Annotated in this window: 52 protein-coding genes (1 of these 52 cut by a window edge); 32 read left to right on the plus strand and 20 right to left on the minus strand. The window is 72.5% G+C overall.

Annotation, left to right across the window (positions count from 1 at the left end; genetic code table 11):
- Positions 1-11: 11 nt before the first annotated feature.
- Entirely contained in the window at positions 12-605 is a 594-nt protein-coding gene (locus ABD352_RS52365; protein ID WP_344620169.1) for a hypothetical protein, read from the minus strand.
- 166 nt (positions 606-771) lie between these two features.
- Between ABD352_RS52365 and ABD352_RS52370 the strand changes: the two genes are divergently transcribed.
- Positions 772-975, plus strand: a complete 204-nt coding sequence (locus ABD352_RS52370) for a hypothetical protein (RefSeq protein WP_344620170.1) — start codon at positions 772-774, stop codon at positions 973-975.
- Positions 976-1,277: 302 nt separating this feature from the next.
- On the opposite strand, the gene msrA is transcribed toward ABD352_RS52370, so the two are convergent.
- Together msrA and ABD352_RS52380 are read right to left on the minus strand one after the other, a co-directional pair.
- The gene (gene msrA / locus ABD352_RS52375; protein ID WP_344620171.1) at positions 1,278-1,943 is read right to left on the minus strand and encodes a peptide-methionine (S)-S-oxide reductase MsrA; all 666 of its coding nucleotides are present in this window, start codon (positions 1,941-1,943) and stop codon (positions 1,278-1,280) included.
- A gap of 63 nt (positions 1,944-2,006) precedes the next feature.
- Positions 2,007-2,423 (minus strand): HIT family protein, encoded by a 417-nt coding sequence (locus tag ABD352_RS52380; protein ID WP_344620172.1) that lies wholly within the window; start codon positions 2,421-2,423, stop codon positions 2,007-2,009.
- 34 nt (positions 2,424-2,457) lie between these two features.
- On the opposite strand from ABD352_RS52380, the gene ABD352_RS52385 reads away from it, so the two are divergent.
- Genes ABD352_RS52385 through ABD352_RS52405 form a run of 5 tightly spaced genes read left to right on the plus strand, consistent with a single transcriptional unit; the run spans position 2,458 to position 7,309 of the window.
- A complete protein-coding gene (locus ABD352_RS52385; protein WP_344620173.1) occupies positions 2,458-3,597 on the plus strand; it encodes a cystathionine gamma-synthase in 1,140 nt (379 codons plus the stop codon).
- A 43-nt stretch (positions 3,598-3,640) separates the two neighbouring features.
- Positions 3,641-5,038, plus strand: a complete 1,398-nt coding sequence (locus tag ABD352_RS52390) for an amidase (RefSeq protein ID WP_344620174.1) — start codon at positions 3,641-3,643, stop codon at positions 5,036-5,038.
- A complete protein-coding gene (locus tag ABD352_RS52395) occupies positions 5,035-5,643 on the plus strand; it encodes a hypothetical protein (RefSeq protein WP_344620175.1) in 609 nt (202 codons plus the stop codon). The genes ABD352_RS52390 and ABD352_RS52395 overlap by 4 nt, the downstream gene beginning before the upstream one ends.
- On the plus strand, positions 5,640-6,863 hold the full coding sequence (gene ilvA, locus ABD352_RS52400; protein ID WP_344620176.1) for a threonine ammonia-lyase: 1,224 nt from the start codon (positions 5,640-5,642) through the stop codon (positions 6,861-6,863). Before ABD352_RS52395 ends, ilvA begins: the two co-directional genes overlap by 4 nt.
- Positions 6,864-6,877: 14 nt before the next feature.
- Positions 6,878-7,309 carry a hypothetical protein gene (locus ABD352_RS52405; RefSeq protein ID WP_344620177.1) on the plus strand — a complete coding sequence of 144 codons (432 nt, stop codon included), beginning with the start codon at positions 6,878-6,880 and terminating at the stop codon, positions 7,307-7,309.
- Positions 7,310-7,455: 146 nt separating this feature from the next.
- Here ABD352_RS52405 and greA read toward each other — a convergent pair whose 3' ends face one another.
- Together greA and ABD352_RS52415 are read right to left on the minus strand one after the other, a co-directional pair.
- Entirely contained in the window at positions 7,456-7,956 is a 501-nt protein-coding gene (gene greA, locus ABD352_RS52410; protein ID WP_344620178.1) for a transcription elongation factor GreA, read from the minus strand.
- Positions 7,957-8,092: 136 nt separating this feature from the next.
- Complete coding sequence (locus ABD352_RS52415) at positions 8,093-8,518, minus strand: DUF4307 domain-containing protein (RefSeq protein WP_344620179.1); 426 nt, start codon at positions 8,516-8,518, stop codon at positions 8,093-8,095.
- Positions 8,519-8,620: 102 nt separating this feature from the next.
- On the opposite strand from ABD352_RS52415, the gene mca reads away from it, so the two are divergent.
- The 5 genes from mca to ABD352_RS52440 all read left to right on the plus strand — a co-directional run bounded on the left by mca (position 8,621) and on the right by ABD352_RS52440 (position 14,062).
- Positions 8,621-9,496 (plus strand): mycothiol conjugate amidase Mca, encoded by an 876-nt coding sequence (gene mca / locus ABD352_RS52420; RefSeq protein ID WP_344620180.1) that lies wholly within the window; start codon positions 8,621-8,623, stop codon positions 9,494-9,496.
- A gap of 4 nt (positions 9,497-9,500) precedes the next feature.
- Entirely contained in the window at positions 9,501-9,779 is a 279-nt protein-coding gene (locus ABD352_RS52425) for a hypothetical protein (protein WP_344620181.1), read from the plus strand.
- A gap of 190 nt (positions 9,780-9,969) precedes the next feature.
- Entirely contained in the window at positions 9,970-12,453 is a 2,484-nt protein-coding gene (locus ABD352_RS52430) for a putative bifunctional diguanylate cyclase/phosphodiesterase (protein WP_344620182.1), read from the plus strand.
- 305 nt (positions 12,454-12,758) lie between these two features.
- The gene (locus ABD352_RS52435) at positions 12,759-13,358 is read left to right on the plus strand and encodes a TIGR03086 family metal-binding protein (protein ID WP_344620183.1); all 600 of its coding nucleotides are present in this window, start codon (positions 12,759-12,761) and stop codon (positions 13,356-13,358) included.
- A gap of 68 nt (positions 13,359-13,426) precedes the next feature.
- The gene (locus tag ABD352_RS52440) at positions 13,427-14,062 is read left to right on the plus strand and encodes a hypothetical protein (RefSeq protein WP_344620184.1); all 636 of its coding nucleotides are present in this window, start codon (positions 13,427-13,429) and stop codon (positions 14,060-14,062) included.
- A gap of 94 nt (positions 14,063-14,156) precedes the next feature.
- Here ABD352_RS52440 and ABD352_RS52445 read toward each other — a convergent pair whose 3' ends face one another.
- The 3 genes from ABD352_RS52445 to trpB are packed head-to-tail and all read right to left on the minus strand — an operon-like array spanning position 14,157 to position 16,747.
- Positions 14,157-14,885: a GntR family transcriptional regulator gene (locus tag ABD352_RS52445; RefSeq protein ID WP_344620185.1), complete on the minus strand. Its 729-nt coding sequence runs from the start codon at positions 14,883-14,885 to the stop codon at positions 14,157-14,159.
- Between the two features lie 3 nt (positions 14,886-14,888).
- A complete protein-coding gene (gene trpA, locus ABD352_RS52450) occupies positions 14,889-15,605 on the minus strand; it encodes a tryptophan synthase subunit alpha (RefSeq protein ID WP_344620186.1) in 717 nt (238 codons plus the stop codon).
- The gene (gene trpB / locus ABD352_RS52455) at positions 15,602-16,747 is read right to left on the minus strand and encodes a tryptophan synthase subunit beta (RefSeq protein WP_344620229.1); all 1,146 of its coding nucleotides are present in this window, start codon (positions 16,745-16,747) and stop codon (positions 15,602-15,604) included. The genes trpA and trpB overlap by 4 nt, the downstream gene beginning before the upstream one ends.
- A gap of 149 nt (positions 16,748-16,896) precedes the next feature.
- On the opposite strand from trpB, the gene ABD352_RS52460 reads away from it, so the two are divergent.
- The 6 genes from ABD352_RS52460 (at position 16,897) to ABD352_RS52485 (ending at position 23,437) form a co-directional block, all read left to right on the plus strand.
- Positions 16,897-17,640: a class I SAM-dependent methyltransferase gene (locus ABD352_RS52460; protein WP_344620187.1), complete on the plus strand. Its 744-nt coding sequence runs from the start codon at positions 16,897-16,899 to the stop codon at positions 17,638-17,640.
- A 12-nt stretch (positions 17,641-17,652) separates the two neighbouring features.
- Positions 17,653-19,623, plus strand: a complete 1,971-nt coding sequence (locus ABD352_RS52465; protein WP_344620188.1) for a thioredoxin domain-containing protein — start codon at positions 17,653-17,655, stop codon at positions 19,621-19,623.
- A gap of 92 nt (positions 19,624-19,715) precedes the next feature.
- A complete protein-coding gene (locus ABD352_RS52470) occupies positions 19,716-20,282 on the plus strand; it encodes a hypothetical protein (RefSeq protein WP_344620189.1) in 567 nt (188 codons plus the stop codon).
- Between the two features lie 255 nt (positions 20,283-20,537).
- Positions 20,538-21,668, plus strand: coding sequence for a 5-(carboxyamino)imidazole ribonucleotide synthase (locus ABD352_RS52475; protein ID WP_344620190.1), 1,131 nt, complete (start codon positions 20,538-20,540; stop codon positions 21,666-21,668).
- Between the two features lie 35 nt (positions 21,669-21,703).
- Positions 21,704-22,192, plus strand: coding sequence for a 5-(carboxyamino)imidazole ribonucleotide mutase (gene purE, locus ABD352_RS52480; RefSeq protein ID WP_344620230.1), 489 nt, complete (start codon positions 21,704-21,706; stop codon positions 22,190-22,192).
- A 39-nt stretch (positions 22,193-22,231) separates the two neighbouring features.
- Positions 22,232-23,437 carry an MFS transporter gene (locus tag ABD352_RS52485; RefSeq protein ID WP_344620191.1) on the plus strand — a complete coding sequence of 402 codons (1,206 nt, stop codon included), beginning with the start codon at positions 22,232-22,234 and terminating at the stop codon, positions 23,435-23,437.
- On the opposite strand, the gene ABD352_RS52490 is transcribed toward ABD352_RS52485, so the two are convergent.
- The 3 genes from ABD352_RS52490 to ABD352_RS52500 all read right to left on the minus strand — a co-directional run bounded on the left by ABD352_RS52490 (position 23,417) and on the right by ABD352_RS52500 (position 24,968).
- Complete coding sequence (locus ABD352_RS52490; protein WP_344620192.1) at positions 23,417-23,710, minus strand: hypothetical protein; 294 nt, start codon at positions 23,708-23,710, stop codon at positions 23,417-23,419. The genes ABD352_RS52485 and ABD352_RS52490 overlap by 21 nt on opposite strands.
- 87 nt (positions 23,711-23,797) lie before the next feature.
- On the minus strand, positions 23,798-24,595 hold the full coding sequence (locus ABD352_RS52495; protein ID WP_344620193.1) for an SAM-dependent methyltransferase: 798 nt from the start codon (positions 24,593-24,595) through the stop codon (positions 23,798-23,800).
- Positions 24,596-24,707: 112 nt separating this feature from the next.
- Positions 24,708-24,968: a hypothetical protein gene (locus ABD352_RS52500; protein ID WP_344620194.1), complete on the minus strand. Its 261-nt coding sequence runs from the start codon at positions 24,966-24,968 to the stop codon at positions 24,708-24,710.
- 155 nt (positions 24,969-25,123) lie between these two features.
- On the opposite strand from ABD352_RS52500, the gene ABD352_RS52505 reads away from it, so the two are divergent.
- A complete protein-coding gene (locus ABD352_RS52505; protein ID WP_344620195.1) occupies positions 25,124-25,282 on the plus strand; it encodes a hypothetical protein in 159 nt (52 codons plus the stop codon).
- Here ABD352_RS52505 and ABD352_RS52510 read toward each other — a convergent pair.
- Complete coding sequence (locus tag ABD352_RS52510; protein ID WP_344620196.1) at positions 25,270-25,833, minus strand: 3'-5' exonuclease; 564 nt, start codon at positions 25,831-25,833, stop codon at positions 25,270-25,272. The genes ABD352_RS52505 and ABD352_RS52510 overlap by 13 nt on opposite strands.
- A 55-nt stretch (positions 25,834-25,888) precedes the next feature.
- Positions 25,889-26,425: a hypothetical protein gene (locus tag ABD352_RS52515; protein WP_344620197.1), complete on the minus strand. Its 537-nt coding sequence runs from the start codon at positions 26,423-26,425 to the stop codon at positions 25,889-25,891.
- Positions 26,426-26,450: 25 nt separating this feature from the next.
- On the opposite strand from ABD352_RS52515, the gene ABD352_RS52520 reads away from it, so the two are divergent.
- The 4 genes from ABD352_RS52520 to ABD352_RS52535 all read left to right on the plus strand — a co-directional run bounded on the left by ABD352_RS52520 (position 26,451) and on the right by ABD352_RS52535 (position 32,987).
- Positions 26,451-26,753 (plus strand): TfoX/Sxy family protein, encoded by a 303-nt coding sequence (locus ABD352_RS52520; RefSeq protein ID WP_344620198.1) that lies wholly within the window; start codon positions 26,451-26,453, stop codon positions 26,751-26,753.
- Positions 26,754-26,830: 77 nt separating this feature from the next.
- A complete protein-coding gene (locus ABD352_RS52525) occupies positions 26,831-27,982 on the plus strand; it encodes a hypothetical protein (RefSeq protein WP_344620199.1) in 1,152 nt (383 codons plus the stop codon).
- Positions 27,979-29,217 carry an LCP family protein gene (locus ABD352_RS52530; protein WP_344620200.1) on the plus strand — a complete coding sequence of 413 codons (1,239 nt, stop codon included), beginning with the start codon at positions 27,979-27,981 and terminating at the stop codon, positions 29,215-29,217. The genes ABD352_RS52525 and ABD352_RS52530 overlap by 4 nt, the downstream gene beginning before the upstream one ends.
- A gap of 191 nt (positions 29,218-29,408) precedes the next feature.
- Positions 29,409-32,987: a LamG-like jellyroll fold domain-containing protein gene (locus tag ABD352_RS52535; protein WP_344620201.1), complete on the plus strand. Its 3,579-nt coding sequence runs from the start codon at positions 29,409-29,411 to the stop codon at positions 32,985-32,987.
- Between the two features lie 36 nt (positions 32,988-33,023).
- Here ABD352_RS52535 and ABD352_RS52540 read toward each other — a convergent pair whose 3' ends face one another.
- Positions 33,024-34,049, minus strand: coding sequence for a helix-turn-helix domain-containing protein (locus tag ABD352_RS52540; RefSeq protein WP_344620202.1), 1,026 nt, complete (start codon positions 34,047-34,049; stop codon positions 33,024-33,026).
- Positions 34,050-34,291: 242 nt separating this feature from the next.
- On the opposite strand from ABD352_RS52540, the gene ABD352_RS52545 reads away from it, so the two are divergent.
- The 3 genes from ABD352_RS52545 (at position 34,292) to ABD352_RS52555 (ending at position 41,500) form a co-directional block, all read left to right on the plus strand.
- Positions 34,292-34,549 (plus strand): hypothetical protein, encoded by a 258-nt coding sequence (locus ABD352_RS52545; RefSeq protein ID WP_344620203.1) that lies wholly within the window; start codon positions 34,292-34,294, stop codon positions 34,547-34,549.
- A 161-nt stretch (positions 34,550-34,710) separates the two neighbouring features.
- Entirely contained in the window at positions 34,711-41,004 is a 6,294-nt protein-coding gene (locus tag ABD352_RS52550; protein WP_344620204.1) for an RHS repeat domain-containing protein, read from the plus strand.
- A gap of 100 nt (positions 41,005-41,104) precedes the next feature.
- Complete coding sequence (locus ABD352_RS52555; protein WP_344620205.1) at positions 41,105-41,500, plus strand: hypothetical protein; 396 nt, start codon at positions 41,105-41,107, stop codon at positions 41,498-41,500.
- Here ABD352_RS52555 and ABD352_RS52560 read toward each other — a convergent pair.
- Positions 41,497-42,471, minus strand: coding sequence for a helix-turn-helix transcriptional regulator (locus ABD352_RS52560; protein WP_344620206.1), 975 nt, complete (start codon positions 42,469-42,471; stop codon positions 41,497-41,499). The genes ABD352_RS52555 and ABD352_RS52560 overlap by 4 nt on opposite strands.
- Before the next feature lie 261 nt (positions 42,472-42,732).
- Here ABD352_RS52560 and ABD352_RS52565 point away from each other — a divergent pair, with 261 nt between their 5' ends.
- Positions 42,733-42,981 carry a hypothetical protein gene (locus ABD352_RS52565; RefSeq protein WP_344620207.1) on the plus strand — a complete coding sequence of 83 codons (249 nt, stop codon included), beginning with the start codon at positions 42,733-42,735 and terminating at the stop codon, positions 42,979-42,981.
- 33 nt (positions 42,982-43,014) lie between these two features.
- A complete protein-coding gene (locus tag ABD352_RS52570; RefSeq protein WP_344620208.1) occupies positions 43,015-43,497 on the plus strand; it encodes a hypothetical protein in 483 nt (160 codons plus the stop codon).
- Here ABD352_RS52570 and ABD352_RS52575 read toward each other — a convergent pair.
- Together ABD352_RS52575 and ABD352_RS52580 are read right to left on the minus strand one after the other, a co-directional pair.
- A complete protein-coding gene (locus tag ABD352_RS52575) occupies positions 43,484-43,774 on the minus strand; it encodes a hypothetical protein (RefSeq protein WP_344620209.1) in 291 nt (96 codons plus the stop codon). The genes ABD352_RS52570 and ABD352_RS52575 overlap by 14 nt on opposite strands.
- A gap of 3 nt (positions 43,775-43,777) precedes the next feature.
- Positions 43,778-43,957, minus strand: coding sequence for a hypothetical protein (locus tag ABD352_RS52580; RefSeq protein ID WP_344620210.1), 180 nt, complete (start codon positions 43,955-43,957; stop codon positions 43,778-43,780).
- A 201-nt stretch (positions 43,958-44,158) separates the two neighbouring features.
- Here ABD352_RS52580 and ABD352_RS52585 point away from each other — a divergent pair, with 201 nt between their 5' ends.
- Positions 44,159-45,136 carry a LuxR C-terminal-related transcriptional regulator gene (locus ABD352_RS52585; RefSeq protein ID WP_344620211.1) on the plus strand — a complete coding sequence of 326 codons (978 nt, stop codon included), beginning with the start codon at positions 44,159-44,161 and terminating at the stop codon, positions 45,134-45,136.
- A gap of 58 nt (positions 45,137-45,194) precedes the next feature.
- Here the strand turns inward: ABD352_RS52585 and ABD352_RS52590 are convergent, their stop codons facing one another.
- On the minus strand, positions 45,195-46,343 hold the full coding sequence (locus tag ABD352_RS52590) for an acyl-CoA dehydrogenase family protein (protein ID WP_344620212.1): 1,149 nt from the start codon (positions 46,341-46,343) through the stop codon (positions 45,195-45,197).
- A 189-nt stretch (positions 46,344-46,532) separates the two neighbouring features.
- On the opposite strand from ABD352_RS52590, the gene ABD352_RS52595 reads away from it, so the two are divergent.
- Both ABD352_RS52595 and ABD352_RS52600 read left to right on the plus strand, forming a co-directional pair.
- A complete protein-coding gene (locus tag ABD352_RS52595; RefSeq protein ID WP_344620213.1) occupies positions 46,533-47,954 on the plus strand; it encodes a UDP-glucose dehydrogenase family protein in 1,422 nt (473 codons plus the stop codon).
- A 145-nt stretch (positions 47,955-48,099) separates the two neighbouring features.
- A complete protein-coding gene (locus ABD352_RS52600) occupies positions 48,100-53,148 on the plus strand; it encodes an SCO7613 C-terminal domain-containing membrane protein (protein WP_344620214.1) in 5,049 nt (1,682 codons plus the stop codon).
- A 92-nt stretch (positions 53,149-53,240) separates the two neighbouring features.
- On the opposite strand, the gene ABD352_RS52605 is transcribed toward ABD352_RS52600, so the two are convergent.
- A complete protein-coding gene (locus tag ABD352_RS52605; protein WP_344620215.1) occupies positions 53,241-53,726 on the minus strand; it encodes a carboxymuconolactone decarboxylase family protein in 486 nt (161 codons plus the stop codon).
- 165 nt (positions 53,727-53,891) lie between these two features.
- Between ABD352_RS52605 and ABD352_RS52610 the strand changes: the two genes are divergently transcribed.
- Positions 53,892-55,037, plus strand: coding sequence for an NAD(P)/FAD-dependent oxidoreductase (locus ABD352_RS52610; RefSeq protein WP_344620216.1), 1,146 nt, complete (start codon positions 53,892-53,894; stop codon positions 55,035-55,037).
- On the opposite strand, the gene ABD352_RS52615 is transcribed toward ABD352_RS52610, so the two are convergent.
- Entirely contained in the window at positions 54,974-55,561 is a 588-nt protein-coding gene (locus tag ABD352_RS52615; RefSeq protein ID WP_344620217.1) for a PadR family transcriptional regulator, read from the minus strand. The two genes, ABD352_RS52610 and ABD352_RS52615, sit on opposite strands and share 64 nt — an antisense overlap.
- 86 nt (positions 55,562-55,647) lie before the next feature.
- Between ABD352_RS52615 and ABD352_RS52620 the strand changes: the two genes are divergently transcribed.
- Positions 55,648-56,509: the 5' portion of a carotenoid oxygenase family protein gene (locus tag ABD352_RS52620; protein WP_344620218.1), read on the plus strand. The gene runs 401 nt beyond the window's last position; the window shows 862 of its 1,263 coding nt (coding positions 1-862); it begins with the start codon at positions 55,648-55,650; its stop codon lies beyond the right edge, outside the window.

Raw genomic sequence — 56,509 nt, forward strand, 5'->3', positions numbered from 1 at the left:
CCCTTGCGGCCCTACTCGGCAAACGTTGGGTCGACGTACCCCATCTGCCGCATCTTCGAGGCCGCGAAGACGACCACGATCTCATCGCCCGGGATGAACACGTCGTACGGCTCCTGGAACTGCGGCGTGCCGGCCACGAACCACACCGGTCCGCCGTCGAAGTCCAGCCGTAGGGCGGTGGGTACGTCCACGTCGTACGGCGGGCCGATCACCTGACCGTTCGACCGCATGGTGGGTCCGATCGTGAACCGGTCCCACGAGACCTTTGCGTCACGCACCGGCTGCCCCAGCAATGCCTTCCATCGCGAATCGGCCCCCGGCCCGACCCGCTGCGTTCCGTCCTCGTCGAGATAGCGGGCGATGGGCTCCAGGAACACTTCCACGCCGTACGGGTAGAAGGTCGCGGTCCAGGTCACAGTCACGGGACCCGCGTCAGTCATCAGCTGCGCGCCCATCACGGCGTGGTGACATTCGTCGAAGTCCCATTCGGGTTCCGGCCCAGCGCTGCAAAGGTCCCAGTAGTCGACGGCGAGCACTCGACGGCCCCGCAGCGAGTCGACCCGGCGGTCGAAGCCGGCGCGTACGTCGACGTCGTTGTTGGTCACGATCGCAGGATCTCCCGGCGGTGCCGGGCACGACAACGCCCAACCGGCGCGCATGCTGCGGCGCGGCACCGTCGAGATGGCGGTGGCCTGGGCCGCTTCGGCCTGGAGGCGGGCGTATCCTTAGGCGGTGTCCAGCCAGTGGTAGTGGGCGGGAGTGGAGGCGCGCGTGGCCAGCGAGGCGACCGAGATGATCACGATTCCCCGGGCCGAGTTCGACGCCATGCAAGCAGAGCTGAGGCGTCTGCGCCGAGAGGCCGCGCGTGAGGTTGCGTTGAGCCTCATGCAGGCAGACCGTGGTGCCGGACCCGCCGACGAGGCGCGGGTGTTCACGCGTGAGCAGCTCGCCGAGGCGTGGGGAATTCGTGCCTGACCGGCAGATTCGCTTTCCTGAGCAAGCGTGGCAACAGGTAGAGGCACTTCCCCAGCAACTGCGATGAACAGTCCAGCGTGCGATCTTCCACCTTCTGGATGAGCCGGTTCCGGCGCTCGCAGATCCGTTCCCGCAGGGCGATCCCTTGCCAGGTGCCTATGAACTTCATTTGCCCGCCGACGGCGTAACCATCTGGTACATGGTCACGCCGCACGACGGGAACGAGGTCATCAGCATTCAATACGTGCGGGCCGACACCTGATCTGGCGCCCGCGGTGGCTGCCAGTGTGCCGCCGAGGGGTTCAGGACGGCAGGGTGCCGACGCCGATGGGGCAGGTCATGCCGTTCGGGCCGTGGTTGCAGTACCCGCCGGGGTTCTTCGAGTCCGAGAGGTACTGCTGGTGGTAGTCCTCGGCGTAGTAGAACGCCCCCGCCGGGGCGATCTCGGTGGTGATCTCGCCGTGGCCGGCGGTCCGCACCACCGGGGCGAAGGCCTCGCGCGACCCCGCCGCCTCGGCGGCCTGGGCCGGGGTGGTGGTGTAGACGGCCGAGCGGTACTGGGTGCCGATGTCGTTGCCCTGGCGCATGCCCTGCGTCGGGTCGTGGTTCTCCCAGAACGCCTTCAGCAGCGTCTCGTACGACACCTTGGCCGGGTCGTAGACGACCTGGACGGCCTCGGTGTGACCGGTCCGGCCGGAGCAGGTCTCCTCGTACGTCGGGTTCCGGGTGAAGCCGCCCTGGTACCCGACGGCCGTCGAGTACACGCCCGGGATGCGCCAGAAGATGCGCTCCGCGCCCCAGAAGCAGCCCATCCCGAAGTAGGCCACCTCCAGCCCGGCCGGCCAGGGGCCGCGCAGCGGGGTGCCCAGGACGGTGTGCCGCGCGGCGACGGGCATCTCGGTGTCCCGCCCGGGGATGGCCGACTCGGCGGTCGGCAGGTCAAGCTGCTTGTTGATCCGCAGGAACACGATCCGCTCCTTAAAACTTGAGGTGCTTCGACTCAAGTTTGCCGCGAAACCCGTCGTGAGGCCTTATGAGCTCATTACGGCGGAGACCTTCTCCGCGTAAGAGAACGCCTCGGCATCCGACTCGTATTTCGTCCGCGGCCAGAAGAAGCCCTTGAGTCCGTCGCCCTTGGTCCGCGGTACCACGTGGGTGTGCAGGTGGGCCACGCTCTGCGAGACCCGATTGTTGATCGCCACGAAGCTGCCGCCGGCGGACAGGCCTGTCTCGACGGCCCTCGCGATCTGCTGGACGAATCCGAAGTACGCCGGAATGTCCGAAGGGTCCAGGTCGGTGAGCGTCACGATGTGGGTCTTGGGCACGACCAGCACGTGGCCCTTGAACACCGGGCGGACGTCCAGGAACGCGGCGGCGGTGGGGGTGGACGCCACCATGTAGCCGGGCGCGGCGCCCGACGCGATCGAGCAGAACAGGCAGTCCGACACGATCGCCAGCCTAGCCGCCGTTAGGGTCGATCCCATGACCCACGGCTTCGAGACGCTCGCCATCCACGCCGGCCAGGAGCCGGACCCGGCCACCGGCGCGGTGGTACCGCCGATCTTCCAGACCAGCACCTATGCGCAGGACGCGGTCGGCGCGCCGCGGCAGGGGTACGAATACAGCCGGACCAGCAACCCGACCCGCGACGCGCTGCAGGAGTGCCTGGCCGCGCTGGAGGGCGGGCGACGGGCGCTGACCTTCGCCTCGGGCCTGGCCGCCGAGGACACGCTGCTGCGTACGGTGTGCCGGCCGGGGGACCACGTGGTCATCCCCGACGACGCCTACGGCGGCACCTACCGGCTGTTCTCCAAGGTCGCCGAGCGCTGGGGGCTGAACTGGACGGCCGCCTCGATCCACAGCGTCGACGCGGTGCGGGCCGCCATCACCGAGCGCACGCGGATCGTCTGGGTCGAGACGCCGACCAACCCGCTGCTGGGCATCGCCGACATCGCCGCGCTGGCCCAGGTCGCGCACGAGCGCGGGGCGCTGCTCGTGGTCGACAACACCTTCGCCTCGCCCTACCTGCAGCAGCCCCTGCACCTCGGGGCGGACCTGGTCGTGCACTCCACCACGAAGTACATCGGCGGCCACTCCGACGTCGTCGGCGGCGCGCTGGTGGGCACGGACGAGGCCCTCATGGGCGAGCTCGCCTTCCACCAGAACGCGATGGGCGCGATCAACGGGCCGTTCGACGCCTGGTTGACCCTGCGCGGCGTGAAGACGCTGGGCGTGCGCATGGACCGGCACTGCGACAACGCGGAGAAGGTGGTGGAGTTCCTGACCCGCAGCAAGGCGGTGACCCAGGTGCTCTACCCGGGCCTGCCCGAGCACCCGGGCCACGAGACGGCGGCCAAGCAGATGCGCCGCTTCGGCGGCATGGTGAGCTTCCGCGCGCAGAGCGAGGAGCACGCCGTGGCCATCTGCAACCGGGCGCGGCTGTTCGTGCTGGGCGAGTCGCTCGGCGGCGTCGAGTCGCTGATCGAGCACCCGGGCCGGATGACCCACGCCAGCGCGGCGGGGAGCCCGTTGGAGGTACCGGGGGACCTCGTCCGGTTGTCTGTCGGAATCGAGACGATCGACGATCTTCTGGCCGATCTGGAGTACGCGCTCGCTCGTTGACACACTTGACCGCACCGCCCATGGGTACGGAAAGGTGTTCGGCATGCTGCACCGCTCCACCACCTGGGTAGGCGCCACGGCCAGGGAGATCGCCCGCGCGGTACGGCGCGGCGACACCTCCGCGACGGCCGTCGTGGCCGACCACCTGGACTCGATCCGCGCGTACGACCGGATCGTCGGCGCCTTCCGCGAGGTCCGCGCGGCCGAGTCGATCGCCGAGGCGGAGACCGTCGACGAACAGCCGGACCTGGGCAACCTCGCGCTGGCCGGGGTGCCCGTCGCGGTGAAGGAGAACACCCCGGTCACCGGGCTGCCGACGTGGAACGGCTCGTCGGCGGCCCGCCGTCCGGTGGCCGACAAGGACCACGAGGTCGTACGGCGCCTGCGCGGCGCCGGCGCGGTGGTGCTCGGCGTGACCAGGATGCCGGAGCTGGGCATCTGGGCCACGACCGACGACGCCGAGGCGATCACCCGCAACCCGTGGCGCACCGACCGCACGCCCGGCGGCTCCTCGGGCGGGTCGGCCGCCGCCGTGGCGGCCGGGCTCGTGCCGATCGCCCACGGCAACGACGGGCTCGGCTCGATCCGGATCCCGGCCGCGTGCTGCGGCATCGTCGGGCTCAAGCCAGGCCTGGGCACCGTGCCGGCGGGCATCGGCGTCAACGACTGGTACGGCCTCGCCGAGAACGGCATCCTGGCCACCACGGTCGCCGACGCGCACCTGGGGTATTCGGTGCTTGCCGGCCGTACACACGCGGCATTGACGCCTCCGGCAACGCTGCGGGTGGCCGTCTCGCTGCGCAGCCCGGTCGCCGGCGCGCCGCCCGACGCCGACGCGCGCAAGGGGGTCAGCGACGCCGTCCGGCTGCTGCTGGCCCACGGGCACGCCGCCGTGCGGGCCGACCCCTCCTACCCGCCCGCCCTGGGCGCCCGCGTGCTCGCCACCTGGTTCGCCGCGGCCGGCCAGGACGCCGCCGAGCTCGACCCGGCCGCCCAGGCCAGGCTGCAGTCGCGCACCCGGCGCCACGTCGCGCTGGGCGAGGCGGCCCTGCGGCGCGGGCTGGTCCGCGACGGCGACCGGGCGACCTGGCGCGAACGCTGCCGCAACTGGTTCGCCGGCGGCGGCTTCGACGTCCTGGTCACCCCGGCGCTGGCCGCCGCGCCCCCGGTCGCGCATGGCTGGTCGAGCCGGTCGTGGGCGGCGAACATGCTGGTCAACACCCGGTATGCGCCCTATGCGGCGCCGTGGAACTTCGCCGGCTTCCCGGCCCTGGTCGTGCCGGTCGGGGTGCGCGGCGACGGGCTGCCGGCGGCCGTGCAGCTGGTCGGGCCGCCCGGCAGTGAGCTGCTGCTGCTCGCCGTGGCCGGCCAGATCGAGCAGGCGGCGCCGTGGCGGCGCCACGCCCCCGGCTGGCCGCGGATGGCGGCCCGGCCCCGATGATCCGCGCGATCTCGCACTGGGCGACCGCCGCCATGGCCGCCGTCGCCGGGACCGCGCTGGTGTACCTCCTGCTGGCCTTCTTGCCGCTGGCCGACCTGTGGGCGGCCCGCGACCCGGGCCCGCACCGGGAGGCGCTGGCCGCCGCCCTGCGCATCGGCGGGTGGGGGCTGCTGTTCGCGCTCGCCGTGACGACCGCCGTGGCCACCGCCGGATGGGCCGCGCGGGCCCGGTCCAACCTGGTCGCGTTCGGCCTGCGGTCGCGCCGGCTGGCCCGCGGCCGGACCGCGGTGCTGGTCTGGCTGCTGTGGGGCAGCGCCTTCGCCGGCGCGGGGGCGGCGCTGCTCGGCCTGATCGCGGGCCTGGACGACCGGGAGGAGATCGCCGACGTGCGCGGCCGGGTCGCGGCCGGCCACCCGATCGACCACGACCTGGCCGCTCACCTCTTCGGGCGGCAGCTGGTGCTCGGGCTGCCCTCCGCGGCCCTGTTCGTGCTCGCGGCCGCGGTGGCCGTGCTGCTGATCGGCCGGGTGACGGGAGTGCAGTGCGGCCGCATTGCGCGGCTCCGTGCGGCGCTCGCCGTCGCTGGTGGCACGATCGGGGCATGACCGTCCCATCGGAGCTCGTGACGCTCGCCGATGTCGAAGCGGCAAGGCAACTGCTGGCCGGCGTGACCCGCCGGACGCCGGTGGAGCCTTGCCGGCCACTGACCGCCAAACTCGGCGGCCCGACGTGGCTCAAGTGTGAGAACCTGCAGCGCGCCGGGTCGTTCAAGGTGCGCGGCGCCTACGTGCGGCTGGCCCGGCTGAGCGAGGCCGAGCGACGCCGCGGCGTGGTGGCCGCCAGCGCCGGCAACCATGCCCAGGGCGTCGCCCTCGCGGCCGACCTGCTCGGCATCGCCAGCACGGTGTTCATGCCGATCGGCGCGCCGCTGCCCAAGATCGCCGCGACCAAGGGCTACGGCGCGGCCGTCGAGTTCGCCGGCTCCACCGTCGACGAGTCCCTGGTCGCCGCGCAGGAGTTCGCCGAGCGCACCGGCGCCGTGTTCATCCACCCCTTCGACCACCCCGACGTCATCGCCGGCCAGGGCACGATCGCCCTGGAACTGCTCGAGCAGGTGCCCGACGTGAAGACGGTGATCACCGGGGCCGGCGGCGGCGGGCTCATCTCCGGCCTGGCCGTCGCGATCAAGGCGACCCGCCCGGACGTGCGGGTGATCGCCGTCCAGGCCGCCGAGGCGGCCGCCTTCCCGCCCTCGCTGGCTCAGGGCCGCCCGGTGCGGCTGCGCCAGTTCGGCACCATCGCCGACGGCATCGCGGTCGGCCGGCCCGGCGACATCACGTTCGCCCACGTCAGCAAGCTCGTCGACGACGTCGTCACGGTGAGCGAGGAGGACATCTCCCGGGCCCTGCTGATGCTGCTGGAGCGGGGCAAGATGGTCGTCGAGCCGGCCGGCAGCGTCGGCGTGGCCGCCCTGCTCGCCGGGGTGGTGCAGGTCGAGACGCCGGTGGTGGCGGTGCTCTCCGGCGGCAACATCGACCCGATGCTCATGGTCCGGGTCATCGAGCACGGCCTGGCCGCGGCCGGGCGCTACCTCACCTTCACCGTGCGCTGCGGCGATCGGCCGGGGCACCTCGCGAAGCTGCTGACGTACATCGCCGAGCAGGGCGCCAACGTCGTCGACGTGGCCCACCGCCGCCAGGACCCGCGGCTGCAGCTCGGCGAGGTCGAGCTCGGCCTGTCGGTGGAGACGCGCGGCTCCGAGCACTCCGATCGGCTGATCAACGCCCTCCGTTCGGCGGGCTATACGGTGACCTTCGGGATCTAGCATGATCTCTCGCTGTGCCGGGAGACTTCGGGTTCGCGTGGCTGGACCGGTGGGCGCACCGGTCCGCCCTGCGCCACACCATGGGCGCCTATGACGCCCAGATCCGGGGAGCGGTGGAGCTCTCCGACCTGATGCTGCTGCGCGACAGCGTGCTCATGCTGATCAAGCGCGACGCGCGGGCCGGGCGGCCGGTCGCCGAGTGGCCGGAGACGGTCGCGAAGCTGCTCGCGGAGGCGCGGCCCGGGATCGAGGCGCGGCGCGAGGCCGAGCTGGCCGAGGTGTCGCTGTTCGTCACCCACCCGCCGAGCGGGCTGCGGGCCAAGGTGCTGGCGGCCCAGGCGGGGGAGTCGGCGGCGGTCGTGGCGAGCGCGGCGCAGAACGACCGCATCGACGCGGAGCTGGCGGCCCCGAGTGCGCGTTCGGCGCGCACCCTGAAGCTGTTGTGATCGCTCAGGAGTGCGCGCCGAACGTGACGGTTTGCTTTGTTCAGTCCGCTTGCTTTATCAAACCCGCCTGCTTTGTTCAGCTGCTTGCTTTTTGTTCAGCCGCTTACTTCGTTCAGCCGCTTACTTCGTTCGGCCGCTTGTTTGGTTCAGCCCGCGAACGGCTCGAACTCGATGATCGTCACCTTGATGGCGGCGCCGCTCGGGGCGGTGTAGGTGACGGTGTCGCCGCGATTCGCGCCGAGGATCGCCTTGCCCAAGGCGGACTCGGGGCTGTAGACCTTCAGGTCGGTGGTGGCGGCGATCTCGCGGGAGCCGAGGAGGAACTTCTCCGTGTCGTCCTCGTCGTCGTCGAACTGGATGGTGACGACAGTGCCGGGCGCGACCGAGTCCGAGGTCGGCGCGTCGCCCACGACCGCCTTGCGCAGGAACTCCTTGAGGTACAGGATGCGGCCCTCGGCCTTGCCCTGCTCCTCGCGGGCGGCGTGGTAGCCGCCGTTCTCGCGCAGGTCGCCCTCTTCGCGGCGAGCGTTGATCTCGGCAGCTATCGCCGGACGGTTGGCGATGCGCTCGTCGAGCTCGGCCTGCAACCGGTCATAGGCTTCCTGCGACAGCCAGGTGGTGCCCTGGTTGCCGTCGGTGGTTGACACTGAAGATCTCCTCACGGGCACGCTCGGTCAAACCACAAAGGTACCAGTGACTCGCATCACCACGGCCACTTGAATTTGCCGAAGCGTTACCGCCGGGTCAACTTCACCTCTTTGCACCCGGCCCCCGAGGCGACCCCTATTTGCCCTTGAACGGCCCGCAGGCGGGCACCTCCGCGGTCACCGGACGGTCACTGGTCGCGAGACGGTACGTGACGAGCGCCTCGGCCCCGGTGGGCACGTCCACCTGGGCCAGCCCGACCTCCTCGCCGCTGGCCGAGCGGGCCCGCACGCTGCAGGTGGCCCGCTTGCCCGCCTCCTTGCGCACCACGAAGTCCACCGTGACGCCGTCGTTGGTCACGTTGTAGAAGCGCTGGACCTGCGGCTCGTACTCCTGCGGGCCGTACTGCACGTAGAGCTGCCACGCGATGGCGAGCCCGGCCACCGCGACGACCGCGGCGAGCGTGAGCATCAGCCAGCGGCGGCGCGGCTGCGGCTCGCGCCGGCGGCCGTAGCGCCCCGGCGGGTACTTCGATGTGGCGTGCGTCTCGTTCACGTCGGTCACGGGTGTACGTCCTCGTCGTTTTGTCGGAGGTACGGACCACAATAGGGTCGTTACCCGGGACGCCCACGTGGCGGGGCTGTCCACGTCTTGGAGGAGAGGCTCGTGACCGAGCAGCTGCGGTTGATGGCGGTGCATGCACACCCCGACGACGAGTCGAGCAAGGGCGCGGCCGCCATGGCGAAGTACGTGGCCGAAGGGGTCGACGTCCTCGTCGTCACCTGCACCGGCGGCGAGCGCGGCAGCGTGCTCAACCCGAAGCTCGACCGGCCCGAGATCTGGGAGAACATCGCCGAGATCCGTCGCGCCGAGATGGACCGCGCCCGGGAGATCCTGGGCATCCGCCAGGAGTGGCTCGGGTTCGTCGACTCGGGCTTCCCGGAGGGCGACCCGCTGCCCCCACTGCCCGAGGGCTGCTTCGGCCTGGTCGACCCGGAGGAGGCCGCGGCGCCGCTCGTCGAGCTGATCCGCAAGTTCCGGCCGCACGTGCTCACCACCTACGACGAGCGGGGCGGCTACCCGCACCCCGACCACGTGATGACGCACAAGATCAGCATGGTGGCGTTCGAGGCGGCCGGCGACGCGAACCGCTTCCCGGACCTCGGGGAGCCGTGGCAGCCCCTGAAGCTGTACTACAACATGGGCTGGTCGCGGACCCGCATCCAGCTGCTGCACGAGGCGATGATCGAGGCGACCGGCGAGTCGCCGTACACGGAGTGGATGAAGGGCTGGGAGGAGCAGCGGGCGGACTGGCCCGACCCCTCCGAGCGGATCACCACCCAGGTGCCCTGCGGCGAGTACTTCGACGTCCGCGACGACGCCCTGCGCGCGCACGCCACTCAGGTCGACCCCGACGGCTTCTGGTTCGCCGTGCCGCTCGACATCCAGCAGAAGATCTGGCCGACCGAGGACTACGAGTTGGTCAAGTCGTTCGTCGAGTCGAGCGTCCCGGAAGACGATCTCTTCGCGGGCGTAAGGTGAAGCTATGAGCGCGTTGGACGTTCTGGCCGAGAACAACTTCGGCGACACCCGCTCGGGCGGCTTGGCCGGCCCGATGGGGCTCCTCATCATCGTGCTCCTGGGCATTGTGACGGTTTTCCTGATCCGCAACATGACCGCGCGGATCCGTCGCCTTCCGGCAGAATTCCCAGACCCCGATGCCGATCGCAAGACCGCCGCCGACGCGGCCGCGCGATCCGGCGCCGAGGTGGCCGAGCGATCCGGCACCGACCCCGATCAGCTGGACAAATCGACGCCCGCCTGAGTGGCGTCCATCCACCACCTGGTCTAGAAACGCATCGCTGACCACTGTTGTCCCTTTCCGTCGTGCCTTAGCCTTCACGAGGTGCGCGTTTCATTCGCCGGACGCGCATCCCTGTGGGCCGGGGAAGGGGGCAAATGGTGAGTGCCCCGACGCATACCCATCGACGGTTCTCGGTCGGTGCGGGGCCGCGATGAGGCCGCTCTCATCGCGCCTGGTCAGCGCCCTGGTCGCGGCCGCCGCGCTCGCCGTGGCGATCTCCCTGGTGCTCGCCGTGCGCCTGCCCGAGGGTTCCGTCGGCGCCGCATTGAATCGGTTCAGGCTCGACAGCGGGCCGGCCGTGCCGATCGCGCTGCTGACCGGCGCCGCGGTGGCCATGATCTCCCAGCTGGCCCGCCTGCGCGTGCGGGTCGGCGGCGGCCTGGCCCGGCTCGCCTGGGGCGAGGCCGCGATCGTCGTGCTCTGCGCGAGCCTGGCGCCCGTCCTGGTCGCGCCGGTCGCGCTGATCGGCTTCGGCGCCGCGCACGCCGCCCTGCAGCTGTTCGACCGGAACACCCCGCGGGCGAGGCCGGCCCGCGAGACCCTCTATGGCGTCGCCGCGCTCACCGTGGGCGCCGGCCTCGCCGCGCTGGTCGTGGGGCTCGCCCGCGGTCCCGAGTCCGACGACGGGCTCCCGCCCCGGCTGATCGGCGCCCTGTGCGCCGCCGCGGTCGTGTACCACCTGGCCACCGTCGCGCTCGTCACCGTGCGCGTGGTGGCGACCGGCGGCGGGACCCCGCGCACGGTCGGCGGATCCATGCTCGGCAGCACCATGCTGATGCTGGTCGGCAACGTCGCGGCCGGCCTGGTGATCGTGTGGGCCTGCGCCACCAGCGGCTTCCTGCTGCTGCTCCTGCCGCCGGTGCTCTGGCTGATGCACCAGTTCTACGCCAACCGCATCGGCGAGGACGACGAGCGCCGCACCTGGTCGGAGTTCGCCGAGGTGGCCCGCGACCTCAACCGCCTCGACGAGCGCGACGCCGCCCATGCCGGCATCGCCGGGGCGGTGCGCCTCTTCGGCGTCCCCGCCGCCCGGGTCGTGCTGGCCGGCGGCCGCACCTACGGCGAGCTGCCGCCCGGCCCGCACACCAGCCGCCCGCTGGCCGTCGGCCCGGTCGCGGTGGGGGAGCTGCACCTGGCCGGCCCCGAGCCGCAGCGCGCCCGCGACCGGCTCATGCTCGCCACCTTCGGCGACGCCCTGGCCGCGGCCCTGCACGACGCGATCACGCACGACCAGCTGCGGGCGATGAGCGAGCGCACCACGTACGACGCCGTGCGCGACCCGCTCAGCGGCCTGTTCAACCGGGCCGCCCTGCTGGCCCGCGGCAACCTGCGCCTGTCGGCCTGCCGAGCCGGCGACCCGGTGGCCCTGCTGCTGCTCGACGTGAACGACTTCAAAGAGGTCAACAACGCCCTCGGGCACAACGCCGGCGACGAGGTGCTGCGCGTCATCGCCCGCCGCGTCCTGGAGGCCGGCCCCGACGGCGACCTGCACGCCCGCCTCGGCGGCGACGAGTTCGCCATCCTCATCACCGACCTCGCCGCGGGCGGCGCCGACCTGGCGCTGGCCGCCGCCGTCGAGCGGGCCCGCAAGCTCGGCGCCCAGATCGCCGCCCCGATGCGGGTCGGCGGCGTGGCCCTGTCCACGGAGACGTCGATCGGCGTCGTGGTCGCCGCGGCCGGCTCGGCCGACCTCACCGAGCTGCTACGGCGCGCGGACATCGCGATGTACCAGGCCAAACACGGCGGTCAGCCGGTCGCCTGGTACGACGCGTCCCGCGACGACGCCAACACCGACCGCCTGGCGCTGCTCGCCGAGCTGCGGGAGGCGCTGGCCGCCGCGCCGGGCGAGGACCAGCTCACCCTGGAGCTCCAGCCGGCCATCGCCCTCACCGGCCCGGCCGGCGCCTCGGGGACCGGCGGGCCCATCACCGGCGTCGAGGCGCTGATCCGCTGGCAGCACCCGCGCCGCGGCAAGCTGGCCCCGGACCAGTTCCTGCCCGCGGTCGAGGCGAGCGAGCTCATGGCGCCGCTGACCCACTGGGTGCTGGAGCGCGCGATCACCTTCGCCTCGACCTGGCGCCGGGCCGGCCTGGCCGTCCCGGTCGCGGTCAACATCTCGGCCCGCAGCCTGGCCGAGCGCCAGCTGCCGGAGACGATCGGCGACCTCCTGTCCCGCCACCGCCTCCCGGCCGAGCTGCTGGTCCTGGAGATCACCGAGACCGTCATGCTCTCCAGCTCCCCGGTGATCGACGACGTCCTCGTCCGCGTGCGCCGCCTGGGCGTCCAGCTCGCCGTCGACGACTTCGGCACGGGCTTCTCCGCCTTCACCGTCCTGACCCGCGTCCCGGTCCAGGAGGTCAAGATCGACCGCGAGTTCGTGGCCCAGATGCTCGACGCCCCGAAGCCGGGCGCGATCGTGCAGGCCACGGTCGACCTGGGCCGCCGGCTGGGGCTTCGGGTGGTGGCCGAGGGGGTGGAGAACCCGGAGCAGCGGGCGCGGCTGACGGAGCTGGGCTGCACGGCCGCGCAGGGCTTCCTGTTCTATCCGCCGCTGTCGCCGGACGGCCTGCTGGCAGTGCTGCGGGAGCGGCGCCAGGTCCAGCGCCGCCACCTGCGTGCCAAGGGCGCGGTCTGATCCACGCGCTTTTCGTGTGGACGGCAGGGCTTCGTCGGGCGGGAGCGGCGCCAGGTCCAGCGCCGCCATTTGTGCGCCGAGGGCGCGGTCTGATTCACGCGCTTTCGTCCTGACGGCAGGGCTTCGTTGGATTCGCAAGTTTTTGGGCCGATAAGTCGGGCGCTGGCGCGCCACGACTTATCGGATTTATACCCTGACCAGGTATATGTCCGAAAAGTCATCAGTCGGGCACCCTATTGGAATAGAGCATTCCGTTCTGATAGGGTGATGGCACAAGCGAGCGAGGCAAAGGGAGACGCGCAGCCATGAACGAGCAGCTGACGAGCACGTGGGAGATCCTGGACGAGGCCCACCGGGTGCTGCGCACCGTCGTGAACGGGGTCGGGCCCGACGACTGGGAGCGGCCGACGCCCTGCGCGCAGTGGAACGTCACGCAGGTGCTGCAGCACGCCGCCGGCGACCAGCGCGGGTTCGCGGCGACGATCACCGGCAGCGGGTTCCCGTCGTACGACCCGTTCGCCCCCGACGGACACCTGCACGGCGAGGACCCCGCGGAGTTCGCCGAGGACGGCATGCGCGCGGCCGCGGCGGCCTGGGCCACCGTCGCGCACGATGCTGCCGACGCGCCCACCCCGCTGCCGCAGGGCCGGCTGGCGCCCCAGATCGGCGCCGGGGTCTGCGCGCTCGACGCGGCCGTGCACGCCTGGGACATCGCGGCGGCCACCGGGCAGCCGTCGCCGCTGACCCCCGAGCTGGCCCGGGACCTGCTGGCCGTGGCCCAGGAGATCGTCGAGCCGCTGCGCCAGTGGGGCGCCTACGCCGCCGTCGTGCCGGCGGAGGCGGGCGACGACGAGGTGGCGGCGCTGCTGCGGTACCTCGGCCGCGACCCCAACTGGGCCGCCTGAATCCCTGGCGGTGACACACCGGCGGGCCTACCCGTGCGGCACGCCGTCGTCGCTTACCGTGACCGAGTGTGGGCAGACGGGGGTTGGCCAGCGTGCTGGGCTGCGCGGTGGCGTCGGTAGGAGCGTTCATCGTGCTGGACCACTTCGGCGGCGGCGAGCGCTTCGCCGATCTGCCGGGCGGCGCCGATCTACGCCTGGTCGGGCACTTCACCCCGCAGCAGGTGGTGCGGCTCGGCGCGCTGCCGGAGGCCGCGGCGGTGGAGTGTGACACCACGCTGTACGACGTCGGCGTCACCACCGCCCGGACGAGCCTGACGCGATCGACCGTGCTGACCGCGCTGCGCAGCCCGGGACTGCAGCGCGCGGCGCTGGTGGAGGGGCGCACCCCGGTCGCCGACACCGAGATCCTCGCGGTCGACGGGCGCGGGCTGCGGCTGGGCGAGCGGGTCACGCTGACCCGCGGCAACCACGCCCTGGCCGGCACCGTCGTCGGGGTGAGCGCCCGCCCGGCGGGTCAGCCGGACGCGGTGGCGCTGCTGCCGGCCGGCGGGATGGCCCGGCTCGACGGGGGCCCGGCCTGCGGCGAACTGGCCGTGCAGCTCAAGCGGCGCAGCGAGGCGACGGCGTTCCAGCGCGGGGCGAAGGGCGTGCTCGGCAGCGCCCCGACGGTGACGTACGACGAGTCCCTGCGCGGCCACGTCTGAATCACCTGCTATCAGACTTATGACCCGTCAGGGTATAAGTCCGAAATGTCGTGGCGCGCCAGCGCCCGACATTTCGTAAAGATCATGAGCAGCATCATGGGCGGCCGGCGCCGGACCAGGTCATGGACAGGCCGGTGGCGGCGCGCTCGGCGCGGATCTCCATGGCGTCGCCCAGGATGACCGCCCGATCGTCCACCACCACCGCGCCGTCCAGCGTGTACGTCAACCGCTCGCTCACGAACACCGCGGTTCCGGCGGGCTCGTGGAGGTACGCCCGCGAAATCGGATCGAGCAGCGCGGGCCGGATGGTCTCCGCGGCCCGCGCCACGGCGACGCCGGCATCGGCGAGCGCGGCATACAACGCGACGGCGGCGAAATCGACGCCGATGAGCCGCTCGGCGAGTGGCGGAGGGACCCAGGACACCTGGTGTACCGAGGGCCGCCCGGCGAACTCCCGCACGCGCTCGAGCCGCAGCGACCCGGGTCCGAACCGCGGCGACGGGCAGAGCTCGGCCGCCACCACCACCGTCCGCACCGCGTGGCCCTGCTCGCGAAGGTCGTCGGCGAGGCTGCGCAGCGAGCCCAGCCGGTATGCCAGGTGCGGCGGCGACACGTACGTGCCCCGGCCGGGCTGCTGCACGATGAGTCCCTCGTCGCTCAGCTCGCGCAGGGCCTGGCGAAGGGTCATGAGCGTGACGCCGTACGAGGTGCTGAGCTCCCGCTGGGCGGGCAGGGCGGCGCCGGCCGGGTACACGCCGGCGTGGATCTTCGCGGCCAGGTCGGCGGCGATGGCGCGGTAGCGGGGCTCCACCTCGCGGACCAAGCGTCACCCTCCTGACATCGCCGCCTTCAGCTCGCGCACGTACGCGCCGGCCTCGGCCGGGCCGGCGCCGTCGAGCACGCGACGCATGACGGCGGCACCGACCACGACGCCGTCGGCCAGGCCCGCCGCCTCCGCCGCCTGCGCGGGCGTGGAGATGCCGAATCCTAACAAGACCGGCAGTTCGGTCCGGGCCTTGAGGCGCCCGGCGAGCACCCCGGCCGACGCGGCCAGCTCCGCCCGCTCGCCGGTCGTGCCCATGACGGTGACCGCGTACACGAACCGCTTGCTGCGCCGCCCGATCTCGGTCAGCCGGGCGTCGGAGGTGGCGGGGGAGGCGAGCAGGGCGAGGTCGATGTGCTCGGCCACTTCGGCGCACTCTTCGAGGGGGAGATCGGGGACGATGAGTCCGTCGAATCCGGCATGCTGGAGCCGCCGGCAGAAGGCGCCGGCGCCTTCGCGGATCACGAGGTTCGCATAGGTGCTGGCGATGAGGGGGATCTGGACCGAGAGTCCGGACATGTCCCGGAAGATGGCATCCAGCGTCGCGCCCCGGCGGAGCGCCACCGAAGTCGCCTCCTGAATCGTCGGCCCGTCGAGGGTGGGATCGGAGAACGGCAGCCCGATCTCGACCATGTCGGCCCCGGCCGAGGCGAAGGCCTCCACGTATGACGTCCAATCGGGCGTGATACCAGCCGTGACGTACGGCATCAGCAGCTTCACAACGCCTCCTTCAGCGTCGCCAGGTCCTTGTCCCCGCGCCCGGACAGCGTGATCAGCACGGTCGACCCCGCCGGGATCTGCCCGCGCAGCACCCAGGCCACCGCGTGCGCCGACTCCAGCGCCGCGATGATCCCTTCGGTGCGCGCCAGCCGCATCGCCGCCTCGGTGACTTCGGAGTCGGAGACGCTGACGTACCGCGCCCTGCCCAAATCCCGCAGGTGCACGTGCTCCGGCCCGATCCCCGGGTAGTCCAGCCCGGCCGCGATCGAGTGTGCCTCCGCCACCTGCCCATGCTCGTCCTGCAGGAACATCGAGCGCACCCCGTGCAGCACGCCGAGCCGCCCCCGGCTCGCCCCGGCCCCGCCGTCGGCCTCCACCCCGACCAGCCGCGCCGGCGTGTCGACGAACCCGGCGAACGTGCCCGCCGCGTTGGACCCGCCGCCGACGCAGGCCACCACGTAGTCCGGCACCGCCGCCCGCAGCTCGGTCGCGCACTGCCGCCGCGCCTCGTCGCCGATCACCCGCTGCAGCTCGCGGACCATCCACGGGTACGGCGCCGGCCCGAGCACCGACCCCATGCAGTAGTGCGCCTCGTCCACCGCCCCGACCCAGTGCCGCATCGCCTCGCTGGTGGCGTCCTTGAGCGTCTGCGCCCCGGAGTGCACCGGGACGACCTCGGCCCCGAGCATGCGCATCCGGAACACGTTGAGCTCCTGCCGTTCGACGTCCCGCGCCCCCATGAACACCGTCGCCCGCAACCCGAACAGCGCCGCCGCCGTGGCCGTGGCCACCCCGTGCTGCCCGGCCCCGGTCTCCGCGATGAGCCGCGTACGCCCCATCCGCTTGGCCAGCAACGCCTGCCCGAGCACGTTATTGATCTTGTGTGACCCGGTGTGCGCGAGGTCCTCCCGCTTGAGCAGCACGGTGACCCCGAGCTCGGCGGAGAGCCGCAGCGCGGGCGTGAGCGGCGTGGGCCGTCCCGCATAGGTGCTCAGGAGGCGATCGAGCTGGCCGCGGTACGCCGGATCCGCCCACGCCTCGCGAAACGCCTCTTCGACCTCGCGGCACACCCCGATGAGCGACTCGGGCACGTACCGCCCGCCGTACTCCCCGAACCGCCCTAGCGCCCCGGGATCCCCCATGAGCGGCCCCCGCACGACCTCCCGCCGAGGCCGGATCAACACCTCACCCACGGCCCACCTCCACAGTTCTAGAACAGTCCCAACAGTTCTAGAACTGTGCCACAACGTCACACTCCTGTCGACCCCGAAGCTCGGTAGGATGCGAATCGATGGCGATGATCGAGTACGACCGGCAGGCCGCCGCCGCGTTCGTGGCCGGGCGGCACCTCGGCGACGACGCGCTGGCCGCCTGGCGCGAGCGGGTCGCCCACCACCTGCGCCCCACGCCCGCGACCCGGCTGCTGGACCTGGGCTCCGGCGCCGGCCACTGGGCGGCCGCCTTCAGTCGCTGGTACGGCATCGACGTGGTAGCCGTCGAGCCCTCCGCCGCGATGCGCGCCGCCGCCGAACACCCGACCCTCCAGGGCGACGCCGCGAACATCCCCCTCGACGACGCCGCGGTGGACGCCGTCTGGCTGTCCACCGTCGTGCACCACATCCCGGACCTGCCCGCCGCCGCCACGGAGATCCGCCGCGTCCTGCGCCCGGGCGGCCTGATCCTGATCCGCTCGGCCTTCGCCGGCCGCACCGAGGGCGTGAGCCTCTTCCGCCACTTCCGCGAGGCCGCCCGCATCCTCGACGCCAGGTTCCCGTCGGTCGAGGCCGTGGTCTCCGCGTTCGGTACCGCGGGCTGCACCGAGATCGCCCTGGAGCCCATCCCTCAGCGCACCGCCGAGACCCTGGCCGATGCCCTGGCGACCTTCGACCGGGCCGCCCACACCCCGTTGCTCCTGCTGAGCGACGAGGAGTACGCGACGGGCCTGTCCCGCCTCCGCGCCGCCGACCCGACCGAACCGGTCATCGACTGCCTGGACCTGCTGGTCCTCCGTGCCCAAGGCGCCGCGCACGCGTGAGAGGGTTGAGACATGGCCAATCGTCTCGCCAGTGCGACGTCGCCCTATCTGCTGCAGCACAAGGACAATCCGGTCGACTGGTGGCAGTGGTCGCCGGAGGCGTTCGAGGAAGCGCGGCGGCGGGATGTGCCCGTGCTCATCTCGGTCGGGTACGCGGCTTGTCATTGGTGTCATGTCATGGCGCACCAATCGTTCGAGGACGAGGAAGTCGCGGCGCTGGTCAATGAGCTCACCGTGCCGGTCAAGGTGGATCGGGAGGAGCGGCCCGACGTCGACGCGGTGTACATGACCGCGACGCAGGTCATGACCGGGCAGGGCGGGTGGCCGATGACGGTGTTCGCCACGCCTGACGGGCAGCCGTTCTACTGCGGGACGTACTTCCCGCGGGATGCCTTCCTGCGGCTGGTCCGGGCCGTGTCCGACGCGTGGCGCGTGCAGCGCGAGGCGGTGGTCAAGCAGAGCGCCGCCGTGGTCGAGGCCGTGCGCCAGGTGGCGGAGCGTCCGGCCGCCAAAGCCCTGACCGATTCGGTACTGCACGACGCCGCCGCCACCCTGATGCAGTCCTACGACGCCGAGCACGGCGGCTTCGGCGGGGCGCCCAAGTTTCCGCCGCACATGGCGCTGCTCTTCCTGCTGCGGCACTACCAGCGCACGCGCGACGACGACGTGCTCGACGCGGTCCAGCACACGTGCGAGCGGATGGCCCGCGGCGGCATGTACGACCAGCTGGCGGGGGGCTTCGCGCGGTACGCCGTCGACCGCACCTGGACCGTGCCGCACTTCGAGAAGATGCTGTACGACAACGCCCTGCTCCTGCGGGTGTACACCCACCTCGACCGCGTCGCCGGCAGCGGGACCGGGCGGCGGGTGGCCCACGAGACGGCCGCCTTCCTGGCCCGCGACCTGCACGACGGGCACGGGTTCGTCTCCGCGCTGGACGCCGACGCCGACGGCGAGGAGGGCCTCACCTACGTGTGGACGCCGGCGCAGCTCGACGAGGTGCTCGGCGAGATCGACGCGGCCTGGGCGCGGTACCTCCTCAAGGTGACCCCGCAGGGCACCTTCGAGCACGGCAGCTCCGTCCTGCAGCTGCCCGAGGACCCGACGAACGCCGAGCGCTGGGAAGACGTCCGGGGCAAGCTGCTGCGGGCCCGCGCCGCGCGGCCGCAGCCGGCGCGGGACGACAAGGTGGTGGCCGCCTGGAACGGGTTGGCGATCACCGCGCTGGTCGAGTTCGGCCGCGCGTACGGCGACGCCGACGCGGTCGCGCTCGCGGTGCGCACAGCCGAGTTCCTGGCCCGCGTCCACCTGGTCGACGGCCGCCTGCGCCGGGTCTCCCGCGACGGCGTGGCCGGCGAGCCGGCCGGCGTCCTGGAGGACTACGGCGCCGTCGCGGAGGCGTTCTGCGCGGTGCACCAGGCCACCGGCGACGGGCGCTGGCTCGACCTGGCCCGACAGCTGCTGGACGTGGCGCTGGCGCGCTTCCGCGACCCCGACAGCGGCGGCTTCTTCGACACCGCCGACGACGCCGAGGCGCTCGTCGCCCGGCCGGCCGACATCACCGACAACGCCACGCCCTCGGGCCTGTCGGCGGTCGCCGCGGCGCTCGTCGCCTTCTCGGCGCTGACGGCGGAACCGTCGTACCGCGAGGCGGCCGAGCAGGCCCTCGCCACCATCGCGGCGGTGGCCTCGACCCACGGGCGGTTCACCGGCTACGCCTGCGCCACCGGCGAGGCGCTCGTCTCCGGGCCGTACGAGATCGCGATCGCCACCGCCGACCCCGACGACCCGCTGGTGGCGGCCGCCTGGTGGCACGCCCCGCCCGGGGCCGTCGTGGTGGCCGGCGAGCCGGACCGGGAGGGCGTGCCGCTGCTCGCGTCCCGGTCGCTGCGTGACGGGCTCCCCACGGCGTACGTCTGCCGCGGCTTCGTCTGCGACGCGCCCGTCACGGCGCTGGAGGACCTGGTCGCCAAGCTCGCCTGATCGTGTTCTCGCTGGGCGAACTCCGGACCCTTGGCGTCTCCGTGCAGGGGTGTAATCGTGTAATCAAGGTTGCACGAGCAAAGGGGTAAGAGATGATGCGACGAGGAGACGTGCCCTGGGGCCGGGGCGGCGGGCCCCGCAGCGAGCCGCCGCCGGCCGACGACGCCACCGCCTGGATCGCCGGCGCGCTGCCGGAGGGCTGGTTCCAGGGGCCGGCCGAGGTGACCATCGACCGGGACGAGATCCTGATCGTGGGCCGCCTGAGTGAGCCGGCCCTGGCCGAGGACGCGAGCGAGGCCGACCGGGCCGCGGCCGCCCAGGGCCGGGTCGCCGGCTTCCGGGAGACCACGCGGGACCAGCGCATCGGCATCGCGCAGCAGTTGGAGCGCCGCTACCGGCGCAAGGTCTCGTGGGGCGTGCAGGTCGGCGAGGCCCGCGAGCTGTTCACCACCCACTCGGCGCCGGTGATGACCCGCCTGCGTCAGGCGGAGCGCCAGGTCCTCGACACGCTGGTCGACTCCGGCGTGGCCCGGTCCCGCTCGGAGGCCCTGGCCTGGTGCGTGGCCCTGGTCGGCCAGCACGCCGACACCTGGCTGAGCGAGCTGCGCCAGGCCATGGAGTCCGTCGACGAGCTGCGCAGGCGCGGTCCGGCGGTGTGATGTTCAAGACCGGGCGCAGCGGTACGTCGAGCAAGTCGGACATGCCCGAACCCGCTGCGCCCGCCCGATAACCAGCAAAAGCGACATGTCGGGCGCTCCGCGCCACGACATATCGGACTTATAACCCGACAGGGTAAATATCCGAAAAGTCGCGGCACGGAGTGCCCGACTTTTCGTATCTGTAGCCAACTGCCCGACTGCGCGAGCTCGGCCGGTTCCGGGTGTGAGGAGCGAAAACGCTAGGCTGGCCACCCTATGGACACCCGAACCGGACTTCCCGTCGTCGGCATGGTGGGCGGGGGGCAGCTGGCCCGGATGACCCACCAGGCCGCCATCGCTCTCGGCCAGTCGCTGCGCGTGCTCGCCGTATCGCCCGAGGACGGCGCCGCGCTGGTCGCCGCCGACGTGCAGATCGGCCGGCACGACGACCTGGCCGCGCTGCGGGAGTTCGCCAAGGGCTGCGACGTGGTCACCTTCGACCACGAGCACGTGCCCGGCGAGCTCATCCGGGCGCTCGCGGCCGAGGGGCACACGCTGCTGCCGGGGGCGGACGCCCTGCAGTACGCCCAGAACAAGCGGCTCATGCGCGAGCACCTCGGCGCGAAGGGGTTCCCGATGCCGCGCTGGACGGCCGGGGACGCCAAGGCGTTCGGGGACGAGGTCGGGTGGCCGATCATCGTGAAGACGGCGACCGGCGGGTACGACGGGCGGGGCGTGTTCGTGGCCGACTCGCCGGCCGACATCCCCGACGGCGTCGAGATCGTGGCCGAGGAGCTGGTGCCGCTGCGTCGCGAGCTGGCCGCCGTCGTGGCGCGCTCGCCGCTGGGGCAGGTCGCGGCGTACCCCATCGTCGAGACCGTCCAGGAGAACGGGATCTGCGTGGAGGTACTGGCGCCGGCCCCCGGGCTGGACGAGGACCTCGCGGTGCAGGCCCAGCGGCTGGCCATCGACATCGCGACCGGGCTCGGCGTGGTCGGCGTGCTGGCGGTCGAGCTGTTCGAGACGACCGACGGGCGGCTGCTCATCAACGAGCTCGCGATGCGCCCGCACAACTCGGCGCACTGGACCATCGAGGGGGCCCGGACCTCGCAGTTCGAGCAGCACCTGCGGGCCGTGCTGGACTACCCGATGGGCGACACCCGGCTCACCGCACCCGCCGTCGTGATGGCCAACGTGCTGGGCGGCGAGCCCGGCGGGATGTCGATCGACGAGCGGCTGCACCACCTGTTCGCCGAGGAGCCCGGGGCCAAGGTCCACCTGTACGGCAAGCAGGTCCGCCCGGGCCGCAAGATCGGTCACGTCACGGTGCTGGGCGACGACATGGACGACTGCCGCCGGCGCGCCCGCCGCGCGGCCCAGATTCTCGAAGAGGGGTACCAGCATTGATCGGCGAGCCGAACCCGGTGGACGTCGGCATCATCATGGGCAGCGACTCCGACTGGCCCGTCATGCGGCTGGCCGCCGAGGCGCTGGACGAGTTCGGCGTCGGGTACGAGGTCCGGGTCGTCTCGGCGCACCGCACCCCGCACCTGATGCTCGACTACGCCGGTGAGGCCGTGGCCCGGGGGCTGAAGGTCATCATCGCCGGGGCCGGCGGCGCCGCGCACCTGCCCGGCATGGTCGCCTCGGCGACCCCGCTGCCGGTGATCGGCGTGCCGGTGCCGCTGAAGTACCTCGACGGCCTCGACTCGCTCATGTCGATCGTGCAGATGCCGGCCGGCATCCCGGTGGCCACCGTGTCGATCGCCGGGGCGCGCAACGCCGGCCTGCTCGCCGTGCGCATCCTGGCCGCCGCCGACCCCGAGCTGCTGGCCAAGGTCCGCGACTTCCAGGAGTCGCTGCGGGCCATGGTGGCCGAGAAGGACGCCGCCCTGTCCGCCTCCCTCGTCGAGCCGGCGACCGGCGAATAGGCTTTAAAACCGTACGTACGTCTTGTTAGGCTGCCCGGCGTGAACCGCACGTCGCGCATCCTCATGTTCGCCACGCTGGTGAACACGTTCGGCAACGGCGCGTACCTCACGACGTCCGCCCTGCTGCTCACGAGGTACGTCGGGCTCACCGTCGGCCAGGTCGCGGTCGGCCTGTCCGCCGGGGCGCTGGTGGGCATGGTGCTGAGCACGCCCATGGGGTACGTCGTGGACCGCCTCGGCCCCAAGCGGATCTACGTCGCCGCGCTGCTCGCGTCGGCGGTCTGCTACGCGGGCCTCGCCCGGGTCGAGGGGGTGTGGGGGTTCGCGGCGATCGCGTGCCTCATCGCCGTTGGGGACGCGACCGCGAAGGCGGCCAACGGGGCGCTCATCGCGGCCGCGGTGCCACCGGCCGAGCGGGTGCGGACGCGGGCGTACTGGCGCTCGACCAACAACGCCGGCATCGCGCTCGGCACGCTCGCCGGGGGTATCCCGCTCGCCCTGGACAGCCGGGCCGGCTACCTGGTCGTGCTGGTCGGCAACGCGGCGAGCTTCCTGATCGCCGCCGTCCTGGTCGGCCGGATCGAGCGACCGGCGGTGGTGCCCGCGCCGGTCGGCGGCCCGCGGATGGTGGCGCTGCGCGACCGCCCGTTCATGGGCTTCGCGCTCGTCGACGGGCTCGCGGCCGCGCTCTACAACGAGATGGTGAGCCTGGCGCTGCCGTTGTGGCTGGTGCGGTACACCCACGCCCCCGTCGCCCTCGTCAGCGCCGCGCTGCTCGTCAACACGATCGGCTGCGTGACCCTGCAGGTGTGGGCCTCCCGCGGCACGGCGACGGCGGCCGACGCGATCCCCGTGGGCCGGCGCGGCGCGCTGGTCGTGGCCGGCGCCTGCGTGCTCTTCGGCCTGACCGAGCACCGCGCGTCGTGGCTGGTCGGCGCGCTCGTCGTGCTGGCCGCGCTCGTGCATCTGCTCGGCGAGCTGTGGCTGTCCACGGCCACCTCCGCCGTGGTGTTCGGCCTGGCCCCGGACTGGGCCCAGGGGCAGTACCAGGCGGCGCAGCAGACCGGCCGCCAGATCGGCAACCTCGCCGCCCCGCCGCTGCTGATCGCGCTGGTCATCGGCCTTGGCGCGCCCGGCTGGCTCGGCCTGGCGCTGATCTTCGCGGCCGTCGCCTGGGCCGGCCCGGCGCTGGTCCGCCGCGGCCTGCGGCTGCGCCGGCCCGAGCTATCCGATGCGCTCGCGTAGCCAGGCGGTCAGCGCCGGGTACTCCGAGAGCACCCGGGCGACGGCCGCGGCGTCGTCGGGCCGCAGCCGCTCCTGCTCGGCGAGGCAGGCGGCCTGCTCGGCGTGCAGCCGCGCCGCCTCCGCGGCGTCCCCGGCCGTGACCGCCCGGTTGCGCAGCCGGGTGTAGCACGCGATGGCCTCGTCGATGCTCTCCAGCGCCGCGTTGTAGCGCGCGGCGTCCCGCCGGCTCCACTCGAACGATTCGACGCCGCCGGCCGCCGAGAAATCGGACATCGATGCCCCTCTCCGTCCCGTGACGCCGTCACTGTACCGCTACGTCGCCGCTGCATGGGGTCACCGAGCCCTTGGCAAGCTGCTTGCCTATTTGCGCGCGATCACCGCGAAGAGCGACGCCTGCTCGGCCGTCGGCCGCTCGGCGGGATCGTCGTCCGGCCGCCACTCGGCCACCGGCACGATGCCCGGCGGCACCGGCTCCAGCCCCCGGACCAGCCCCTCGATCTCGTCCCGGCCGCGGAACCACATGTCGACCCCGGACCGCTGGTTGACGGCGTCGGTCTGCGCCGCCACCTCGGGGCTGAGCAGGTCCTTGGAGAGGTGCGTGAGCGCGATGTAGCTGCCCTCGGGCACGGCGTCGAGCAGCGGCCCGACGATCCCGGCCGCGTCGGGCGCGAAGTGCAGCACGGAAACGAGCAGGATCGCGACGGGCCGGCTCAGGTCGAGCACGTCGCGCAGGGTGCCGTCGGCGAGCAGCCGGGCCGGGTCGCGCATGTCGGCGTCGATGTACGCGGTCCGCCCGCCGGGCCCGCTGGTGAGCAGCGCCCGCGCGTGGCTGAGCACGATGGGGTCGTTGTCGACGTACACGACCCGGGCCCCGGGCACGATCGCCTGCGCGATCTCGTGCGTGTTGGGGGATACGGGGATGCCGGTGCCGATGTCGAGGAACTGCGAGACGCCCTGCCCGGCCAGGAACGCCACCGCCCGCTCGAGGAACCGCCGGTTGGCGATGGCGGCGATGCGAATGGGCGGGTACACCGCCGCGATCTTGTCCCCGGACTCCCGATCCGCGGCGAAGTTGTCCTTGCCGCCGAGCCAGTAGTTGTACCGCCGGGCGGGATGCGGAACGCTCGTGTCGATCGCGAAGCCACGGGGAGCGGTCATGCCGGAATTCTGCCCGAATCACCGGTTCCCCCGCCACGCCCGATTCGGCAGCGGGCGTCCCCCGACCGGACTGGCCGGCGGCCGGGCTCACCGGACTGGCCGGCGGCCGGGCTCAGCCGCGCTGCGGGCCGACCGAGCGGGAACGCCGCTGGCGGAAGAAGCCCCGCGCGACGACGAGCACCCCACCCGCCAGGAGCAGGAGTAACGTCGCCGACGCCGCGCCCGTTACCACTACGTCCGAGCCCGCACCGGCCTGGACGCCGTCCGCCGGAGCGGCCGCGGCCGGGCCGGCAGCCAGCGTGGGCAACAGTGCCGCGACGGGGATGAGGGCCCGCGTCGTCCACCGGAGGAGTCGATCGCCGCGCTGGGTCATGCCGTACGCCCCTGTCTGAAAGCTCGAAGGCCTTTTCCCCCGATAACGTCCGTTTTGCGGGCGAGGTTGCGGCAGTCGAGAACCCGGATCCCGTCAGGCGCAGAGACATGGGTGACACGTGTCGCGAGCCGGACGGAAGGAAGACGGTGCAGGGCATGCGTACCGACCTCATCTTCGACCGGCAGACCCACGCCTTCCTGGGCACCCGCTCGATCATGGTGCGGGACGAGGACGGCCTGAAGCAGGGCGACGTGACCAACTCCTCGGCCGTGCTCGCGGTGGCCATCGTCGACAGGGTGGGTCAGGCCCCGTAGTCGGGCGCCTCGGACCACTGGCCGCGCTCCACGAGGTACAACACGAGCGCCCCGATGTTCCAGGCGTCGTCGGCGCCGTTGTGGTGCCGCCCCTCCAGCGGCAGGCCGGCCGTCCGCAGGGCGCCGGCCATGCCCTGTCGCCGCGCCCCGAGCGCGTCGGCGAAGACGGCCTTGGCGTTGACGTGCACGGAGCCGAAGGGGTACCGCTGCGCCCCGTGGCACTGCCGGGCGAACTGCTTGCGGTCGTAGTCCCCCCAGCTGGCCCAGGGCCGCGAGTCCGAGCGGTGCCGCTCGAGCAGCAGCCGGCACGCCTCGGCGAAGGTCACCCCGCCGGCCGCCTCCTCCGGCGTGATCCCGGTGAGCTCGGTGCAGAACGCGCTGACCGTCGAGCGCTGCGGCCGCACCATGATCCGGTCCCGCCCGACCCGCTCCCGCGCCTCGATGTCGACGACGCACACCCCGACCTCGATGATCTCGTTGACCTGCCCGGGCGGCGGCTGCCCGTCCCAGCACGTCGCCTCGACGTCGATCACGTTGAGCAGTCGTCCCATGGCCGTCGAGCATAGGAACGCCGGGCCGCGGCCCGCCTCAGGTTTTCCGCGGGCGCTACGCGGCCGAGACGGGGGCCGGCCTGAAGTAGCGGCGCGCCGCGGGGGTCATCAGCAGGACCAGCCCGGCGATCAGGCACAGCAGCGCGGCGGCCTCGATGCCGATGTGCGCCGGGATGTACCACTGCGGAAGGCTCGCCTCGACGCCCCGCTGCACGACGCCGGCCGTGCCCACGCTGTCCCGCGCCCGGCCGCTGAGCGACGCCGAGGGGCAGAGCATCGCCACCACCGCGAGGACCCACGCGGCGGTGCGCGCACCCGGCACCCCGCGCGCGGTCCGCACGGCCAGCGTGGCCAGCGCCACGGCCAGCCCGAACACGAACGTCACCTCGGCCAGCACGAAGAGCGAGGACAGCCCCTCGAACAACCCGGAGGTCACGGTCCCGTCCGCGACGGCGTCCTCGTACACCTTGACGCTGACGAAGTACTCGTTCGTCTCCATCGCCATGCCCGCCGCGATGAGCGCGGCGCCCCCGACGAGCGCCCAGCCCGCCACCGAGACGACCCCCGGCCGGCCGAGTTGCGGTGATGTCATGCCGAGAGTCTCCTAGACTCCGGGCGTGGCGTACGACGAGGCCCTGGTCATGCGGATTCGGGAGCGCCTGGGCGACGCCGGGACAAAGCGGATGTTCGGCGGCCTGGTGTTCCTGCCGGAGGGCGCCATCGCGGTCGGCGTCTACGGCCCCGACCTGCTCGTGCGCGTCGGCGCCGGGGGCGTCGCGCCGGCCCTGGCCCGCCCCGGCGTGCGCCCCTTCGAGATGGGCGGCCGCCCAACCCGCGGCTTCGTCCTGGTCGCCGCCGACACCCTGGACGACGAGACCCTGGACGCGTGGATCGCCACCGGCAGGCAGGCGTCGTCGTAGCGTCGGGCGGGGGAACGAGCCGCGCCGGCACCCGCGGTTACCGTGCCCGCGGCGGTTCGCTCTGCCACAATCGGCGGGTGCGGCGCGCCCACACCGCTGGTCGGACATCCTGGCAACCCGCGCTCAACGGCGGGCTGCTCGCCGCCGTCCTCGTCGCCGTGCTGGCCCGCCCCGCCGATCGGCCGACCGCCGCGCCGCCGCAGGCGGCCCCGCCCGCACCGGCGACGGTGTGCACGATCAGCGACCCGCGCGCCGTCGGGCTGTCCGGGCTGCTCGCCACCCCCACCGGCTACCTCGTGCAGAACGGCCGCACCCCCGCCGCGCCGGAGCCGGTCGGGGTGTTCGTGCTGGATCACTCGTGCGCGGTGACGGACACCATCGCGTACCCCCACGGCGCCATCGATCCGGAAGATCTCGCCACCGGCCCCGACGGCACCGTGTGGGTCGCCGACACCGGCGACACCGATGTCATCCATCCGCACCTGCGGCGCGACACCGTCACCCTCTGGCGGCTGTCGCACCACGGCGCCCCGCCGACGCCCTTCCCGCTGCGCTACCCCGACGGCCCGCACGACGCCGAGGCGCTGCTCTTCGACGCGGGCAACCGCCCGATCCTGGTCACCAAGGACGCCACCGGCCGCGCCGGGCTCTACACCACGGGCGCGCCGCTGCGGCGCGGCCCGCAGCCGGCGCTGCTGCACCGGGCCGGGACGTTCATCCCCGCCCGGACCGGCACCCGCAACCCGTTCGGCTCCCTCGGCGCCGAGCTCGTCACCGGGGCGGCCGTTGCCCCCGATCGCAGCTGGGTCACCCTGCGCACCTACGCCGACGCCTACACCTGGCACACGTCGGCCGGCGATCTGATCTCGGCCATCACCACCGCGACCCCGGCCATCACCCCGCTGCCCGACGAGCCGCAAGGCGAGGCGATCGCCGCCACCACCGACAGTCGCGCCCTGCTCACCGTCTCCGACCAGGCCGGTCCGACCCGCCTCCTGCGGTACACCCCGGCCGCCCCGCCGACCGGCGCGGGCGAGGCCGGCCACGGTCTCGCCGCGGCCGCCGCTGCCGGCCTGTTCCTCATCGCGATCGGCCTCTTCGGCGCCCGTCTGACCCGGCGCCGCGCCCCCGCCCCGGACCCGGGGCCAACGGGTCGTCACAGCCAAGCCGTTGTTGATCTAGCTACAGTGAAGCCTCCACCCACGCGTTCCCCTGGAGCCGGCACGTGAGCACGTCAGACCAGCCCGACCAGCCCGGCGCCCCGGCGAGCACCGAGGGCGGCGCAGTCCCCGAACCCGACGGCGACCGCCCGCCGGCCGTGCCGCGCCACCGGGCCCCGGTCTGGGCGAAGCTGTGCATCGTGGTCGGCGTGGTGCTCACCCTGATGTCCGGCGTCGCGCTCGTCGGCAAGCAGCTGCTCTTCTCCTACGCCACGCACAGCGTCGCCCAGGAGAACCTGCTCGGCGACACCGGCACGCGGGGCCAGCAGCGCGGGCACGTGGACATCACCGGCGCCAAGAACATCCTGCTCATCGGCATCGACGCCCGGCCGGACCAGGACCCCACCGAGCCCGTCCGCGCCGACTCGATCCTCATCCTGCACATCCCGGCCGACCACAACGCCGCGTTCCTCATCTCCATCCCGCGCGACACCTGGGTGAAGATCCCGCCGTACAACAACGGGGCCAAACGCTTCGCGGGCGGCCACGACAAGATCAACGGGGCCTACGCGGCGGGCGGCGCCGGCCTCACCGGCGCCAACCAGCGCGCCCACGCCGTCGAGCTGCTGGCCCTGACCATCAAGTCGCTGTGGGGCGTCACGTTCGACGGCGCCGCCATCGTCGACTTCACCGGCTTCCAGCAGGTCGTCGCCGTCCTCGGCGGCATCGACATGTACGTCGACGAGGAAACCACCTCGATACACGTCGGCTACGACGCCAAGGGCGAGGTGAAGGTCCCGTACCGGCAGTACACCCGCTCCGACGGCGGCCAGGGCCTGTCCCCGATCCCCGGCGTCACCCCGTTCGTGTACCACGTCGGCTACCAGCACCTCGAGCCGTGGCAGGCGCTCGACTACGTCCGGCAGCGGGAGCTGCTGCCCAACAGCGACTACGACCGGCAGCGCCACCAGCAGCAGTTCCTCAAGGCCCTGTTCAAGAAGCTGCTCAGCCGCGACGTGCTGACCAACCCGGTCCAGCTCAACCAGGTCCTGCAGGTCGTCGGCAAGGCCATGACCATCGACAGCGGCGGCATCGACCTGGCCGACTGGGCCTACGCCATGCGCGGCATCGGCGGCGACGACCTGCTCACCATCAAGACCAACAACGGCACCTTCAACAACGACCCCGGCAACCGCTATGCCGAGGCCCTCGACCAGACCACCCTCGACCTCCTCGCCGCCGTGCGCACCGAGCAGGTTCCCGCCTTCATCGCCGCCCACCCCGAACTCGTCGCCCCCAGCTGACGTCGGTGGCGGCTCTGGTTCGCGCCCTTGGTCGCCCTCCGCGTCAACGCGAAAGCGCCTGACCGGCGCCGACGGCTGGCCTGATCCGGTCAGTCCGTTACAGGCCGTACCAGATCTAGTGACGCAGCGGTGGTGCGCTGCGCATGCTCAGCCGAGCAAAGACGCGATTCTCTTTCCTCGGAGGGCATTCCATGCACCATTCTTGGCACGGTCGTTCGCCCGGCAGAGGCCGGGCGGCGCACATCGCGGGGGCTCTCGGGCTGCTGCTGGCCGGCGCGACGCTGCCGGTCATCGCGGCGCCCGGAGAGGCCGCCGCCGCCCCGGTCACCTGCTCGAGCGCGGTCGCCGACCAGGAGCTGGCGCAGAAGGTCGCGGCCAGCTGCAAGACCAAGGTCGAGATCATGGCGGCGCGCACCCAGACCGGGCAGGCGTTCGCCAATCCGGACGGGTCGACGACGCTCGAGACCTCGGTCTCCCCGCGCTGGGTGAAGCGCGGGGACGGCTCGTGGGCGGACGTCGACACCACGCTCGTGCGCTCCGCCGACGGCACCCTCGCGCCGAGCGCGAGCCCGTCCGGGGTCAGGTTCTCGGCCGGCGGCGTGGGGCCGGTCGTGACGATGGTCCAGGGCGGCAAGCGGCTCGACCTCGGCTGGCCGGGCAAGCTGCCCGCGCCGGTCGTCGACGGGGCCACGGCGACCTACCCGGAGGTGCTGCCCGGCGTCGACCTCGCGATGACCGCCACCGTCACCGGCTTCCAGCACGTGCTGGTCGTCAAGGACGCGAAGGCGGCCGCGAACCCGGCGCTGCGCCGGATCCGCTTCACCGTCGGCGGCGACGTCACGGCGAAGGCGACCCCGGACGGCCACGTCCGCTTCGCCGACCGCAGTGACCGGACCCTCGCCCTCACCTCGGCCGCGTCGACGTGGGACTCGTCGATCGACTTCGCCAGCGCCGGCGAGGTGCTGCCCGGCGTCTCCGAGAGCCAGCTCAAGGCGGCCCGGGCCAACCCGGCCAAGGGCCTGGTCAGCAACGCGTCCCGGCCCGGCGTCAGCGCGGTCTCCAAGCCGCTGGGGGTCGGCGTCGCCGGCTCCGACCTGGAGCTGGTGCCGGACCCGAGCGCGCTGAGCGACCCGAAGACGGTGTACCCCCTCTTCATCGACCCGGCGATCAGCCCGGGGTCGACGAACTGGGCCTACGCCAATTCGATCGACAGCAACTGGGACATCGGCGGCATGGCGTGGGTCGGGCGCAACAGCTTCGACGGCTCGCTGTACCGCTCGTACTTCGACTTCCCGACCGAGTCCGGCGGCCTCACCTGGCGCGGCAAGCACATCCTCGGCGCCTCCGTGAACCTGTGGCTGGACCACTCCTACTCGTGCACCGACACCCCGACCTACCTGTACCGCCTCAACGGCGCCATCACCGTCGGCATGGCGGGCCGGATGCCCTGGTCGACCCGGCCGCTGGGGTCGAGCGCGAACTACCTCACCTCGGCCGGCTCGCACGCCAACGAGGCGGGCGGCTGCGGCGCGAACCAGCCCGACATGTTCGTCAGCTTCGTCGGCGGCAACCTGCCCGGTGACGTGCAGGCGGTCGCGAACGCCGGCTGGACGGTCTACCCGGTCGGCCTCTGCGCCTGCACCAACACCAACGCGGGCGAGAGCACGCAGGACCGGTGGAAGAAGTTCTTCACGAACACCACCAACGACGGGCACGGCGCGCCGTCGCTGAGCGTCACGTACAACACCGTCCCGGGCACGCCGGCCAACCTGCACCCGCACTCCGGGGTCGCCTGCGGCGGCTACGTCGGTACCACCTCGCCGTCCATCGAGGCGCAGTACGTCGACGCCGACGGCAGCGACACGCTCAACGCCACCTTCGAGTGGAAGCAGCTCCCCTCCGGCGCCGTGACCCAGGTCGCCGGGCCCGCGAAGCCGGCCAACAACGTCGGCTCGGTCCAGCTCAACCTCGGCGCCGCCGCGGAGGGCAAGAGCTACTCCTTCCGGGTGCAGACCAACGACGGCAACGACGCCTCGCCCTGGTCGGGCTGGTGCGACTTCACCGTCGACGCAACGGCCCCGACGACCCCCGTCGTCACCTCGGCGGCGTACCCGGCCTGCAACCCGGCCGGCATCGGCACCTGCACCGCGCCCGGCGGCCCCGGCGTCTCCGGCCAGTTCACCTTCAGCGAGCCGGCCGGCGACCCGAACGGCTCCGACGTCATCAGCTACAACTGGGGCTGGACGTCCCCGCCGACCAACACCGTGACGGTCGCGGCCGGCGCCGCGTCCCCGGCGATGACGCTGACCCCGCCGCGCTTCGGCCTCAACACGCTCTACGTCTCGAGCAAGGACCCGGGCGGCCACACCAGCCCGATCAAGGCGTACACCTTCCTGGTCGGCTCCCCGTCGGCCGCGGTGGCGAACTACCCGCTCGACGACATCCGCACGCACGGCCTCACCGATCTGGTGAGCAACGTCGCGCTGACCGGCACCAACGTGACCTGGGCGGCGAACTCACGGATCATGGGCGCGACGACCGCGTCGTTCGGCGCCGGCAGCGACGCCAAGACGGCGGGCACGCTGCTGGACACGTCGAAGTCGTTCAGCGTCTCGGCCTGGGTGAAGATCGTCGACGTCACGGCGAACAACCGCGCGATCGTGTCCCAGGAGGGCACGAACACCAGCGGGTTCGTGCTGTACAACTCGGCCGACACGACGAGCTTCGTGTTCACCATGTACGACTCGGACTCCACCACCGCGGCGAGCACGAGCGTCTCGGCGCCGGCGACCGTCGACGTGTGGACGCACCTGACCGCCGTGTACGACGCCGGTGAGAAGACGATGAAGCTGTACAAGGACGGCGTGCTCGCGCAGACGGCGTCCCGCACGGCGACGCCGTGGAACGCGACCGGCAAGTTCCACGTCGGCTGGGCGAAGGTGGCCGGGGCCGCGATGCCGCTGGGCATCAGCCGCGCCGGCGACGTGCGGGCCTGGAGCCGCGCGGTGACGACCGACGACCTGCTGGGCACCAACGCCGACGCCACCAACGGCGTGCCGGCCATGCCCGGCGTGCTCGCCGCGACCGAGGTCGGCAACTGGGACTTCTCCGGCGGCGTGGACTGCTACTGCGACAACGTCCTCGACGGCGCGTACTTCGGCCGCCCGGCGACGCTCGACCCGGGCTGGGCGAACGCCTCGCCGACCACGCAGTTCACTGCGGCCGGTCACGACGGCAACGACGCCCTCCAGGTCAACGGGGCGCTCGGCCAGGGCGGGTACGCCAAGGTCAACACCCCCGTGCTCGTCACCGACGAGTCGCTCACCGTCTCGGCCTGGGTGAAGCTCGCCAGCCTGCCGACGAATGAGGGCGTGGTGATCCAGCAGGGCGAGTCGATCGGCTCCATCATCAAGCTCAACTACACCGGCGGAACCACACCGCGGTGGAACTTCTCGGTCAACACGACCAACGGCACCGGCGGCCTCGCCTGGACCACGGCGGTGTCGAACGCCGCGCCGACGGCGGGCACCTGGGTGCACCTGGTCGGCGTCTTCGATCGGCCGGCCGGCAAGGTGACGCTCTACGTCAACGGCGTGGCGCAGACCACCGTCGGCAACGGCGCCAAGGGCCTGGACTCCACCGGCCCGCTGATGCTCGGCGGCCTGATGGGCGGCACCGGCTCGACGCTCAACGGCGTCATCGACCAGGTGAAGGTCTACCAGGGCGCGCTGAGCGCCCGCGAGGTGATGGCCCTCTACCAGCAGGGCTGAGCCGACCGTCGACCGAAGGATCCCCGGGCCGCGCCGTCACACCGACGGCGCGGCCCGCGGCGTCTGCTCCCCGGTCTGGCGCAGCCAGCCCCGCTGCTCGACGTGCAGCCCGGCCTGGAACCGGCTGCGGGCCTCCAGCCGCTCCATGAGCGTCGCCATGAGCCGCCGCACGGTGCTCAGCGAGACCCCGAGCCGCCGCGCCACGACGCCGTCGGTGTGCCCGGCCGCCAGCAGCGCGAGCAGCTGCCGCTGGAGCGGGTCCAGCCCCTGCTCGTCCCGCAGCGTCGCCGCCCCGAAGGGCGTGGCCACGGCGAGCAGCTGGTCGAACAGCGCGCAGGCGGTCCGGACCAGCCCAGGGCTGCGCACCTCCAGCGCCCCCGCCTGCGTGTCGGCCGGGTCGATCGGCAACAGCACCGTCGAGCGGTCGTAGATCACCATGAGCAGCGGCACGATCGGCACCGTGTACATCTCCCCGCCGAGCGCGGTGAGCCACTTGGCCTCCGCGACCAGGTGCGGCTCGTTGCGGAAGCTTTCCTGGTAGATGCACCGGATCGCCACCCCGCGCTCGAGCATCTGCTGGTTGAGCGGCTTGCTCGCGGTCTTCGCCGCGGTCGTCTGCGCCGCCGTCGGGTTCAGCGACAGGCACTCCCGGCTCGCGGCCGCGCTCAGGTCCAGCATCCGCCGGCGTACCGCGTCCACGCCCACCAGCCGCCGCGGCGCGTCATCGTCGGCGCCCGCGCCCGGCGCCGTGTGCTGCGCGGCGATCGCCAGGATGGCCGCCCGCGTGTCATCGATCTGCCGCCGGCGCGCGCTGACTTCCGCCTCGGCCCGCGCGAGCAGCGCCGAGAGGCCGATCGCCGGATGCACCGCATGCCACTCGCCCGGCTCGGTCGAGGCCGGCGTGAGCAGCGACAGCTCGGCCAGCTGATCGAGCGCCGCCTTCACCTGGGCGTTGGTGAGCTCGAGGTGGTCGGCGATCTGCCGGATGCCCCAGCTGCGGTTGCCGAGCATGGCCCGGTACACGGCCTCGGTCCGCGCGTTCAGACCAAGCAACTCCAGCATTCCGCCCTGCCCCGACGTGCTTCGACCGGCACCGATCGGTGCCGGGAGGAGCGCATTGTGCCACGGCGGACCCCGCTGAGATCAAGATGTCAGACACCTTCATCTCAGCCCGGCGGCGCTGACATCGGCGCCCACCGTTGCGATCGTGATTGGCGTGAAGCGATCCAACTGCACCCACGGGGGGTCGGAGTGGGGTTAGGGATGCCCACCGTCATCCCCGGTTAGCCGGTGTTGTCATGCACATGTCGACCACGACGCTCGTCCGGTCGGTCCGGTCCGCGGGTAGCGCGCCCGCGCCGGCCGCCGTGGTGGCGCTCGTCGACTCGTCCGCCGCCCACGACGTCGTGGCGCTGGAGCACGTGCACGTGATGACGAGCGCCGAGCGCATCGTCGTGACGCTGTTCGTCATGGCGGCCGGCCAGCTCGAGGCGGACGCTGTCGCACTGCTCGTCGGGGACCGGCTCTGCGGCCTGCTGCCGGGCTGGCGTCCGACGGGCTGATCAAGATCCATTCATCCACCGCCCCTGCGATACCGCACGACCGCCGGGTGGCGATCACGCCTGCCCGGAAGCACCCGCGCGCACACGAGGAGGAAAGGTTGATCAACGAACGATTGCATCGACGGCGATGGCGCCCGGTCAGGCTGGCACTGCCGGTCACGATGGCCACGGCCCTGGTGTTCGGCCAGGGCCTGTTCGCCCTGCCGGCGGCCGCCGCGCCGCAGGGTCTGCAGGCGCAGACGACGCCGTCGGTCCACGGCACCAAGGTGAAGGCGCAGGACCGGCCGGCGGACCTCTCGCAGGGCGCGGCGGCCGCGTCGGCGCCGGTGTGGCCGGCCGGGGGCACCGCGGTCGCGGACTCCGCGGTCGCCGGCGAGGCCAAGAAGGCCGGCGCGCTGCCCGTCTCCGTGGCCGGCTCCGGCAGCCGGACCAGGATCACGGTGCTGGACCGGCAGTCACTGCCGTCCCGCTGGAACGACAAGGTCCTCATGAAGGTTGAGCGGGCCGACGCGGGGGCGGCGACGAAGGCCGAGGTGAACCTCGACTACGGCAGCTTCGCCACCGCGTACGGCGGCGACTGGGCCTCCCGGCTGCGCCTCGTGGCGGTCCCGGACTGTGCGCTGAGCACGCCGGACCTGCCGCAGTGCGCGACGAAGCCGCTGCCGACCCGCAACGACACCAAGTCGAAGCGGCTCACGGCGACGGTCGACCTGCCGGCGGTCTCCACCATGGCGTCGCAGTCGGCGTCCGTCTCGTCGCCCAGCATGATGCTCGCCGCGGTGGCGGGGCCCTCGGGCTCGGCCGGCGACTACAAGGCGACCGGCCTGCAGGCGTCCTCGACCTGGTCGGCCGGGGGCAACAGCGGCGACTTCTCCTGGCAGTACCCGATGCGCAGCCCGCCCGCGCTGGGCGGACCGGCGCCGGTGGTGACGCTGGCGTACTCCTCGACGTCGGTCGACGGGCGCAGCGAGGCCACCAACAACCAGCCGTCCTGGATCGGTGAGGGCTTCGACTACCAGCCGGGCTTCGTCGAGCGCCGCTACAAGCAGTGCGTCGACGACAAGGGCGGGAACGCGAACAACACCACCGACTCGCCGGACCAGTGCTGGGGCACCGACAACGCGACGCTGTCGCTCAACGGCCGCTCCAACGAGCTCATCCGGGACGACGCCACCGGCACCTGGAAGCTCAAGAACGACGACGGCTCGAAGATCGAGCGGCTGAACGACACCGTCAACGGCGACAACGACAACGAGTACTGGAAGCTGACCAGCCCGGACGGCAACCAGTTCTTCTTCGGCCGTAACCGGCTGCCCGGGTACACCGGCACCGCGCCGGCGAACAAGGTCACCAACTCGGTGCAGACGGTCCCGGTCGCCGGCAACAACGTCGGCGAGCCCTGCCGGCAGAGCGGCTTCGTCGCCTCCTTCTGCAACCAGGCGTACCGCTGGAACCTCGACTACGTGCTCGACCCGCACGGCAACAGCATGTCGTTGTTCTACACGCAGGAGACGAACAAGTACGGCCGGAACCTCTCGGCCACCGACGTCGTCTCGTACTCCCGCGCGGCGTACCTCGACCACATCGACTACGGCACCGACAACCGCTCCGGCACCGACACCGAGAACACCTCGACGGCGGCGCCCGCCCGGGTCGTGTTCACCGCGGCCGACCGCTGCCTGTCCGCGTGCACCACGCACGACCAGGCGCACTGGCCGGACACGCCGTGGGACCAGGAGTGCACCGGCTCGCCGTGCACCGACAAGTTCGCGCCGACCTTCTGGACCACCAAGCGCCTCGGCGGCGTGACGATGAAGGTGTGGGACGCGGGCACCTCGCAGTACCGCGACACCGAGAGCTGGACGCTCACCCACAACTTCCCGGACCCGGGCGACGGCACGCGGGCCGGCCTGTGGCTCGAGTCCATCGTCCACAAGGGACTCGTCGGGGGCACCGCCGAGCTGCCGGAGGTCAACTTCGACTGGATCCAGAAGCCCAACCGGGTCGACACGTTCACCGACGGCAAGCCGGCGATGAACTGGATGCGGATGGGCACGATCTGGACCGAGACCGGCGCGAAGCTCGACATCCGCTACACCGAGCCCGACTGCGTGGTGGGCTCGCGGATGCCGGCCTCGCCGCAGAACAACACGCTGCGCTGCTACCCGGTCCTGGAGGAGCAGCAAGACAAGTCGATCAAGACGGAGTACTTCCACAAGTACCTCGTCACCAGCGTCGTGCAGGCCGACCGGCTCACCGGTGCACCGGACGTCGAGACGAGCTACGAGTACGTCGGCACGCCGGCCTACCGGCACACCGACGACGACGGGCTCACCAAGGACAAGCTGCGGACCTGGTCGGACTTCCGCGGCTACAGTCAGGTGAACACCCGCGTCGGGACGCCCGGCTCGGGCACCGAGACGCTGTCGGAGACGGTGTACTACCGGGGCATGCACGGGGACCTCAACGGATCCGGCGGCACCCGTTCGGTACAGCTGCCGGCGCTTGACCTCAACGGCGACGGGGACACCGTCGACGTCGCGGACGCGCCCGCGGTCAACGACGAGGACACGTTCGCGGGCCAGCCCCGCAAGACCACGGTCTTCAACGGCGTGGAGTCGGCCCCGATCTCGATCGAGGTCAACCAGCCCTGGCAGGGCCCGGTGACGGCGACGCGCAACATGGGCAGCACCACGGTGTACGCCCGGCCGGGCGCGCAGTCCGTCACGTGGGGCGCGATGAAGCAGTCCAACGGCGGCTGGCGGGTCACCCGGACCAACATCACCAGCGACAACTACGGCATGCCGATCAAGCGTGAGGACCTCGGCGACGTGGCGGTGAGCGGCGACGAGTCGTGCACCACGACGACGTACGTGCGCAACACCGCGGCGAACATCCTCAGCCTCGCCGGCACGGTGGAGAACTACGCGCTGCCGTGCGGGCAGAACCCGCAGAACGACGGCGACGTCGGCTCGATCATGCGGACCAGCTTCGACAACCAGGCCTACGGCGCGGCGCCGACGAAGGGCGAGACGACGAAGGTGGAGCGGGCCTCGGCCTGGTCGTCCTCCGGCGGCCCGGCCTGGATGACGGTCAGCACCAAGGCCTACGACCCCTACGGCCGCATCCTCGACGAGACCGACACCCGGGGCAACCACACGACGACGGCGTACACGCCGGCGACGGGCGGCCCGGTCACCCGGATCACCTCGACCAACCCGAACTCGTGGTCGTCGATCGACGACATCGAGCCGGCGTGGGGCGAGACGGTCGGCAAGACCGACGTCAACGGCAAGCGGACCGACCTGGTCTTCGACCCGCTGGGCCGGCTGACGCAGGTCTGGCTGCCCAACCGGGCCAAGGCCGCGAACCCGACCTCGCCGAACATGCAGTTCACCTACACGATCCGCAACAGCGGCGGGCCGAGCGCGATCACCACGCAGAAGCTCAACGCCAACGGCAACTACATGACCGAGTACGAGCTCTTCGACGGCCTGCTGCGCAGCCGGCAGACCCAGGTCCAGTCGACCGCCAACGGCAACGCCGGCACCGTCTTCACGGAGACGAAGTACGACGCGGCCGGCCGGGTGGGCGTCACCACGACCCACTTCGACGCGACCGTCCAGCCGTCGGCGAACCTGTTCACGATCCTGGACTGGCAGCCCAAGACGCTCAAGGAGACGCAGTACGACCGCGCCGGCCGGGCCGTCGTGGAGATCCAGAAGAACGGCGGCGTCGAGCTGTCCCGGATCACGACGACCTACAACGGCGAGAAGGTCTCGACGACCGCGCCGGCCGGGCAGACCTCGTTCACCAAGGTCAGCGACGCGCAGGGCCGCACGGTGCAGCTGCGGGAGTACCGCAACGCCGCCGACGTCGGCAGCGACACCCGCGCGCTGTACGACCTCGCCACCTACCACTACAACAAGAAGGGGCAGCAGGACAGCCTCACCGACAACGCCGGCAACGTCTGGACCTACGGCTTCGACTTCCTCGGCCGGCAGACCAGCTCGACCGACCCGGACAAGGGCGCCAGCTCGGCCACGTTCGACGCCGGCGGGCTCATGACGTCGATCACCGACGGGCGCGGGCAGACGCTCGCGTACACCTACGACACCATCGGCCGCAAGACGGGCGAGTACGCCGGCTCGCCGACCGGGACGAAGCTCGCGACTTGGGCCTACGACCCGACCGGTAACAAGGGCCAGCTCGCCTCGGCCAGCCGGTGGATCGGCACCGACGAGTACAAGGTGACCATCCGCGGGTACACGCCGCTGTACCAGTCGACCGGCGAGGACTTCGTGATCCCGACGTCGGTCACCGGGCTGGCCGGCACGTACTCGTTCACCCGGGCGTACAAGGTGGACGGCTCGCTGTCGACCATGTCCTACCCGAACGTGGGCGGCCTCGGCGCGGAGACGCTGACGTACACCTACGACGACGTCACCGGCCTGCCGGAGCAGCTCAAGACCAACGCGCCGGGCCTTGGCCAGTACGTGGCGAACTCCGACTACACCGCCTACGGCGAGCTGAGCTTCGTGCAGTTCCAGCTCACCGGCGGCAACTGGGTGCAGCGCGGGTTCACCTACGACGACGCGACCCGCAAGCTGGTCCGGGCGCAGACCGTCCGGCAGGTCAGCCCGCAGCCGGTGACCGACAGCCAGTACAGCCTCGACACCTCGGGCAACATCACGAAGCTCGTCGAGACGGGCGCGTCGGGCACCGACACCCAGTGCTTCGCCTACGACTACGTCCAGCGGCTCACCAACGCCTGGACGCCGACGAGCGGGGACTGCGCGCAGACCCGGTCGTCGAGCGCCCTCGGCGGGCCGGCGCCGTACTGGAAGGAGTGGAGCTTCGACGCCGTCGGCAGCCGCAAGACGCAGGTCACCCACGCCACGGCCGGCGACACGACGGAGACCTACAACTACAACGCCGCCGGCACCGCCCGGCCGCACGCCGTGCAGTCCGTGACCGTGAGCGGCCCGGGGGTCTCCCGGACCGACAACTACGGCTACGACCTGTCCGGCAACACCACCGGCCGGCCCGGCACGACCGGGGCGCAGACGCTCACCTGGGACACCGAGGGGCACCTGACCAAGGTCACCGAGGGCGGCAAGGACACCACCCACGTGTACACGGCGGACGGTGCCCGGCTGCTGAGCAGCGACTCGACCACCACCACGCTGTACCTGCCGGGCCAGGAGGTGCGGCGCAACAAGAGCACCGGCGCCGTCACCGCGACCCGGTACTACAGCTGGGCCGGCCAGGTCTGCGCGTCCATCACCACCGGCGGCCAGCTCACCTGGCTCGTCACGGACACGCAGGGCACCCAGCAGGTGGCCATCGCCTCGGGCAACCAGGCGCTGACCCAGCGGCGGCAGGACCCGTACGGCAACCTCCGGGGCACCCTGGTGGCCTGGCCGAACGCCAAGGGGTTCGTCGGCGGCGACACCGACGGCACCGGGCTCACCCACCTGGGTGCCCGGGACTACGACCCGAAGACCGGGCGCTTCATCAGCGTCGACCCGGTGTTCGACCCGGCGGTGACGCAGAGCTGGTCCGCGTACGTGTACGCCGGCAACAACCCGGTGACCCAGTCGGACCCGAGCGGCCTGTGCTGGCTGTGCGACAAGGCCAAGCAGACCTTCGCCGCGGCGTGGGTCAACACGGTCGACGTCGTCGGCCACGCGGTCGGCAACGAGCTGAAGAAGATCGACGACTTCGGCCAGAAGGTCCTGCCGGTCATCGACCGGGCCACCGAGCAGATGGGCGGCCCCATCGACGCGGCCTGGGACATGGTGCAGCAGAAGGCGACCGACTTCGCCGGCACGCCGAGCGATCCGACGGCCTGGCGACTGGGCTGGGAGTGGGCCACCGGCAACGGGCCGCACGACCGGGTCATGGAGGGCGAGGGCCGCTTCGTGCAGACGTACAAGCAGCACCAGCACTTCCAGGACACCCGGGCACAGGTGGCCGAAAAGATCAACTCCGGGGAGCTGAAGGAGGGAAGCCAGGGAGACAACTACTACAGCCTGGCCAACCCGCCGGAGGAGAGCCTCGGGAAGGTGGCCCGGGACTTCACGACCAACTCGGCCGTGGCGTTCCTCGGCTCGCACAACCTCCACTACACGGTGAAGGCCATCGACAAGGAGCACGGCACCGCGACCGTGGAGTTCGAGATCACCAACGACAGCACGATCAACTCGGCGACGCACACGTCGCCGGTGCTGGGCGGCTACAGCGACTGGTGGCAGGAGGAGATCGAGAAGCCGCTGAACCGGCGGTTCGGCGAGTCCGGCCCGATGTCGCGCAAAAAGCAGACGATCCGGTGGACGGAGACGATCGATCTGAAGAACCCGAAGCCGCCGTCGCCGCCGCCGTCCATCCCGCCGCTGCTCAACCCCGGCGGCGGGGGAAGCCGGTACGGCAGCTGCCGCCTGTGCTTCCTGTAGGCACGAGCGGATCCGTCCATTAGGTTGCTGCGGGCCGGCCCTCACCGGCCGGCCCGCGGCGAGCGCCAGGCATTGAACTTCGAAGGAGCAGATGGTGGACATGCGCAGGGCGGTAGCCGGGACCGTCGTCGGCCTGGCGTTGATCGCGACGGCGGGCTGCGACGAGAAGGTCAAGGAGGTGCCGGCGTCGTCGATCGTGGGCGTCTGGCGCAGCACCTGCGACGGCACGCTGACCGTCGCCGAGGGCGGCACCTTCACCGCGGAGTCGATCCGCACGGAGACCGAAGGCACCAAGGGAACCGGCCCGGGGACCTGGCGCATCGAGAAGAACGGCAGCACGAGCCCGTCGCCGGTCTCCCTCGATGTCAAGCTTGACGACAGCAACCAGTGGCTGAGCCTCTACTTCATCAAGCGCAAGGGCCAGCTCACGATGCTGCAGTACTTCGGCGACCCGGACAACAACGACACCTGCGTGTTCACCATGCGGCAGGGCTAGAGCCAGCCCTTGCGGACCGCCTCGGCACCGGCCTGGAACCGGCTGTCCACGCCGAGGCGGTCGGCGAGCTCGGCCACGATCCGGCGCACCGTGCGGGCGGACAGGCCGAGCTTGCGGCCCGCCGACTCGTCGGTGTGGCCGGCGTCGAGCAGCCGCAGCAGCGCCTGCTCCTGCGGGCTCAGGCCGCGCTCGTTGACCCGCGGCTTCTCCCCGAACGGCGTCGCGTAGTCCCACACCTGCTCGAACAGCAGGCACAGCGCGGCCACCGCGCCCTCGCTGCGGATCTCCAGCGCGCCGAGCTGCGGCCGGTCCGCCTCGATGGGGATCAGCGCGACCCTCCGGTCGACGATGATCATCCGCAGCGGGACCACCGGAACCGTGCGGCTGTGCCCGCCGAGCTCGGCCATCCACTTGGCGAACGCGAACATGGTCGGCTCGTTGCGGACGCTCTCCTGGTACACGTTGCGCATCGCCACGCCGCGCTCGAGGGCGTCCTGGTTGAGCGGGCGCCCCGCCTCGATCGCCTCCGCGGTGAGCTCGGAGCCCGCGGTGAAGGTCAGGCACTCCGTCGTCATCGTCCGCGAGAGCTCCACCAGCCGGTCACGCACCGCCAGGGTCTCCTCGATGCGCACGATCTCGTCGCGCCGCCGGTGGTGGTCGTGCTGGGCGGCGATCGCCGAGATCGTGACCCGGGTCAGCTCGATCTGCCGCTGCCGGTCGGCGAGCTCCGCCTCGGCCTGGGCAAGCAGGTCGATGAGGCCCGCCTGCGGGCTGACGACGTGCAGCGCGTCGGGGCCGCCCTGCCCGGCCCGCACGAGGGCCCGCTCGGCGAGCAGGTCGAGTGCCTGCCGGACGGTCCCCTCCGGCAGCCCGAGCGCGCCGACCAGCTCGTCGACGCCCCATAGGGGCTGCTTCAGCATGGCGAGATAGACGGACTCGGCCTCCGCCGTCAGCCCGACGGATTCGAGCATCTGTCCCTCCGTTGTCGCACCCTGGCGCGGCTCATTGTGCAGGAACGGTCCCGTCGCTGCGAAGAGGGAAGATCGTATATGGCCTGAAACGGCCACGCCGGATCTGGCCAATTCAGTGGTGCTGACATCACGCTGCGCGACCTGCACGCTGGACCCCGCAAGGTTCTTCACGGGGAGGTAGAGATGATGGTGCGTGACGGAATGACCTGGCCGGCTGGGTGCCGCGCCCGGGGGTGAGGCTGGCCTCCCATGCTGATGTCGATGTTCAACCTGACGCCCGCCGGGCCGGTCGGCCCGGTGTCGGCGGGGGCGGTCGTCGACCTGTTGTGGCTCCACGTGGCGGCGCCGGACGGCATCAAGCACATTCATGCCCGCTCCGGTCCCGCCGGCGTCGACGTGGTGATGTTTACCGTCGCGTCGGACCAGGGCATCGCCGACGTCATTGCCCGCACCGTGTGCCGGAGGGCGCTGTCGTCGACCCCCGCCCTGCGCGGCTGGCGACTACTCTGACGGGCGAGTGCCCTGGCCCGCGAGGAGGAACCGGTGGCTTCGTGGGATGCGGGTGACCGGCTGCGGCCGGCCGGGGCGGCGCTGCTCGCCGCGCTGCTCGTCGCCATCGCGGTCCGGCTCACGGCGTGGTACTCCAGCGGTTTCGTCTTCGGCCCGGCACTTGGCGGCCTGACGCTGCCGATCGTCGCGGCGATCGATGGCAAGGCGGACTACGTGGTCCCGGCCGTGGGCCTCGTCGAGCTGGCCGCGGTGGCGGCGCCGGCGGTGGTGACCACGAGCGCCGCCATCCGGCTGCTGCTCGGCCTCCCGATGGCGACCCGGCGCCTGTCGGCGCTCTGCCGGACGCTGCTCGGGGCGGGCGGGCTGCATCTGCTGAGCGTGCTCGCCGCGCTGCCCGTCCTGGGGCTGAAGGTGCCGGTGGCCGCGGTCCTGGCGTTCGGGGCGCTCTCGCTGCTCGCGATGGCGCTGGTCGTCGCCGTCCAGCGGGCCGCGGCGCGCACGGTCACGGTGCGCTAGGCCCGTCGAGATCGACCAGCCGCCAGCCTTCGAGGTCGGGGCGCTCCGCCAGCGCGCGGCGGCACAGGTCGTGCGCGGCGCGCGAGGCGATCTCCCGCGCCGGCGCCAGACAGAACATTCCCAGGTGTACCGCGACGGCGCCGGTCCGCACGCTCACGTGCTCCAGCCCGTCCGCGGCCGTCGCCGCCTGCCGCACCGATCGGGCGATGCGATCCGGCCGGAGCTCCGGCGACCGCGCCGCCGAGGTGGGCGCGATCGCCAGGCTGATCAGGAACATCGGTCAGTCCCAGATCCAGCCGTCGGGGTACGGGGGCGGCGGCGGGGGCGTCGGGCTGACGCCGGTGTTCACCCGGACGGTCGAGCCGGGATCGGTGGCGCCCGCGGACTGCATCGCGAGGAACGCCGCGAGGGCGACCAGCACGGCGAGCAGGACACCGGCTCGCTGGACGGAAAAAGACATGGCTTCGCCCCTGTTCGAAAGCATTGGTTGGGTTTGCGCCGTATCCCGGCGGCGATGTCTAGCTTTCCCGGCCGCCGGGCCCGCGGGAAGGCGAATGACCTGGCCCCTTCGGGGCTGGCCTGATCCGGTCAGAACCGTTGCGCCGCGGCGAACGATCTTGAGACGATCCCGCCGTCGATGGCGGTCAGGGGGAGGGCCGACGTGCTGGAGTATCTCGGGCTCAACACCACGGCGGAGGGTGTGTACCGGCTCATGCTGAGCCGGCCGGACCTCGGGGTCGCCGAGCTGGCCGCCGAGCTCGGCATGGGCACGGCGGACGTCCGCTCGGCCCTCGACGAGCTGTTCGAGCTGTCACTGCTGCGCGAGTCCGTCGAGCGGGAGGGGCACCTCCGCCCGGTGAGCCCCGCCGTCGGGCTCCAGCTGCTGCTCGCCCGCCAGCAGGCGGAGCTGGACCAGCGCCGGCAGCGCATCGCCGAGGGGCAGGCGGCCGTCGCGGCGATCGTCGCCGAGTTCGCCGGCAGCCCCGCGAGCGCGGCGGCGGAGGTCGAGCGGGTGCTCGGGATGGACACCATCATGCAGCGGCTGGAGGAGCTGGCCGCCTCGGCGCGGGTCGAGGCGCTGAGCATCACGCCCGGGGTGCAGTCGGCGGCGGCGATCGCGGCAGCGCTGCGCACCAACGCCGATCTGCTGGCGCGGGGCGTCACCATCCGCACGGCGATGCAGGACTCGGCGCGCAACGACCGGCCGACGCTCGCCTACGCGCAGAGCCTGACCGACGCCGGCGCCGAGGTGCGCTCCGCGCCGCTGCTGCCGCCGCGGATGCTCATCGCCGACCGGGGGACGGCGATCGTCCCGGTGGACCCGGCGAACACCCGGGTCGGAGTGCTCGTGCTCACCGGCCGCGGGGTGGTGGCCGCGCTCGTCGCGCTGTTCGAGCAGGTGTGGGCGACGGCGGTACCGCTGGGGGCCGCCCGGACCCGAGACCGCAACGGCGTCAGCCCGCAGGAGCGCGAGCTGCTGGGGCTGCTCGGGCAGGGGCACACGGACGAGTCGGCGGCCAAGCGGCTCGGCGTGTCCGAGCGGACCGCGCGCCGCATCATGGCCGACCTGATGGAACGGCTGGGCGCGCGGAGCCGCTTCGAGGCGGGCCTGCTCGCGGTCAAGGAAGGCTGGCTGTAGCAGAACAGCGGCACCGCCCGGAGCCGACCGAAAAGATCAACTCCGGGCGGTCGCCGGTCTAGCCGTTGAGCAGCTGCCGTGCCATGACGATGCGCTGGACCTGGTTGGTGCCCTCGTAGATCTGAGTGATCTTGGCGTCGCGCATCATGCGCTCCAAGGGGAAGTCCTTGGTGTAGCCGTAGCCGCCCAGGAGCTGCACGGCGTCGGTGGTGACCGACATGGCGACGTCGGAGGCGAAGCACTTGGCGGCGGCGCCGAAATAGGTCAGGTCGGCGTCGCCGCGCTCCGACTTGGCCGCGGCCGCGTAGGTGAGCTGGCGGGCGGCCTCCAGCTTCATGCCCATGTCGGCCAGCATGAACTGGATGCCCTGGAAGTCAGCGATGGCCTTGCCGAACTGCTTGCGCTCCTGCACGTAGCCCAGCGCGAAGTCGAGCGCACCCTGCGCGATGCCCAGCGCCTGGGCGGCGATGGTGACCCGGGTGTGGTCCAGCGTCCGCATCGCGGTGCCGAAGCCGGTGCCCGGCTCGCCGATGATGCGGTCCGCGGGGATGCGGACGTTGTCGAGGTACACCTCGCGGGTCGGGCTTCCCTTGATGCCGAGCTTCTTCTCCGGCGCCCCGAAGCTCACCCCCGGATCGGACTTCTCCACCACGAACGCCGAGATGCCGCGGGAGCGGGCGGCCGGGTCTGTGACAGCAAACACGGTGTAGTACTCGCTGACACCCGCGTTGGTGATCCATCGCTTGACGCCGTTGAGGACCCACGCGTCGCCGTCGAGCTCGGCGCGGGTCTTCATGCCGGCCGCGTCGCTGCCGGCGTCCGGCTCGGACAGGCAGTAGGAGAACATCGCCTCCCCGCGGGCGACCGGCGCGAGGTAGCGGCGTTTGAGTTCGTCGGACGCGGACAGCAGCAGCGGCATGGTGCCAAGCTTGTTGACCGCCGGGATCAGCGACGAGGAGGCGCAGGCGCGTGCGACTTCTTCGATGACGATGGCCGTGGCCAGGGCGTCCGCGCCGGCGCCGCCGTACTCGGCGGGGATGTGCGGAGCGTGGAAGTCCGAGGCCCGCAGCGCGTCGTACGAGGCCTGGGGGAACTCGCCCGTTTCATCCGCGGCCGCGGCGTTCGGCGCCACCTTGCCGTCACAGACCGCGCGCACGGCCTCGCGCACCGCCACGTGCTCCTCCGGCAGCTGATAGACCTCGAACACGCTCTTCCCCCTCGTCCCATGGCCCCTGAACTGCCGTTCAGTGGCGACTACGATGTGAGCATACCGACGAGTAACGAAACGGCCGGAGGCGCAGGGGCGGCCAAGGGTCTATCCTCGCCCTGGCGACGTCGGCCCGACCCACCAGGACGGGTTGCCGGCGCGGAATCCCGATCGAGCGGAGACAAAGGCGTGACCATCGCGTACCCGAGCACCCCACCCGTCGTAGCCCCGCCGTCTGGCGCCGCCCGGCCTCGGCTGACCTTCCTGGGCACCGGCTACCTTGGCGCGACCTACGCGATCTGCTTCGCGGAGCTCGGCTACGAGGTGCTGGGCTTCGACATCGACGAAGCGAAGATCGCGAAGCTCGCCGGCGGCGACGTGCCCATCCACGAGCCCGGCCTGGACGAGCTGCTGCGCAAGAACCTCTCGGCCGGACGTCTGCGTTTCACGACGTCCTACGAGGAGGTCGGCGAGTTCGGCGACATCCACTTCATCTGCGTCGGCACCCCGCAGCGCCCGGACGGCATGGCCGCCGACCTCTCGCACGTCGAGAGCGCCGTGGTCAACCTCGCTCCGCACCTGAGCCGCAAGGCGCTCATCGTCGGCAAGTCGACCGTGCCGGTCGGCACCGCCGAGTGGATCGAGGGCCTCGTCGAGCGGCACGCCGCCGCCGACCTCGGCGTCGAGGTGGCCTGGAGCCCCGAGTTCCTGCAGGAGGGCGTGGCCGTCGAGGACGTGCTGCGGCCCAACCGCGTCATCTTCGGCATCAAGTCGGAGTGGGCGATGGGCATGCTCTACGCCGCCCACAAGGGCGTGTTCGACCTCGCGCTCACCGAGGACCGCGAGGTCCCGGTCGTGGTCACCGACTTCGCCACCGCCGAGCTGGTGAAGGTCGCCGCCAACGCGTTCCTGGCCACCAAGATCTCCTTCATCAACGCCATGGCCGAGGTCTGCGAGGCGGCGGGCGCCGACGTGACCCAGCTGGCCCGCTCCATCGGCTACGACGCCCGCATCGGCAACAAGTTCCTGCGCGCCGGCGTGGGCTTCGGCGGCGGCTGCCTGCCCAAGGACATCCGCGCCTTCCAGGCCCGCGCCCAGGAGCTCGGCGTCGGCGAGGCGCTGCGCTTCCTGCACGAGGTGGACCTGATCAACCAGCGCCGCCGGCAGAAGATCGTCCAGCTCTCGGCCGAGCTGCTCGGCCGCGGCTACGGCCCGGCCGGCCCGGACCTGGGCGGCACCCGGATCACCGTGCTGGGCGCCACCTTCAAGCCCAACTCCGACGACGTGCGCGACTCGCCGGCCCTCTCGGTGGTGCGCAAGCTCGCCCGCTCGGGCGCCGAGGTCACCGTGTACGACCCGGAGGGCATGGACAGCGCCCGCAACGACGTGCCGGACGTCTCCTACGCCAAGACCCTCACCGACGCCGTCACCGGCGCCGATCTGGTTTGCGTCCTCACCGAGTGGGAAGAGTTCCGCAACGCCGACCCGGCGAGCCTCGCGCCGCTCGTCGCGGCCAAGAAGGTCATCGACGGCCGGAACTGCCTCGACCAGTCCGTGTGGGTGGCCGGCGGCTGGGAATACCGTGGCATGGGGCGCCCGGTCGTCTCGTAGGGCCCCCTGTTTTTCATAGCGGAAACGCCCGAAGGGGCGGTTCGCTTTCATCGACCGCCGAAACAAGGCATTCTTCCCAGTAAGGCGTGAACGGCCGGGGTATCCACCGTGGTATCCCGGCCGAAAGCTCCGGGGGAGGAGTGGCGTGGAGACCTATCCGTGCCCGGCGTGCGGGGGGCCGGCCACCGAGGCAACGGGTTGCCAGAACTGCGGCCGGCCGCACGATCCGGACGCGGCGGCGCTCGCCCTGTTCCAGCGCACGGCCGCGGCCCTGGAGCAGAAGAAGCGCAACCTCACCGACGAGACCCAGGCGCTGCGCAAGCAGCTCGCGCACACCACCGCCCAGCGCGACAACCTGCGGCGCAAGGTCCGGGCGTCGCTGGAGGCCGAGCAGGGGGCCAAGGCCAAGCGGCCGCTGCGGGGCCGGTCCAAGGAGACGCCGCCGCCCGCGGCCATCGCGCCGACGAGCCAAAAGCCACAGACAGAGCCGCATCGGTACTCCCCGAGGGCGCCCCAACCGATCGAGAGCGGCCACGCCCCGGGCGTGCCGGAGGGCGGCCCGTCGCACGCGGTGCTCGCCCCCGATCGGCCGGACGAGCGCCCCGGTGCGCGGCCCGGCCCGGCCCGTCTCCCGCAGATGCGCCGGCCGCCCCGCGACGGCGGCACGGCCCCCGGCGCCGACCAGCCCGAGGCGACGCAGAGCAGCATGCAGGCCTCCGTGCTGGCCCTGGGCGGACTCCTGCTGGCCGGCGCGGCGATCGTGCTCACCCTCGATGCGTTCGGCACGGTCGGCACCTTCGGCCGGGTCGTGTCCCTGACCGCTATCACCGCGATCGCGCTCGCCCTGCCCCTGGTGCTCGTCCGGCGTGGGCTGAGCGCCACCGCCGAGACCGTCGCGTCCGTCGCCCTGCTGCTCGTGCTGCTCGACGGCTACGTGGTGCGCTCCGAGAAGCTGCTCGGCGCCGACCGGCCGCAGTTCAGCACCTACCTGGGCATCGTGTGCCTGGCCACGGCGGGCATCGCCGCCGTGTACAGCATGCAGAGCCACCTCATCGCGTCCCGCTACGCCACCCTGCTCGCGCTGCAGCCGGTCCTGCCGCTGCTCGCCCTGGACGCCATTCACGGCCCGACCGGCTGGTCGATGGCCCTGTCCGGGGTGGCGCTGATCGACCTCGCCTTCGCCATCGGGCTCAAGCAGTCGATCGCCCGGCGGGTCGCGGCCCACCAGGAGAACGCCGCCGCCGAGGACGAGCCGGCCCACACCGGCCGCACGAACCGCATCGCCGACGGGTTGATGGCCCGCCTCGCCTGGGGCCTGTTCGCCGTCGCCGCCTCCCTCTCGCTGCTCTGCGCCTCCATCGGGCTGGCCCAGACCGACCAGCGCATGGCGACGCTGCAGGCCGCCGTGGCGATGCTCGTCGCCGCCGCGCTCGGCGTCGGCGGGGCGCTGGCCTGGCGTCGCGGCGCGCTGCCCGACATCGCCGCCGGCATCGCCACCGGCGCGGTGGTCGTCGCCATCGCGCGGGTCGGCACCGTGTGGCTGCCCGGCTCGACGCCGCTGTTCCTCGCCCTGGCGGTGACGGTCGCCGCGGCCGGGGTGCCGTTCCTGCCGGCCGACGCCCGGCGCGGGCCCCGCTACGCCGTGTCGGTGTCGGCCGCCGGGGCCGCGCTGCTGGTGCTGGTGCGGGCGTTGCCCGGGATCGCCGCCCCGATCCGCGCCGGCTTCCCGGTCTGGCATGCCGATCTGAGCCGGTACACCGCGCGCGTGCACGAGGCGGTCGGCCCGGACGGGTGGCAGTACGTCATCGCGGTCCTCCTGCTGACCGGCGCCGGCGTGCTGATGCTCAGCGGCCGCACCGACCGGGTCGCGGTGCCGCTGCGCCCAGGCTGGAGCCCCTCGATCGCCCCCGAGGCGCTGCGCGCCGACGTCGCCGTGGTGGGCGCCGCCCTGGCCCTGCTCGTCGCGCCCGCCGCGCTCGGCCTGAGCTGGCTGGCCGCCCCGGCCCTGACGGTGAGCGCGGCCATCGCGGCCGGGGCGCTCGCCCTGCGGGTCCGGGAGGCGCACACCGCCTGGGCCTGCCTCACCGCCGCGGCGATCCTGGGCACGTACGCGGCCGCGGCCAGCCTCGGCCGCCCCGCCGCCACCGCGATCACCCTCATCGCGATCACCGTGGCCGGCGGCGCGATCGCCATGCTGCCCAGCCCGCACCAGACCGACGGCAACCGGCTGGCGGCGACCCGGCGGGTCACCGACTCCGCGGCCGGCGGCGCGGTCTTCGCCCTGCCCGGCGCGGCCGCCTCCTCCGCCGCGATCGCCTTCGGCGGCCTGCCCGGCGGCGCCACCGTCGTGCTGGTGCTGAGCTACCTGGCCCTCGCGGTGAGCCTCGGCATCGCCGCGCTCACCCAGGTCGCCCGGGGCGAGGCCGCCCAGCCCAGCCGGCCGCTGCTGGGCGGGGCCACCGCCGGCGCGGTCGCGGTCGGCATCGCCGCCGTCGTCGCCGACGGCGCCACCACGATCGACCTGGTCATCGGCGTGCTCATGCTGGTCGCCGCGGCCATGCTGTGGCTCGCGCCGCGGATGGACGACCGGCGGACCTTCGGCATCACCTTCAGCGGCGCCGACGCGGCCGCCGCCGCCGTGACGATCGCCGCCGTCGGCGCGGTCGCCCGGGCCGTGTCCCTGGCCGCCTCCGGCATCGAGGTCGTGACCCTCGCGCTGCTGGTCTTCATCGTCGCCGTCGCCGCCCGGACGCTGCCGGCCGAGTGGCGCCGCGGCCCGGTCGCGGGCGCCGCCATGGTCGGCGTCGGCACCGGCCTCTACGCCGGCGCCCTGTCGGTGATCGGCGGCATCGGGGTGGTCCGCGCGGCCGACCCGGCCTGGCACGCCGACCTCGGCGCGGGGTGGTTCGCCGCCGCGCGGAGCCTGGCCGACTTCGGCTGGCAGGTGCCGATCGCCCTGCTGCTGCTCGCGGGCGCGGCGGCGATCGCGCTCCCGCAGCCGTACGGCGACGACACCGCCTCGGCCGCCGTCGTGCTGGCCACGCTCGGCGCGCCCGTCGGCCTCGGCCTGGGCTGGGCCGCGCCGATGGTGATCGGATGGGCGGCGGCCACCGGCGTCGCCGTCTGGGCGAGCTTCGCCCGCAGCTGGCGCGGCGCCTACACCCGGCTGGGCGCGGCCCTCGTGGCCGGCGCCTTCGCGGCCGCCGCGAGCCTGGTGCGACCGGGCGCGACCGCGGGCACCCTGGCCGCCCTCGGCGTCAGCGGCGCCTTCGTGGCCGCCCTGGCCCGCTCGATCGCCCAGCGCCGCGGGGTCTCCGAGACCGACGAGGACGGCGGACCGCTGACCGTGGTCGGCGGCGTCGGCGTGGCCGGCGCGCTGTTCGCGTTCGCCGGGGCGGCCGCGGCGACGGCCGGCAGCCTGCACCCGGACCGCGCGAGCATCATCCTCATCGCCGCCCTGGCCACGAGCGCCGTCGGGCTGGCCGCCGCCGGCGTCGCGGCCCTGCAGGCGCCCGGGTACCTGCCGTACATCAGCGCCGGCGTCGCCGTCGGGGCCACCACGACCGCCGTCGCCGCGCTCTTCGTCCAGCGCGACGGCGCCGTGGTCTACGCCGCCGCGGCCGCCCTGCTCGCGGTGCTCGCCGAGCTGCTGCGGGCCAACGGCCACCGCCCGGGCGAGCCCGAGCCGGTCCGCGGCTTCCGGCCGGACCGGGCCGCCCGCCAGCAGGGCCAGTGGGAACAGTCCCGCATCCCGCGCAACTTCGCCTTCGGCGTGGCCGGGGCCGCCGGCGTGCCGGCCGCGATCGTGGTGATCTTCCTGGCGCCGGCGCTGCTGGCCGCGCTCGCCGCGCCGTACCGCTGGACCGCACAGCCCTGGACCGGCACCGAGCAGACCGCGGCGGATCTGGGGGAGCTCGGGAAGTACGCCGGAAACAGCACCCATGTCCTGGGCGCCTTCCTGCTGACCGTCGCGGGCGCCCTGATGGCGGTCGGCCTGGGCGGCAGCGGCCAGGCGATGGCCAACCGGGCCGTGGCGATCGTCGTGCCCGGCGTCGCGCTGACCCTGCTGATCGCCCCGGCCGCGCTCGCCGCCCCGTGGCCGGTCCAGCCGACCCTGGCCCTGATCGTGGCCACCATCGCCGGCCTCGGCCTGGCCCTGACCGTGCCGCCGCCCGCGGCCAGCCCCGACGGCCGCCTCATGATCGGCGCCCGGCGCCTGGTGTTCGGCATCGCGGTGCTCGCCGCCGGGGCGGGCGGCGCGGGCAGCCTGGCCACCAAGACCCAGACCCTGACCTGGCTGGCCGGCTCGGTCGTGGTCGGCGCCATCGGCGGCATCTGGGGCAAGACGGCGACCGCGCGCATGCTCGGCTGGCACGTCGCCGCCTCGACCGCCGAGGGCTTCGCCATCGCCGCCGGGCTGGCGGCCGGCCTCGGCCTGAAGCAGTGCGCCTTCCCGCTGCTCATCGTGGCCACCGCGCTGCTGGTGCTGGGCGCCGCGCTCCCTCGCCTGCGCCCGAGCGACTCCATCAACCGCGAGGCGCTGACGATCGAGGCTGCCGGGTACGCCGGCGCCGCCATCGCGGTGCTGCTCACCCTCGGCTCCGCGGCCCACACCGCCGCCGCCCTGACCGCCGTCGGCGCGGTGCTCGGCCTGTCCGCCGCGCGCAAGGGCCGCAGCGCGCGGCACCGCACGATCCTCGTCATCGCCGCCTCCATCGCCGAGCTGCTGGCCATCTGGCTGCTGCTCATCACGGTGCGGGTGGCCCTGCCCGAGGCCTACACCCTGCCCTTCGCCGCGCTCGCCCTGATCACCGGCCTGATCGAGATCCGCCACCGGCCCGAGCTGGGCAGCTGGCTCGCGTACGGCCCCGCGCTGGTCGCCGGCTTCGCCCCGAGCCTGGTCATCGCCGTGGCCCAGCCGGGCACCCCGGAGCTGCGCCGTGTCCTGCTGATCCTGGCGGGCGTCATCACCGTGGCCATCGGCGCGGTCCGGCAGCAGAAGGCGCCGGTCGCGGTGGGCGCGGCGGTCACGGTGATCGCGACGGTGAACGAGCTGTTCCGCATCGGCATGCCGCTGTGGATGATGCTGCTGCTGTTCACGGGCACCGGCGTGCTGCTGATCAGCCTGGGCGCCACCTACGAGCAGCGCCAGCGCCTGGACCGGCTGCGGGGCGCCTACCGCGGCATGCGCTGAGCTGGGAAAACGAAAAATCCCGCCACTTCATGGCAGGATTTTTCGGACTTATGCCCTGGCCCGGTAAATAGCGGGGTTTGTGGGCGTTGGGCTCAGTTCTCCAGGGCCTTGCGCATGGACGGGTCGTAGGAGCCGCCCTTGACGCCCAGCATGACGTTCAGGCGGTTGGCGGCGTTGATCATCGAGATCAGGCTGACGAGGACGATGAGCTGGTCCTCGTCGAAGTGCTTCGCCGCCCGCTCCCACACCTCGTCGGACACGCCGCCGTGGGCGTCGGCCAGCCGGGTGCCCTCCTCGGTCAGGGCCAGCGCGGCCCGCTCGGCCTCGGTGAAGACGGCCGACTCGCGCCAGGCGGCGACCTGGTACAGGCGCAGCGGGGTCTCGCCGGCCGCCACCGCCTCCTTGGTGTGCATGTCGATGCAGGCGGCGCAGCCGTTGATCTGGCTGGCCCGCAGCGAGACCAGCTCCTGGATCGACTTCGGCAGCGACGACTCCTCGATCAGCAGGTTGATGCCGTAGAACCGCTTGGCGATCTTGCCGCCGACCGGGTTGGCCATGGGGTTGATTCGGGGTTCCATCACTGCTCCTTCGTAGGCGTGTCCCTTACGCCCATGGAGATGCCGCCGCCCCGGCCCCTGTGACACCGCGGCGATGTGGCGGCGATCACCGGCGGACCGGCTCACGGCCGGGCGCGGGGTCTCGTCCTGGTGGCGAAGGACTGGGACACCCACGAAGGAGCGGTCATGGAAAACACCGACGTCGTCGTGCTCGGGGCCGGATACGCCGGGCTGATGGCGGCCCTCGGCGCCGCGCGGCGCACCCGCCGGCTCGGGGGCCGGGTCACCCTGGTGAACCCGTCCGAGCGGTTCACCGAGCGGCTGCGCATGCACCAGGTCGCGAGCGGGCAGGCGCTCGCCGAACACCGGATCCCCGACCTGGTCGCCGGGGCGGGGATCGAGTTCGTACAGGGGTGGGCCGAGCGGCTCGACCCCGCGCGCAAGGTCGTGGTCGTCGGCGGGCGCGAGCTGCGGTACGACATCGCGGTCCTCGCCATCGGCAGCGTCGCCGACACCGGCGCCGTGCCGGGGGCCGCCGAGCACGCCTTCACGCTGGACGGTCCCGACGCCGCGGGCCGGCTCGCCGAGCGGGTGGCGGGCGCGCCGAGCGTCGTGGTCGTCGGGGGCGGGCTGACCGGCGTGGAGGCGGCGAGCGAGATCGCCGAGCGGCACCCGGGCCGGCCGATCCTGCTGCTCAGCCGGGACGTGCCGGGCGCGACGATGTCCGCACCGGCGCGGGCCTACCTCGACGGGGCGCTGGCCCGGCTCGGCGTGCGGGTGCGGGCCGGCGTCGACGTGGTCGAGGTCCGCGAGGACGGCGTGACGCTGGCGGGCGGCGAGGTCGTGCCGGCCGGCGTGGTGGTGTGGACCACCGGCTTCACGGCACCGCCGCTGGCCCGCGAGGCCGGGCTGGCCGTCGACGGGCACGGGCGGGTGCTGGTCGACGCGACGCTGCGCTCGGTCTCGCACCCGGACGTGTACGCGGCCGGGGACTCGGCCGCCATCCGGCAGTCCTGGGGGATGATCCACGGCACCTGCCAGAGCGGCATCCCGGCCGGCGCCTACGTCGGGCAGGCCATCGCCCGGCACCTGCGCGGCCGTCGCGCCAAGCCATTCCGGTTCGGGTACATCCACCAGCACGTCTCGCTCGGCCGCAGCGACGCGATCGTGCAGTTCACCCGCCCCGACGACTCGCCCCGGCGGCTCTTCCTGACCGGGCGGGCGGCGGTGCGCTACAAGGAGGCGGTGATCAGCAGCCCGCCGCCCGTCTACCGGCTCTCCCGGCGGGTCGCGCTGCCGGCCTCGCTGTTCGTGCTCCCGGCCGGCCGGTGAGCGGTCTCCAGCTGCTCCAGCACCCAGCGGGCCCAGTCGCGCTGCAGCTCGTAGTACCGCCGGCCGAACTCGGCGGCGAAGCGGGCGTAGCCGTGCGGCTGGCCCGCCGGGGTGGCCGCCTCGATCTGCTCGATGGCGTGGTCGAGGCCGGTCACCCGCTCGCCGCTGGACTCGGCCATCCGCTCGGTCAGCACGCGCACGTCCGGCAGGTCGAGCGAGGACAGCATGAACAGCCGCAGCACGAACTCGTTGCGCGGCGGGGTGTCGCCGACGGGGCTGAACATCCAGCGGCGCAGCTCGGTGCGGCCCGCGTCGGTCACGCCGTAGACCTTGCTGCCCCGGGAGCCCTCGTCGACGACCTCGATCAGGCCGTCCGCCGTCATGCGCTTGAGCTCCGGATAGATCTGGCTGTGCCCGGCGTTCCAGGCGTGGCCCGACAGCGTCTCCTCGAAGCGCTTCGTGAGGTCGTAGCCGTTCTGCGGGGTGTCCGCGAGCAGGCCTAGGAGGGCGTGGCGAAGAGACATGCCCGAAGTCTAACCAGTCGACTTTTACATGTCGACCTTGACATGACGATATTGACATGTCGAAGTCGACATGTCAGGGTTGGCATATGGATGACGACGAGCACTCGTACGCCGCGCCGGTGGCCGACGAGATCGAGGCGCGTGATCTCGTGGTCGACGGGGCGCTGCCTCTCGAGCTAACCGGGCGGTACTTCCGCAACGGTCCGAACCCGCGGCCCGGCGACTTCGCGCCGCACTGGTTCCTCGGCCGCGGCATGATCCACGGGGTGCGGCTGCGCGACGGGCGCGCCGAGTGGTACCGCAACCGCTGGATCGACGCCGAGGGCCGACCCAACACGTCGGTCCTGGACCACGCCGGCCGGCTCTTCGCGCTCGTCGAGAACGCGCTGCCGGTCGAGATCGACCGCGAGCTGGGCGTGCTCGGCCCGTGCGACTTCGGCGGCCGGCTCACCACGGCGATGACGGCGCACCCGAAGGAGGACCCGGACACCGGGGACCTGCATTTCTTCGGCTACAGTGCGCTGCCGCCGTTCCTGACCTACCACCGGCTCGGCGCCGCCGGCCGGCTCGTCGAGAGCCGCGAGATCGAGGTGCCCGGCCCGACGATGATGCACGACTTCGCCATCACCGAGCACCACGTGGTGTGGCTGGACCTCCCCGTCGTGTTCGACCGGGATCTGCTGGGCAGGACCATGCCGTACCGCTGGAGCGACTCCTACGGCGCCCGGATCGGCGTCATGCCGAAGGTGGGCGGACAGGTGCAGTGGTTCGAGGTCGAGCCCTGCTACGTGTTCCACGTCGGCAACGCCAGCGAGGATGCGGCCGGGCGGGTCGTGCTCGACGCCGTGCGTTACGCCCGCCCGGCCTGGATGGCGACGTGGGCCGGGATCGGCGGGGCGGCCGAGGGGGACGCCAACGCCACCACCCGGCTCTACCGCTGGACCCTCG

It is taken from the genome of Dactylosporangium salmoneum (assembly GCF_039532525.1).
In the GTDB taxonomy this organism is placed as follows: Bacteria; Actinomycetota; Actinomycetes; order Mycobacteriales; family Micromonosporaceae; genus Dactylosporangium; species Dactylosporangium salmoneum.

Bases quoted from the DNA above. Each gene is read 5' to 3' on its own strand.
- ABD352_RS52385 (WP_344620173.1), top strand. From the start codon at position 2,458: ATGACCCACGGCTTCGAGACGCTCGCCATCCACGCCGGCCAGGAGCCG.
- ABD352_RS52390 (WP_344620174.1), top strand. From the start codon at position 3,641: ATGCTGCACCGCTCCACCACCTGGGTAGGCGCCACGGCCAGGGAGATC.
- ABD352_RS52395 (WP_344620175.1), top strand. From the start codon at position 5,035: ATGATCCGCGCGATCTCGCACTGGGCGACCGCCGCCATGGCCGCCGTC.
- ilvA (WP_344620176.1), top strand. From the start codon at position 5,640: ATGACCGTCCCATCGGAGCTCGTGACGCTCGCCGATGTCGAAGCGGCA.
- ABD352_RS52425 (WP_344620181.1), top strand. From the start codon at position 9,501: ATGAGCGCGTTGGACGTTCTGGCCGAGAACAACTTCGGCGACACCCGC.
- ABD352_RS52430 (WP_344620182.1), top strand. From the start codon at position 9,970: ATGAGGCCGCTCTCATCGCGCCTGGTCAGCGCCCTGGTCGCGGCCGCC.
- ABD352_RS52435 (WP_344620183.1), top strand. From the start codon at position 12,759: ATGAACGAGCAGCTGACGAGCACGTGGGAGATCCTGGACGAGGCCCAC.
- trpB (WP_344620229.1), bottom strand. From the start codon at position 16,747: ATGGGGGATCCCGGGGCGCTAGGGCGGTTCGGGGAGTACGGCGGGCGG.
- ABD352_RS52460 (WP_344620187.1), top strand. From the start codon at position 16,897: ATGGCGATGATCGAGTACGACCGGCAGGCCGCCGCCGCGTTCGTGGCC.
- ABD352_RS52465 (WP_344620188.1), top strand. From the start codon at position 17,653: ATGGCCAATCGTCTCGCCAGTGCGACGTCGCCCTATCTGCTGCAGCAC.
- ABD352_RS52470 (WP_344620189.1), top strand. From the start codon at position 19,716: ATGATGCGACGAGGAGACGTGCCCTGGGGCCGGGGCGGCGGGCCCCGC.
- ABD352_RS52475 (WP_344620190.1), top strand. From the start codon at position 20,538: ATGGACACCCGAACCGGACTTCCCGTCGTCGGCATGGTGGGCGGGGGG.
- purE (WP_344620230.1), top strand. From the start codon at position 21,704: ATGGGCAGCGACTCCGACTGGCCCGTCATGCGGCTGGCCGCCGAGGCG.
- ABD352_RS52490 (WP_344620192.1), bottom strand. From the start codon at position 23,710: ATGTCCGATTTCTCGGCGGCCGGCGGCGTCGAATCGTTCGAGTGGAGC.
- ABD352_RS52495 (WP_344620193.1), bottom strand. From the start codon at position 24,595: ATGACCGCTCCCCGTGGCTTCGCGATCGACACGAGCGTTCCGCATCCC.
- ABD352_RS52500 (WP_344620194.1), bottom strand. From the start codon at position 24,968: ATGACCCAGCGCGGCGATCGACTCCTCCGGTGGACGACGCGGGCCCTC.
- ABD352_RS52505 (WP_344620195.1), top strand. From the start codon at position 25,124: ATGCGTACCGACCTCATCTTCGACCGGCAGACCCACGCCTTCCTGGGC.
- ABD352_RS52510 (WP_344620196.1), bottom strand. From the start codon at position 25,833: ATGGGACGACTGCTCAACGTGATCGACGTCGAGGCGACGTGCTGGGAC.
- ABD352_RS52515 (WP_344620197.1), bottom strand. From the start codon at position 26,425: ATGACATCACCGCAACTCGGCCGGCCGGGGGTCGTCTCGGTGGCGGGC.
- ABD352_RS52535 (WP_344620201.1), top strand. From the start codon at position 29,409: ATGCACCATTCTTGGCACGGTCGTTCGCCCGGCAGAGGCCGGGCGGCG.
- ABD352_RS52540 (WP_344620202.1), bottom strand. From the start codon at position 34,049: ATGCTGGAGTTGCTTGGTCTGAACGCGCGGACCGAGGCCGTGTACCGG.
- ABD352_RS52545 (WP_344620203.1), top strand. From the start codon at position 34,292: ATGTCGACCACGACGCTCGTCCGGTCGGTCCGGTCCGCGGGTAGCGCG.
- ABD352_RS52550 (WP_344620204.1), top strand. From the start codon at position 34,711: ATGGCCACGGCCCTGGTGTTCGGCCAGGGCCTGTTCGCCCTGCCGGCG.
- ABD352_RS52555 (WP_344620205.1), top strand. From the start codon at position 41,105: ATGCGCAGGGCGGTAGCCGGGACCGTCGTCGGCCTGGCGTTGATCGCG.
- ABD352_RS52560 (WP_344620206.1), bottom strand. From the start codon at position 42,471: ATGCTCGAATCCGTCGGGCTGACGGCGGAGGCCGAGTCCGTCTATCTC.
- ABD352_RS52565 (WP_344620207.1), top strand. From the start codon at position 42,733: ATGTTCAACCTGACGCCCGCCGGGCCGGTCGGCCCGGTGTCGGCGGGG.
- ABD352_RS52575 (WP_344620209.1), bottom strand. From the start codon at position 43,774: ATGTTCCTGATCAGCCTGGCGATCGCGCCCACCTCGGCGGCGCGGTCG.
- ABD352_RS52580 (WP_344620210.1), bottom strand. From the start codon at position 43,957: ATGTCTTTTTCCGTCCAGCGAGCCGGTGTCCTGCTCGCCGTGCTGGTC.
- ABD352_RS52605 (WP_344620215.1), bottom strand. From the start codon at position 53,726: ATGGAACCCCGAATCAACCCCATGGCCAACCCGGTCGGCGGCAAGATC.
- ABD352_RS52610 (WP_344620216.1), top strand. From the start codon at position 53,892: ATGGAAAACACCGACGTCGTCGTGCTCGGGGCCGGATACGCCGGGCTG.
- ABD352_RS52615 (WP_344620217.1), bottom strand. From the start codon at position 55,561: ATGTCTCTTCGCCACGCCCTCCTAGGCCTGCTCGCGGACACCCCGCAG.